Origin of the sequence: Paraburkholderia acidipaludis NBRC 101816 (assembly GCF_000684975.1) — a bacterium.
Lineage (GTDB): Bacteria > Pseudomonadota > Gammaproteobacteria > Burkholderiales > Burkholderiaceae > Paraburkholderia > Paraburkholderia acidipaludis.
In genome coordinates this window covers 115344-171802 of record NZ_BAXZ01000002.1, presented here as the reverse complement: position 1 = coordinate 171802, position 56459 = coordinate 115344, and the positions used below count along the sequence as shown (strand labels likewise).

General features: G+C 62.5%; 53 protein-coding genes, 2 tRNA genes and 1 pseudogene (2 of these 56 cut by a window edge). 30 read left to right on the top strand and 26 right to left on the bottom strand.

Annotated features, from left to right (window positions below):
* From gatB to gatC, 3 genes are all read right to left on the bottom strand, one after another.
* On the bottom strand, positions 1 to 1353 hold the 5' portion of the coding sequence (gene gatB / locus BAC01S_RS01835; protein ID WP_043200814.1) for an Asp-tRNA(Asn)/Glu-tRNA(Gln) amidotransferase subunit GatB. Its footprint begins 138 nt before the window's first position; only the first 1353 of its 1491 coding nucleotides appear in the window; the start codon lies at positions 1351 to 1353; its stop codon lies off the left edge, out of view.
* Positions 1354 to 1355: 2 nt separating this feature from the next.
* The gene (gene gatA / locus BAC01S_RS01830) at positions 1356 to 2846 is read right to left on the bottom strand and encodes an Asp-tRNA(Asn)/Glu-tRNA(Gln) amidotransferase subunit GatA (RefSeq protein WP_027793225.1); all 1491 of its coding nucleotides are present in this window, start codon (positions 2844 to 2846) and stop codon (positions 1356 to 1358) included.
* Between the two features lie 164 nt (positions 2847 to 3010).
* Complete coding sequence (gatC, locus tag BAC01S_RS01825; protein ID WP_027793224.1) at positions 3011 to 3310, bottom strand: Asp-tRNA(Asn)/Glu-tRNA(Gln) amidotransferase subunit GatC; 300 nt, start codon at positions 3308 to 3310, stop codon at positions 3011 to 3013.
* A gap of 445 nt (positions 3311 to 3755) precedes the next feature.
* Here gatC and BAC01S_RS01820 point away from each other — a divergent pair, with 445 nt between their 5' ends.
* The 5 genes from BAC01S_RS01820 (at position 3756) to rodA (ending at position 10091) form a co-directional block, all read left to right on the top strand.
* Positions 3756 to 4799 (top strand): rod shape-determining protein, encoded by a 1044-nt coding sequence (locus tag BAC01S_RS01820; RefSeq protein ID WP_004189550.1) that lies wholly within the window; start codon positions 3756 to 3758, stop codon positions 4797 to 4799.
* Between the two features lie 132 nt (positions 4800 to 4931).
* Positions 4932 to 6008, top strand: a complete 1077-nt coding sequence (mreC, locus tag BAC01S_RS01815) for a rod shape-determining protein MreC (RefSeq protein ID WP_027793223.1) — start codon at positions 4932 to 4934, stop codon at positions 6006 to 6008.
* The gene (gene mreD / locus BAC01S_RS01810) at positions 6008 to 6520 is read left to right on the top strand and encodes a rod shape-determining protein MreD (protein ID WP_027793222.1); all 513 of its coding nucleotides are present in this window, start codon (positions 6008 to 6010) and stop codon (positions 6518 to 6520) included. The genes mreC and mreD overlap by 1 nt, the downstream gene beginning before the upstream one ends.
* A gap of 15 nt (positions 6521 to 6535) precedes the next feature.
* Positions 6536 to 8914 (top strand): penicillin-binding protein 2, encoded by a 2379-nt coding sequence (gene mrdA / locus BAC01S_RS01805; protein WP_027793221.1) that lies wholly within the window; start codon positions 6536 to 6538, stop codon positions 8912 to 8914.
* Between the two features lie 10 nt (positions 8915 to 8924).
* Positions 8925 to 10091, top strand: a complete 1167-nt coding sequence (gene rodA / locus BAC01S_RS01800; RefSeq protein WP_027793220.1) for a rod shape-determining protein RodA — start codon at positions 8925 to 8927, stop codon at positions 10089 to 10091.
* Between the two features lie 16 nt (positions 10092 to 10107).
* On the opposite strand, the gene BAC01S_RS30030 is transcribed toward rodA, so the two are convergent.
* The 14 genes from BAC01S_RS30030 to def form a co-directional block, all read right to left on the bottom strand.
* Positions 10108 to 10938, bottom strand: a complete 831-nt coding sequence (locus BAC01S_RS30030) for a tetratricopeptide repeat protein (RefSeq protein ID WP_245616473.1) — start codon at positions 10936 to 10938, stop codon at positions 10108 to 10110.
* Entirely contained in the window at positions 10935 to 11717 is a 783-nt protein-coding gene (locus BAC01S_RS01790) for an HpcH/HpaI aldolase family protein (protein WP_027793219.1), read from the bottom strand. The genes BAC01S_RS30030 and BAC01S_RS01790 overlap by 4 nt, the downstream gene beginning before the upstream one ends.
* Before the next feature lie 195 nt (positions 11718 to 11912).
* A complete protein-coding gene (queD, locus tag BAC01S_RS01785; RefSeq protein ID WP_027793218.1) occupies positions 11913 to 12356 on the bottom strand; it encodes a 6-carboxytetrahydropterin synthase QueD in 444 nt (147 codons plus the stop codon).
* Positions 12357 to 12397: 41 nt separating this feature from the next.
* Positions 12398 to 13030: a 7-carboxy-7-deazaguanine synthase gene (gene queE / locus BAC01S_RS01780; protein WP_027793217.1), complete on the bottom strand. Its 633-nt coding sequence runs from the start codon at positions 13028 to 13030 to the stop codon at positions 12398 to 12400.
* 132 nt (positions 13031 to 13162) lie between these two features.
* Entirely contained in the window at positions 13163 to 13897 is a 735-nt protein-coding gene (gene queC, locus BAC01S_RS01775; RefSeq protein WP_027793216.1) for a 7-cyano-7-deazaguanine synthase QueC, read from the bottom strand.
* Positions 13898 to 14166: 269 nt separating this feature from the next.
* Positions 14167 to 14242 (bottom strand) — tRNA-Phe (locus BAC01S_RS01770).
* 48 nt (positions 14243 to 14290) lie between these two features.
* Entirely contained in the window at positions 14291 to 14974 is a 684-nt protein-coding gene (gene esaR, locus BAC01S_RS01765; RefSeq protein WP_027793215.1) for a response regulator transcription factor EsaR, read from the bottom strand.
* The gene (locus tag BAC01S_RS01760) at positions 14975 to 17383 is read right to left on the bottom strand and encodes a sensor histidine kinase (protein WP_027793214.1); all 2409 of its coding nucleotides are present in this window, start codon (positions 17381 to 17383) and stop codon (positions 14975 to 14977) included. It lies immediately after the preceding gene.
* Positions 17373 to 17963, bottom strand: coding sequence for a DUF4390 domain-containing protein (locus tag BAC01S_RS01755; RefSeq protein ID WP_027793363.1), 591 nt, complete (start codon positions 17961 to 17963; stop codon positions 17373 to 17375). The genes BAC01S_RS01760 and BAC01S_RS01755 overlap by 11 nt, the downstream gene beginning before the upstream one ends.
* Positions 17960 to 19477 (bottom strand): 16S rRNA (cytosine(967)-C(5))-methyltransferase RsmB, encoded by a 1518-nt coding sequence (gene rsmB / locus BAC01S_RS01750; RefSeq protein ID WP_043200808.1) that lies wholly within the window; start codon positions 19475 to 19477, stop codon positions 17960 to 17962. Before rsmB ends, BAC01S_RS01755 begins: the two co-directional genes overlap by 4 nt.
* Before the next feature lie 164 nt (positions 19478 to 19641).
* On the bottom strand, positions 19642 to 20499 hold the full coding sequence (gene htpX / locus BAC01S_RS01745) for a zinc metalloprotease HtpX (RefSeq protein WP_027793212.1): 858 nt from the start codon (positions 20497 to 20499) through the stop codon (positions 19642 to 19644).
* A 114-nt stretch (positions 20500 to 20613) separates the two neighbouring features.
* Positions 20614 to 21276 (bottom strand): LysE family translocator, encoded by a 663-nt coding sequence (locus BAC01S_RS01740; protein ID WP_027793211.1) that lies wholly within the window; start codon positions 21274 to 21276, stop codon positions 20614 to 20616.
* Positions 21277 to 21378: 102 nt separating this feature from the next.
* The gene (gene fmt / locus BAC01S_RS01735) at positions 21379 to 22377 is read right to left on the bottom strand and encodes a methionyl-tRNA formyltransferase (RefSeq protein WP_027793210.1); all 999 of its coding nucleotides are present in this window, start codon (positions 22375 to 22377) and stop codon (positions 21379 to 21381) included.
* A gap of 76 nt (positions 22378 to 22453) precedes the next feature.
* Positions 22454 to 22957: a peptide deformylase gene (gene def, locus BAC01S_RS01730; RefSeq protein ID WP_027793209.1), complete on the bottom strand. Its 504-nt coding sequence runs from the start codon at positions 22955 to 22957 to the stop codon at positions 22454 to 22456.
* Positions 22958 to 23212: 255 nt separating this feature from the next.
* On the opposite strand from def, the gene dprA reads away from it, so the two are divergent.
* From dprA to BAC01S_RS01715, 3 genes are all read left to right on the top strand, one after another.
* Complete coding sequence (gene dprA, locus BAC01S_RS01725) at positions 23213 to 24445, top strand: DNA-processing protein DprA (protein WP_027793208.1); 1233 nt, start codon at positions 23213 to 23215, stop codon at positions 24443 to 24445.
* 63 nt (positions 24446 to 24508) lie between these two features.
* Positions 24509 to 24886: a thioredoxin family protein gene (locus tag BAC01S_RS01720; RefSeq protein WP_027793207.1), complete on the top strand. Its 378-nt coding sequence runs from the start codon at positions 24509 to 24511 to the stop codon at positions 24884 to 24886.
* 228 nt (positions 24887 to 25114) lie between these two features.
* Positions 25115 to 27748 (top strand): DNA topoisomerase III, encoded by a 2634-nt coding sequence (locus BAC01S_RS01715; protein ID WP_027793206.1) that lies wholly within the window; start codon positions 25115 to 25117, stop codon positions 27746 to 27748.
* A gap of 147 nt (positions 27749 to 27895) precedes the next feature.
* On the opposite strand, the gene BAC01S_RS01710 is transcribed toward BAC01S_RS01715, so the two are convergent.
* Positions 27896 to 28993, bottom strand: a complete 1098-nt coding sequence (locus BAC01S_RS01710) for a LysR family transcriptional regulator (protein ID WP_027793205.1) — start codon at positions 28991 to 28993, stop codon at positions 27896 to 27898.
* A gap of 309 nt (positions 28994 to 29302) precedes the next feature.
* Positions 29303 to 31159, bottom strand: coding sequence for a phosphoenolpyruvate carboxykinase (GTP) (locus tag BAC01S_RS01705; RefSeq protein ID WP_027793204.1), 1857 nt, complete (start codon positions 31157 to 31159; stop codon positions 29303 to 29305).
* Between the two features lie 413 nt (positions 31160 to 31572).
* Here BAC01S_RS01705 and BAC01S_RS01700 point away from each other — a divergent pair, with 413 nt between their 5' ends.
* Positions 31573 to 32586 (top strand): D-2-hydroxyacid dehydrogenase family protein, encoded by a 1014-nt coding sequence (locus tag BAC01S_RS01700; protein ID WP_027793203.1) that lies wholly within the window; start codon positions 31573 to 31575, stop codon positions 32584 to 32586.
* Between the two features lie 17 nt (positions 32587 to 32603).
* Here the strand turns inward: BAC01S_RS01700 and BAC01S_RS01695 are convergent, their stop codons facing one another.
* Positions 32604 to 33479, bottom strand: coding sequence for a patatin-like phospholipase family protein (locus tag BAC01S_RS01695; RefSeq protein ID WP_027793202.1), 876 nt, complete (start codon positions 33477 to 33479; stop codon positions 32604 to 32606).
* Positions 33480 to 33499: 20 nt separating this feature from the next.
* Positions 33500 to 33916 (bottom strand): PaaI family thioesterase, encoded by a 417-nt coding sequence (locus BAC01S_RS01690; protein WP_027793201.1) that lies wholly within the window; start codon positions 33914 to 33916, stop codon positions 33500 to 33502.
* Positions 33917 to 34161: 245 nt separating this feature from the next.
* Between BAC01S_RS01690 and BAC01S_RS01685 the strand changes: the two genes are divergently transcribed.
* The 3 genes from BAC01S_RS01685 (at position 34162) to BAC01S_RS01675 (ending at position 36089) form a co-directional block, all read left to right on the top strand.
* Positions 34162 to 34237, top strand: a tRNA-Lys gene (locus BAC01S_RS01685).
* A gap of 148 nt (positions 34238 to 34385) precedes the next feature.
* Positions 34386 to 35456 carry a site-specific integrase gene (locus tag BAC01S_RS01680; RefSeq protein ID WP_027793200.1) on the top strand — a complete coding sequence of 357 codons (1071 nt, stop codon included), beginning with the start codon at positions 34386 to 34388 and terminating at the stop codon, positions 35454 to 35456.
* A gap of 24 nt (positions 35457 to 35480) precedes the next feature.
* Complete coding sequence (locus BAC01S_RS01675; RefSeq protein ID WP_027793199.1) at positions 35481 to 36089, top strand: hypothetical protein; 609 nt, start codon at positions 35481 to 35483, stop codon at positions 36087 to 36089.
* Here BAC01S_RS01675 and BAC01S_RS01670 read toward each other — a convergent pair.
* Complete coding sequence (locus tag BAC01S_RS01670; RefSeq protein WP_027793198.1) at positions 36086 to 36439, bottom strand: hypothetical protein; 354 nt, start codon at positions 36437 to 36439, stop codon at positions 36086 to 36088. The two genes, BAC01S_RS01675 and BAC01S_RS01670, sit on opposite strands and share 4 nt — an antisense overlap.
* Positions 36429 to 36737 (bottom strand): hypothetical protein, encoded by a 309-nt coding sequence (locus BAC01S_RS34325; protein ID WP_156954275.1) that lies wholly within the window; start codon positions 36735 to 36737, stop codon positions 36429 to 36431. The genes BAC01S_RS01670 and BAC01S_RS34325 overlap by 11 nt, the downstream gene beginning before the upstream one ends.
* Before the next feature lie 203 nt (positions 36738 to 36940).
* On the opposite strand from BAC01S_RS34325, the gene BAC01S_RS33575 reads away from it, so the two are divergent.
* From BAC01S_RS33575 to BAC01S_RS01605, 10 genes are all read left to right on the top strand, one after another.
* Complete coding sequence (locus BAC01S_RS33575) at positions 36941 to 39295, top strand: MobA/MobL family protein (protein WP_084168130.1); 2355 nt, start codon at positions 36941 to 36943, stop codon at positions 39293 to 39295.
* Between the two features lie 369 nt (positions 39296 to 39664).
* Complete coding sequence (locus tag BAC01S_RS01645; protein WP_027793194.1) at positions 39665 to 40294, top strand: hypothetical protein; 630 nt, start codon at positions 39665 to 39667, stop codon at positions 40292 to 40294.
* A gap of 63 nt (positions 40295 to 40357) precedes the next feature.
* On the top strand, positions 40358 to 40654 hold the full coding sequence (locus tag BAC01S_RS01640; protein ID WP_027793193.1) for a hypothetical protein: 297 nt from the start codon (positions 40358 to 40360) through the stop codon (positions 40652 to 40654).
* Between the two features lie 248 nt (positions 40655 to 40902).
* Entirely contained in the window at positions 40903 to 43218 is a 2316-nt protein-coding gene (locus BAC01S_RS01635; protein ID WP_169740086.1) for a DotA/TraY family protein, read from the top strand.
* Entirely contained in the window at positions 43215 to 43523 is a 309-nt protein-coding gene (locus BAC01S_RS01630) for a hypothetical protein (RefSeq protein WP_027793191.1), read from the top strand. The genes BAC01S_RS01635 and BAC01S_RS01630 overlap by 4 nt, the downstream gene beginning before the upstream one ends.
* Positions 43524 to 43799: 276 nt before the next feature.
* A complete protein-coding gene (locus BAC01S_RS34320) occupies positions 43800 to 44096 on the top strand; it encodes a hypothetical protein (RefSeq protein WP_156954274.1) in 297 nt (98 codons plus the stop codon).
* Between the two features lie 6 nt (positions 44097 to 44102).
* Positions 44103 to 44639, top strand: coding sequence for an HAD domain-containing protein (locus tag BAC01S_RS30025; RefSeq protein WP_156954273.1), 537 nt, complete (start codon positions 44103 to 44105; stop codon positions 44637 to 44639).
* Between the two features lie 13 nt (positions 44640 to 44652).
* On the top strand, positions 44653 to 44928 hold the full coding sequence (locus BAC01S_RS01615; protein WP_027793190.1) for a hypothetical protein: 276 nt from the start codon (positions 44653 to 44655) through the stop codon (positions 44926 to 44928).
* A gap of 143 nt (positions 44929 to 45071) precedes the next feature.
* Complete coding sequence (locus tag BAC01S_RS01610; RefSeq protein ID WP_027793189.1) at positions 45072 to 45662, top strand: 3'-5' exonuclease; 591 nt, start codon at positions 45072 to 45074, stop codon at positions 45660 to 45662.
* Between the two features lie 424 nt (positions 45663 to 46086).
* A complete protein-coding gene (locus tag BAC01S_RS01605) occupies positions 46087 to 46494 on the top strand; it encodes a hypothetical protein (RefSeq protein WP_027793188.1) in 408 nt (135 codons plus the stop codon).
* A 234-nt stretch (positions 46495 to 46728) separates the two neighbouring features.
* On the opposite strand, the gene BAC01S_RS01600 is transcribed toward BAC01S_RS01605, so the two are convergent.
* Positions 46729 to 47475: a replication initiation protein gene (locus BAC01S_RS01600; protein WP_043200802.1), complete on the bottom strand. Its 747-nt coding sequence runs from the start codon at positions 47473 to 47475 to the stop codon at positions 46729 to 46731.
* A 10-nt stretch (positions 47476 to 47485) separates the two neighbouring features.
* Entirely contained in the window at positions 47486 to 47743 is a 258-nt protein-coding gene (locus BAC01S_RS35905; RefSeq protein WP_169740085.1) for a helix-turn-helix transcriptional regulator, read from the bottom strand.
* 130 nt (positions 47744 to 47873) lie between these two features.
* Between BAC01S_RS35905 and BAC01S_RS01595 the strand changes: the two genes are divergently transcribed.
* From BAC01S_RS01595 to BAC01S_RS30015, 8 genes and pseudogenes are all read left to right on the top strand, one after another.
* A complete protein-coding gene (locus BAC01S_RS01595) occupies positions 47874 to 48521 on the top strand; it encodes a hypothetical protein (protein ID WP_156954272.1) in 648 nt (215 codons plus the stop codon).
* Between the two features lie 354 nt (positions 48522 to 48875).
* Complete coding sequence (locus BAC01S_RS34315) at positions 48876 to 49754, top strand: hypothetical protein (protein WP_156954271.1); 879 nt, start codon at positions 48876 to 48878, stop codon at positions 49752 to 49754.
* A 775-nt stretch (positions 49755 to 50529) separates the two neighbouring features.
* On the top strand, positions 50530 to 51099 hold the full coding sequence (locus BAC01S_RS01580; protein ID WP_027793184.1) for a Panacea domain-containing protein: 570 nt from the start codon (positions 50530 to 50532) through the stop codon (positions 51097 to 51099).
* Positions 51096 to 51554 (top strand): hypothetical protein, encoded by a 459-nt coding sequence (locus BAC01S_RS30020; protein ID WP_043200799.1) that lies wholly within the window; start codon positions 51096 to 51098, stop codon positions 51552 to 51554. Before BAC01S_RS01580 ends, BAC01S_RS30020 begins: the two co-directional genes overlap by 4 nt.
* A gap of 750 nt (positions 51555 to 52304) precedes the next feature.
* Positions 52305 to 53579 carry a DNA (cytosine-5-)-methyltransferase gene (dcm, locus tag BAC01S_RS01570; protein WP_027793183.1) on the top strand — a complete coding sequence of 425 codons (1275 nt, stop codon included), beginning with the start codon at positions 52305 to 52307 and terminating at the stop codon, positions 53577 to 53579.
* Positions 53579 to 54024, top strand: a pseudogene (locus BAC01S_RS33565) (very short patch repair endonuclease). The gene dcm and the pseudogene BAC01S_RS33565 overlap by 1 nt, the downstream one beginning before the upstream one ends.
* On the top strand, positions 54021 to 54365 hold the full coding sequence (locus BAC01S_RS35335) for a hypothetical protein (RefSeq protein WP_218001603.1): 345 nt from the start codon (positions 54021 to 54023) through the stop codon (positions 54363 to 54365). Before BAC01S_RS33565 ends, BAC01S_RS35335 begins: the two are co-directional and overlap by 4 nt.
* A 16-nt stretch (positions 54366 to 54381) precedes the next feature.
* Positions 54382 to 55257 (top strand): type II restriction endonuclease, encoded by an 876-nt coding sequence (locus BAC01S_RS30015; protein ID WP_218001600.1) that lies wholly within the window; start codon positions 54382 to 54384, stop codon positions 55255 to 55257.
* A gap of 335 nt (positions 55258 to 55592) precedes the next feature.
* Here BAC01S_RS30015 and BAC01S_RS33220 read toward each other — a convergent pair whose 3' ends face one another.
* Positions 55593 to 56459 carry the final stretch of an N-6 DNA methylase gene (locus BAC01S_RS33220; protein WP_245616471.1) on the bottom strand. 1296 nt of this gene lie beyond the right edge of the window, so the window shows 867 of its 2163 coding nt (coding positions 1297-2163); the start codon falls outside the window, past its right edge — the gene reads right to left on this strand; the stop codon is at positions 55593 to 55595.

The window sequence follows — 56459 nt, the reverse complement described above, 5'->3', positions numbered from 1 at the left end:
CGCGGCCAGCACCTCGTCGATGATCGCTTCGAGCGCGCCCGTGTCCGAGATCTGCTTGAGGCCCTTCGCGTCGATGATGCGGTCGGCGGCGTCCGCGCCCTCGACCTTCTCGTCCCACATCGCGAGGAACACTTCCTTCGCGATCTTGTTCGAGATCGTGCCGTCGGCGATGCGCTGCAGCAGGAGCGCGAACTGTTCGGCCGTAACCGGCGAGGCGTCGATCTCGAGGCCTTCGCGGTTCAGTTGCGACGAGACTTCGCCCATCAGCCAGTTCGCGGCCGCCTTCGCCTGCGTTTTGTCCGGATTGGCACCCGTTTTGGCGACGACGGCCTCGAAATACGCGGCCATCGCCTTGCTCGACGTGAGCACGCCCGCATCGTAAGGCGTCACGCCGTACTGCTCCACGAAGCGCGTCTGCATCGTCGCGGGCAGTTCGGGCATCTCGCCCTTCACGCGCTCGACCCACGCCGCGTCGATCACGAGCGGCATCAGGTCCGGGTCGGGGAAGTAGCGGTAATCGTGCGCGTCTTCCTTGCTGCGCATCGAGCGCGTCTCGCGCTTGTCCGGATCGTAGAGGCGCGTTTCCTGCACCACCGTGCCGCCGTCCTCGATCAGCTCGATCTGGCGGCGCACTTCGTACTGGATCGCCTCTTCGAGGAAGCGGAACGAGTTCAGGTTCTTGATCTCGGCGCGCGTGCCGAATTCCTTCTGGCCGACCGGACGCACGGAGACGTTCGCGTCGCAGCGGAACGAGCCTTCCTGCATGTTGCCGTCGCAGATGCCGAGCCAGACCACGAGCGTGTGCAGCGACTTTGCGTAAGCAACCGCCTCCGCCGCGCTGCGCATTTCAGGTTCCGTAACGATTTCGAGCAGCGGCGTGCCCGCGCGGTTCAGGTCGATGCCCGTCATGCCCGCGAAGTCTTCGTGCAGCGACTTGCCGGCGTCTTCTTCCAGGTGCGCGCGCGTGAGATTGATGGTCTTCTCGTAGGCTTCCTTGCCTGCCTTCTCGTTGGCCGGCACCTGGATCGTGATCTGGCCGCCCTGCACGACCGGAATCTCGTACTGGCTGATCTGGTAGCCCTTCGGCAGATCCGGGTAGAAGTAGTTCTTGCGCGCGAAGATGCTGCGCGGCGCCACCGTTGCGCCGATCGCGAGGCCGAAGCAGATCGCGCGCTCCACGGCGCCGCGGTTCATCACCGGCAGCACGCCCGGCAGCGCGAGATCGACGGGGCAGGCCTGGGTGTTAGGAGCCGCGCCGAACTGCGTCGATGCGCCCGAAAAGATCTTCGACGCCGTCGACAGCTGCGTGTGCGTCTCCAGACCGATTACGACTTCCCATTGCGTTGTTGCCATGTTCACACCCCTGCCGGCGCCTTGCGATGCCAGTCGGTCGCGCGCTGGAAGGCGTCGGCGACCTGCAGCATGCGGGCCTCGTTGAAATAGTTGCCGACGATCTGCAGACCGACCGGCCGTTGCGCGTTCGCGCCCGCGCCGAAGCCGCACGGCACGCTCATGCCAGGCAGGCCCGCGAGGCTCGTCGAGAGCGTGTAGATGTCCGCGAGGTACATCTGCAGCGGATCGTCGCCCTTCGCGCCGATGTCCCAGGCCACGCTCGGCGCAACCGGCCCCATGATGACGTCGCACTGCTTGAACGCCTCCTGGAAGTCCTGCGCGATGATGCGGCGGATCTTCTGCGCCTGCAGGTAATAGGCGTCGTAGTAGCCGTGCGAAAGCACGTACGTGCCCACCAGAATGCGGCGCTTCACCTCGGGGCCGAAGCCCTCGGCGCGCGACTTCTTGTACATGTCGAGCAGGTCGCGGTACTCGGCCGCGCGGTGGCCGTAGCGCACGCCGTCGAAGCGCGAGAGGTTCGACGAGGCTTCCGCCGGGGCGATCACGTAGTACACGGGGATCGACAACTCGGTCTTCGGCAGCGTCACCTCCACGAGCGTCGCGCCGAGCGACTCGTAGACCTTCAGCGCCGCGTCGATGGCCGCACGCACGTCGTCGGCGAGACCTGCGCCGAAGTACTCCTTCGGCAGGCCGATGCGCAGGCCGGCGAGCGGCTTGCCGGCCGGGGCGCCGGCGCTCCACACCTCGCCCAGATGGCGCGCGTAGTCCTCGTGATCGTGGGTGAGGCTCGTCGAGTCGCGCTCGTCGAAGCCCGCCATCGCGTTGAGCAGCAGGCCGCAGTCGGCGGCGCTCTGTGCGAACGGCCCCCCCTGGTCGAGCGACGAGGCGAACGCGATCATGCCGTAGCGCGACACGCGGCCGTAGGTCGGCTTGATGCCGGTGACGCCCGAAAACGACGCGGGCTGACGGATCGAGCCGCCCGTGTCCGTGCCGGTCGCGGCGGGCGCGAGGCGCGCCGCCACGGCCGCGGCCGAGCCGCCCGACGAACCGCCCGGCACCGCCTTGCGGTCCCACGGGTTCTGCACGGCGCCGAAATGCGAGTTCTCGTTGGACGAGCCCATCGCGAATTCGTCCATATTGGTCTTGCCGACGCACACCATGCCTGCGCGCTCAAGGCGCTCGACGACAGTCGCGTCGAACGGGCTCACGTAGTTCTCGAGCATCTTCGAGCCGGCCGTCGAACGCCAGCCGCGCGTGACGAACACGTCCTTGTGCGCGATCGGCAGGCCGAGCAGCGGGCCGTTTTCGCCGGCCGCAAGGCGCGCATCGGCGGCCTTTGCCTGCGCAAGCGTCAATTCCGGGTTGACATCGACGAAAGCGTTCAACTCTTGATGTGCGTCAATCCGACCGAGATAGAGCTGCGCCAGTTCGACGGCGGAGCACTCCTTGGCAGCCAGCGCGGCGCGCAGTTCGGTCAAGCTTTTTTCATGCATTGCGTGGTTCCTGGAAGAACGAAGGCGGCGAATTCGGGATTGCCGGACCGCCGTCCGGGGCGCCGGATCAGGCCGCGCCCCGCGGGAAACGGGAGCCGCCGCAGCGCCTTGTCCGGCAGACGACAGACGGCCGGATAAGGCGGCGACAGCAATAAAACGAACGCTTACTCGATCACGCGCGGCACGAGGTACAGGCCGTCCTGCACCGCCGGCGCCGGGCGCTGGAAGGCTTCGCGGTCGACCGTCTCGGTCACGGCGTCCGCGCGCAGGCGCAGCGCCACGTCCTCGATCTGCTCGATCGGGTGCGCGAGCGGAGCGATGCCGGCCGTGTCCACGGCCTGCATCTGCTCGACGAGACCGAAAAAATCGTTCAGGCGTGCGAGCGTATTGCCGGCTTCGGCGTCGGCCAGTTCGAGGCGCGCGAGGTGCGCGATGCGCTTCACATCGTTCAGGGTCAGGGCCATGCGGTCACCGGGAAAAATGGCGGTTGCTCTGGCCGTTGCGGCAGTGCGGAAAAAACGGTGCTGCAACAGCGGTTTATCGCGACGGATCCGGCTTTCGAGGAAAGCTTCGGCCGTGTCAAAAAGTGGCTTTCGGATCGTGCAAAACAGGCAAAATTATAAGGTATCATTACGCGTTCGACCCAAACCCGGACCGCCTTGCGCCTGCCTTTCGTCACCGATCAAGGCACTTTGCGGCCTGAAGTCACACTAAGGGGCACATAAGGCACGAGCGAAGCGCAAGCGGCGCACCCTCAGCCAGGCTGCCTCCGGTAACCATTCCCGCAGTGTCAGGTTTCCAGAAGGTTCCAAGCGGCGCGCTTCGCGCCGGCCTCACGCTGTTATTTTTTCCGCTGCCGCCCTCGCCCATTGTCGCGAAGGTCGGCCACAAGCGAGACAGGATTTTTGAATGTTCGGTTTTCTGCGTAGCTACTTCTCCAACGACCTGGCGATCGACCTCGGCACGGCCAACACGCTGATCTACATGCGCGGCAAGGGCATCGTGCTCGACGAGCCGTCGGTCGTCTCGATCCGCCAGGAAGGCGGCCCGAACGGCAAGAAGACCATTCAGGCAGTCGGCAAGGAAGCCAAGCAGATGCTCGGCAAGGTGCCGGGCAATATCGAGGCGATCCGCCCGATGAAAGACGGCGTGATCGCCGACTTCACGGTGACCGAGCAGATGATCAAGCAGTTCATCAAGACCGCTCACGAATCGCGCATGTTCTCGCCGTCGCCGCGCATCATCATCTGCGTGCCGTGCGGCTCCACCCAGGTCGAGCGCCGCGCGATCAAGGAAGCCGCGCACGGCGCCGGCGCCTCGCAGGTCTACCTGATCGAAGAACCGATGGCCGCCGCGATCGGCGCGGGCCTGCCGGTGTCGGAAGCCACGGGCTCGATGGTCGTCGACATCGGCGGCGGCACGACCGAAGTGGGCGTGATCTCGCTCGGCGGCATCGTCTACAAGGGCTCGGTGCGCGTGGGCGGCGACAAGTTCGACGAAGCCATCGTCAACTACATCCGCCGCAACTACGGCATGCTGATCGGCGAGCAAACCGCCGAAGCCATTAAAAAGGAAATCGGCTCGGCGTTCCCGGGCTCCGAAGTCAAGGAAATGGAAGTGAAGGGCCGCAACCTTTCCGAAGGCATCCCGCGCAGCTTCACGATCTCCAGCAACGAAATTCTCGAAGCGCTCACCGACCCGCTGAACCAGATCGTCTCGTCGGTGAAGATCGCGCTGGAGCAGACGCCGCCGGAACTCGGCGCCGACATCGCCGAGCGCGGCATGATGCTCACGGGCGGCGGCGCGCTGCTGCGCGACCTCGACCGCCTGCTCGCGGAAGAAACCGGCCTGCCGGTGCTCGTCGCCGAAGACCCGCTTACCTGCGTGGTGCGCGGGTCGGGCATGGCGCTCGAGCGCATGGACAAGCTCGGCAGCATCTTCTCCTACGAGTAAGCGCCGCGCGTACCATGCAATCGGCGCGGCGCACCCTGTCGAGACGGCTGAAAGGCCGCCTCGCGCCACGCTGACAGGCGCCCCTTGAGGCGCCGCCGTTTCACTCTTTCGCACACGCCCCCGGCGCCGACCATGGAATACAGTCCGCCGCCCCTCTTCAAGCAAGGCCCTTCGGCACTCGCACGACTGATCTTTTTCGTCGTGCTGTCGCTCGCCCTGCTGTTCTCCGACGCCCGCTTCAAGACGCTGGAAATCGTGCGAGGCGTGCTGGGAGCAGGCCTCTATCCGCTGCAGCGCGCGGCCCTCGTGCCGCGCGATCTCTTTATGGGCGCCGCCGACCTCGCCGTCACGAGCGCCACGCTGCGCGCCGACAACGCCAAGCTGCACGCGCGCAATCTGCAGCTCTCGCAGCAGGCCAACGAAGCCGCGTCGCTCGCCGCCGAAAACACGCACCTGCGCGCGCTGCTGCAGCTCTCGCAGCGCATCGGCGCGCAGACCACGCCCGCCGAGATCCAGTACGACACGCGCGACCCGTTCACGCAGAAGGTGGTGATCGGCGGCGGCTCGCAACAGGGCATCCAGAACGGCGCGCCGGTGGTGAGCGAGGACGGCGTGGTGGGCCAGGTCACGCGCGTGTTCCCGATGCAGTCGGAGGTCACGCTGCTCACCGACAAGGATCAGGCGGTGCCGGTGGAGATCGTCCGCACGGGCCTGCGCAGCGTGATCTACGGCACGCCGCAGGGCGCGCTGCTCGATTTGCGCTTCGTGCCGATCAGCGCCGACGTGCAGGCCGGCGACGAACTCGTGACGAGCGGCCTCGACGGCGTGTATCCGCAAGGGCTGCCGGTGGCGAAGGTGCTGCGCGTGGACAAGCAGGCCGATACGGCGTTCGCGCGCGTGGTGTGCGTGCCGGTCGCCGCCGTGCGCGGTGCGCGCGAGGTGCTGGTGCTGCATGTCACGCAGCAGGTGCCGCCGAATCCGGTGGAAGCGGCGGAGGCTGCCGAGGCCGCATCCGAAGCCGCGGCCAAGGACCTGAAAAAGAAGAAGCCGGCCAAGGGCGCGGACAAGAAGGCCGACGACAAACCGAAGGCCGCGGCGGCTAAACCGGTTGCGAATGCACCGGCCGCACCGGCGGGCGCATCGACAAACGCCACGACCCGCGCACATGCGAGCGCGCCCGCGAAGCCTCAAGCGCAGGGGGCTCACTGATGCCGCGTCCGCAATACATCCTCCAGCCGGTCAACCCGTACTTCATCGCGTTCAGCCTCGCCGCCGCGTTCCTGCTGAACCTGCTGCCGTGGGGCAAGCTGCCGGGCGTGCCCGATTTCGTCGCGCTCGTGCTGCTGTTCTGGAACATCCACCAGCCTCGCAAGGTGGGCATGGGCCTCGCGTTCTGCCTCGGCCTGTTGATGGACGTGCATAACGCGAACCTGCTCGGCGAGCATGCGCTCGCCTACACCCTGCTCTCGTACGGGGCGATCACGATCCACCGGCGCGTGCTGTGGATGTCGATCGGCGTGCAGATGTTCGCCGTGATGCCCATGCTGGTCGGCGCGCAGTTCGTGCCGTTCGTGATCCGGCTCTTGATGGGCGCCGCGTTCCCGGGCTGGGACTATCTCGTGAGCGGTTTCGTCGCCGCCGTGCTCTGGCCCGTGACGAGCCTCCTGCTGCTGCTGCCGCAGCGCCGCCCCGTCGATCCCGACGACACGCGGCCCATCTGAGCGGGCCGTCACCGCATGACCGAATTCAAGGACACCCAGCAGCAGATCACGAAATTCCGCCTGCGCGTTGCGGCGGCGGGGCTGTTCGTGTTCGTCTGCTTCGGGCTGATCGCCTTCCGCTTCCTGTACCTGCAGGTGTGGAACCACAGCAAGTACTCGCTGCAGGCCGACGAGAACCGCATTTCGGTCGCACCGATCGTGCCCAACCGCGGCATCATCACCGACCGCAACGGCGTCGTGCTGGCGAAGAACTACTCGGCCTATACGCTCGAAATCACGCCCTCGAAGCTGACCGACACGCTCGACAACACGATCGACCAGCTTTCCACGGTGATTCCGATCGACCAGCGCGATCGCCGCCGCTTCAAGAAGCTGCTCGAAGATTCGAAGAACTTCGAGAGCCTGCCGATCCGAACGCGCCTCACCGACGACGAAGTCGCGCGCTTCACGGCGCAGCGCTACCGCTTCCCCGGCGTAGAGGTGCGCGCGCGCCTGTTCCGCTCCTATCCGCTCGGGCCGACGGCCGCGCATGTGATCGGCTATATCGGCCGCATCTCGCAGCGCGACCAGGAAAAGATCGACGCGATGAGCGACCAGAACGACAGCGATCAGGAGCACTACGATCCGCGTCTGGACGCCAACAACTACAAGGGCACCGACTACATCGGCAAGATCGGCGTCGAGCAGAGCTACGAAACCGAGCTGCACGGCCTCACCGGCTTCGAGGAAGTGGAAGTGACGGCGGGCGGCCGCCCCGTGCGCACGCTCTCGCGCACGCAGGCCACGCCCGGCAACAACCTCGTGCTCTCGATCGACATCGGCCTGCAGGAAGTGGCCGAGCAGGCGTTCGCGGGCAAGCGCGGCGCGCTCGTCGCGATCGAGCCTTCGACCGGCGACGTGCTCGCGTTCGTCTCCGCGCCGAGCTTCGACCCGAATTCGTTCGTGGACGGCATCGACCAGCAGACCTGGGACCAGCTCAACAACTCGCCCGACCACCCGCTCCTGAACCGGCCGCTGCACGGCACCTATCCGCCGGGCTCGACCTACAAGCCGTTCATGGCGCTCGCCGCGCTCACGCTGCACAAGCGCACGCCGCAATGGGGCTTCTCCGACCCCGGCTACTACATGTTCGGCGGCCACCGCTTCAACAACGACGTGCGTTCCGGCCAGGGTTGGGTCGACATGAACCGGGCGATCATGGTGTCGAACGACACCTACTTCTTCATGCTCGCGCACGACCTGGGCGTGGACAACATCGCGAACTTCATGAAGCCGCTCGGCTTCGGCCAGATCACCGGCATCGACATCGCGGGCGAGGCGCGCGGCATCCTGCCCTCCACCGAATGGAAGCGCAAGGCGTACCGCAAACCCGAACAGCAGAAGTGGTACGAGGGCGAAACGATCAGCCTCGGCATCGGCCAGGGCTACAACTCGTTCACGATCCTGCAGCTCGCGCATGCCACGGCCACGCTGGCCGACAACGGTATCCTCATGAAGCCTCACCTCGTGAAGGAAATCGAGAATCCGATCACGCACGACGAACGCCTGACGGTGCCGCACGAAAGCGGGCGCCTGAACGTCTCGCAGGCCGATATCGACGTCGTGAAGCGCGGCATGGAAGGCGTGACGATGAACCCGTCGGGCACCGCGTACCAGATCTTCGCCAACGCGCCCTATACCTCGGCGGGCAAGACCGGCACGGCCCAGGTGTTCTCGCTGCAGGGCGGCAAGTACCAGGCGCACGCGCTCGCCGAAAATCTGCGCGACCATGCGCTCTTCATCGCCTTCGCGCCGGCCGACAAGCCGCAGATCGCCGTCGCGCTGATCGTCGAAAACGGCGGCTGGGGTGCGCAGGCCGCCGGTCCGATCGCGCGCCGCGTGCTCGATTACTACCTCGTCGACCGGCTGAAGCCCGGCGCGTTGCAGACCGAAGTGGCCGCCGCGAAGGCAGCGGCGCAGAACGCCTCGTCGCCCGTGATCGGCGCCTCCGAACCGGCTTCCGACGCGCAGCCGGTCGAGGTCGCCACCGGCTTCACGGCGTTGCCCATTCCGGGCGCGGCTTCGGCAGCCGCCGCGGCATCCGCCGCTGCTGCGGCGTCCGCGGCATCCGGTTCTGCGGCGCCGGCGGGCGCGGCTTCAGGGGCAACGTCAGGAGCAACTTCAGGCGCGACTTCGAGCGCTGCCACGGCCGCCGCCGGCGCCTCTTCCCCTGCCGCGCGCGCAGCGGGCCCGGGAGCCGCCAGCGGCGCCGAAGCGGCCTCCGCTACGCGCCGCAACGCACCGCATCGCCCGCGCCGTCCGGCGAGCGCCCCCGATGCCACGCTCGCCGCGCCGCCGCGCGACGACACCCAGCCGGCACCGCCGAAGCCCGCCACCGGCGGCATCGACGAGTAAGGAGTACGCCATGCCCTTTCTTCAGTTCGACAAGATCGACAAGCGCGCGGTACTCGACACGATCCGCAAGATGTTCATCGGCTTCGACGGGCCGCTCGCCCTCACCGTGTTCCTGCTGATGTGCGTGGGCATCGTGACGCTCTATAGCGCGACCCTCGACATGCCGGGCCGTGTCGAGGACCAGCTGCGCAACATCATGCTGACCTTCGTGCTCATGTGGGCGCTCGCGAACGTGCCGCCCACCACGCTGATGCGCTTCGCCGTGCCGATCTACACGTTCGGGATTGCGCTGCTGATAGCGGTCGCGCTCTTCGGGCTCACGCGCAAGGGTGCGAAACGCTGGATCAACGTGGGCGTCGTCATCCAGCCCTCGGAGATTCTCAAGATCGCCACGCCGCTCATGCTCGCCTGGTACTACCAGCGGCGCGAAGGCGTGATGCGCTGGTACGACTTCGTCGTCGGCTTTGTCATCCTGCTCGTGCCCGTGGGCCTGATCGCCAAGCAGCCCGACCTCGGCACGGCGGTGCTCGTGTTCGCGGCGGGCCTCTTCGTGATCTATTTCGCGGGGCTCTCGTTCAAGCTGATCGTGCCCGTGCTGGTGGCATGCGTGATTGCGGTGGCGTCGATCGCCGCGTTCCAGGACAAGATCTGCCAGCCTCAGGTGAACTGGCCGCTGATGCACGACTACCAGAAGCACCGCATCTGCACGCTGCTCGACCCCACCTCCGATCCGCTCGGCAAAGGCTTCCACACCATTCAGGCCGTGATCGCGATCGGCTCGGGCGGACCGCTCGGCAAGGGCTGGCTCAAGGGCACGCAGTCGCACCTCGAATTCATCCCCGAAAAGCACACCGACTTCATCTTCGCGGTGTTCTCGGAGGAATTCGGCATGGCGGGCGGCCTCGTGCTGCTCACGCTCTACATGTGTCTGATCGCGCGCGGGCTCTATATCGCCGCGAACGGCGCGACGCTGTTCGGGCGATTACTGGCCGGCTCGCTGACCATGGCCTTTTTCACCTACGCGTTCGTCAACATCGGGATGGTGAGCGGCATCCTGCCCGTGGTAGGCGTGCCGCTGCCGTTCATGAGCTATGGCGGCACCGCGCTCACGACGCTCGGCGTCGCGATCGGGCTCATCATGAGCGTCGGCCGCCAGAAGCGCTTGATGCAGAGCTGAGCTTCGCGCCGCGCCCTTACTGCGGCGCCGACTTCAACAACTGCGCGCTCAGCTGCCGGTACTTGAGCAGCGCCACCTGGTCGCCCTGCGCCGCCGCAGCCGCGTAGTACGCGCGAGCGATATTGATGTTCTTCGGCACACCGTCGCCGCCGCGTTCGTAAAACGAGCCGGTCACGTACTGCGCCGTCATGTCGCCGCCCTCGGCGGCCTTCTTGTACCAGTAGAACGCCTGCCGGTTATCGCGCGCCGTGCCGCGTCCGTCCAGGAACTGGTTCGCCAGCGCCAGCTCGGCCTGAATATGGCCCTGCTTCGCCGCCTTCAGGAACCACTGGTGCGCCTCGGTGGGGTTCTTCTCCACGAAGTCGCCATCGTCGTACATCTTTCCGTAGACGTACTGCGCGTGCGACATGTTCGCGTCGGCGGCCTTGCGCAGCCACTTGCGACCCTCGCCGATGTCGGTCGCGCCGCCCTCGCCATTGAGCAGCATCATCGCGTAGTCGAATTCCGCGAGCCGGTTGCCGCGCGCCGCCGCCGCGCTGAACTCGCCGCGCGCGACAGTCAGGTTGCCCGCGTTGTAATCGGCGACGCCGGAAGCGGTCTGCGGATCGGCGTCCGCGCGCGACGCCTTCTGGTCCGCGGTTCCGGCCGAACTTGCCGCCTTGTTCGTGGGCTCGTTCGTGGTCTGATTAGCGGCCTGATTAGCGGCCTGATTAGCGGCCTCATTCGTGGCCGCACTCGCCGCCGAACCTGAACCGGCAGCCGCGGCCGCGAAGCACACCGCCGCGGCCGTCGCGGCAAGGCCGCCCGCCGCCGCTTGCATGAACGCCATCATTGCCCTGCGCTTCACGATCTCGCCTCCTGCAGCGCCTGACGCGTTGCCCGCACGAGCCAGATCACGTCGGCGGCGAGCGCGATGAAGCTGAAACCCATCTCGCGATACTGCTTTGCCTGCGCCGAGTCCATGGCGAAGATGCCCGCCGACACGCCCGCGCTGCGCGCCGCCGCAATGATGCGCGCCATCGCGGCCTGCACGTCCGGATGCTTCGAGTCGCCGAGATGGCCGAGGCTCGCGGCCAGGTCGGCGGGGCCCACGAACAGGCAATCCACGCCCGGCACCGCGGCAATCTGCTCGACCTCCGCAAGCGCCGACGCCGACTCGATCTGCACGATCGTCGCGATCTGCCCGTTCGCGCCGTGCAGATAGTCGCGCCGCATGCCATAAGCGGCCGCGCGCACCACGCCCGCCACGCCGCGCCGCCCTTCGGGGGTCTGCTCGCCCGGATATTGCGTGTAGCTCACGGCGCGGGCCGCTTCCTCGGCCGAACCGATATTGGGAAACATCACCGTGCGCGCGCCCGCGTCGAGCACACGCTTGACGAGCCACCCTTCGCTCGTGGGTAGGCGCACCACAGGCTCCGTCGGCAGGTGAGCCGCCGCGATCGCGCGCAGTTGGGCAACGGTGTCGGCGCTGTCGTTCGGCGCGTGCTCCATGTCGATCAGCAGCCAGTCGAAACCGGCGTGCGCGAGCGCCTCCGCGGCGGTCTCGCTGCCCATCGAGAGCCACAGGCCGTAAAGCGGCCCCGCTTCCTTGAGGCGTTCCTTGAGGGGATTGGTGAAGGTGCTCATCGCCGTGCTCCCGGCGAGCCCGTCCGGCCCATGCGGCGCGCGCACCCCTGGGCGCCCGGCGGCGGTGTGACCGGCATGTCTCGCTCCGTTATGTAGTCTGGCTGCGCGCGTGGATGCGCGGCCTTGCCGCAAGGATCATACCGCGACAATAAATCGGGGCGCCGGGCGGAAAACCCGGGCGGGGGCGCGTGAGCCTCAGTCGCGGACGACTTCGGCCCAGCAGTTCGGCGTTTCGTAGAGGCGCACCTTGTGCAGCTGCAGATTGACCCCGTAATGGGCGTCGTAGACGTTCGCGAGAATTTCGAACGCGATGGCCGCGAGATTCTCGACAGTCGGGATACGGTCGATCACGACCGTCTTGTGGCCCGGCATCGATTCGAGAAAGCCGCGCACCTGCGTGTCGCCTTCATAGACGATGAACGCGTGATCCCACAGATCGACGAGATGCTGGTTCGCGAGCGCCTTCACGTCCGCGAAGTCCATCACCATGCCGCGGTCGGGCGCACCTTCGGTCTCGACGGTGTCGCCTTGCAGCGTGACTTCCAGCACATAGCGATGGCCGTGCAGGTTGCGGCACTGGCTGCGGTGGTCGGGAATGCGGTGGCCCGCGTCGAATTCGAGTTTTCGGGTAATCGTCAGCACGGCGCTCTAGCGGTAAACGCGGTAAAAAGCGGGAAAATTCAGGGAATGTTCAGGTACTTGTGGGTTTGCATCGAGAGGCGCCACTGCGGATGACGCTTGCACCAGTCGATGGCGAGCTTCGTGTTCAGGTCGCGCGACGGACCATCCATCGGCTGGACGAGAAAATACTCGAAATCGAGCTTCGCGTAGTCGGCGAGGCGCTGGTTGTCCTGCGGCACCACAACCTTCAGCTCGTTGCCCTTCGTGACGACGAGCGGCGCATCGGCCTTCGGGCTCACGCAGATCCAGTCGATCGTTTCCAGAACCGGCAGCGATCCGTTCGTTTCGATGGCGATCGTGAAGCCGGCCGCGTGCAGCGCGTCGACGAACGGCGGATCGATCTGCAGCATCGGTTCGCCGCCCGTGCACACCACGAAGCGGCTGCCTTCGCCCTCGGGCCACAGCGACGCGATCTTCGCGACGAGCTCCTCGGGCGTGCGGTACTTGCCGCCGTTCTCGCCATCGGTGCCGACGAAATCGGTATCGCAGAAGCGGCACACGGCCGAAGCGCGATCCTCTTCCCGGCCCGTCCACAGGTTGCAGCCGGCAAACCGGCAAAACACGGCCGGACGCCCGGCGTTCGCGCCTTCGCCCTGCAACGTGTAGAAAACTTCCTTTACCGAGTAAGTCATGCTGCTGCCTGATCTGATCCTGGTCGTCTGGTCCTGGTTGGCCCGGGTCGTGCCCCCGCGCAAAAATTAGGCGCCCGGCGGGTCTGCCGCGCGCGGGCCGCACGCTTGTGCGGCCACCGCTCGTTCATTCGCTCAAGCCGGCGCTTCGGTGACCTTCTCGCCCGCGAGGAACGCTTCGTAGCCGCGCTTGCGCAACTTGCAAGCCGGGCACTCGCCGCAGCCGAAGCCCCACTCGTGCAGCTCGGCGCGCTCGCCCACGTAGCAGGTGTGCGTCTCGACGCGCACCAGTTCGACCAGTTCGTCGCCGCCCAATTGCTGCGCGAGGCGCCAGGTGTCGGCCTTGTCGAGCCACATGAGCGGCGTTTCCAGCACGAAGCGGCTGTCCATGCCGAGGTTCAGCGCGACCTGCAGCGCCTTCATGGTGTCGTCGCGGCAGTCGGGGTAGCCCGAGAAGTCGGTTTCGCACATGCCGCCGACGAGAACCTTCAGCCCGCGCCGATAGGCGATCGCCGCGGCGATCTGCATGAACATCAGGTTGCGGCCCGGCACGAACGTATTCGGCAGCCCGCTCGCGGCGGTCTCGATCTCGATCTCGCGCGTCATGGCGGTGTCGCTGATCGCGCCGAGCACCGAGAGATCGATCATGTGGTCGTCGCCGAGGCGCTCGCCCCACTCGGGAAAGCCGTTCGCGATGGCGGCGCGAAAGCCCTCACGGCACTCCAGTTCGACGCGATGGCGCTGGCCGTAATCGAAGCCGAGCGTCTCGACGGTATCGTAACGATCGAGCGCCCACGCGAGGCAAGTGGCCGAGTCCTGGCCGCCGGAAAACAGCACGAGCGCGCCGTTTTTAGCGTCTGTTCGAGTCACCGTGAAACTCCGTATATGAGGTTCCCGTGCGGTTTCGCGAAGGCCGCCCAACGGCACATCGGGCTCGCGCGGGACCGGCGCGTTGCCGGCAACGGCAGTATAGGCCGCAGGCCTCGCGCGGGTGATCGGCGCACGCTTATACCGCTGATCGTCGCGCCGACGGTGCCCTCTCGCGCCCCCTGGCGCCCGGTGCCGGCATAGCAGGCGCCAACGCCCACAGAACAACGAAAAAGCCCCAGGAATCGTGCGATCTCCTGGGGCTCAAATTCTGGTGGCCTGGGGCGGAATCGAACCACCGACACGCGGATTTTCAATCCGCTGCTCTACCAACTGAGCTACCGGGCCAACGAAGAAGAGAGATTATAGTGGGTCATAGCGAACCACGCAAGCCCTTTATTCGCCCTTGCTCTTGCCGAGGTCCACGCCGAGCTGCTTGAGCTTGCGATACAGGTGCGTGCGCTCGAGCCCGGTTTTCTCCGCCACTCGCGTCATGCTCCCGTTCTCGCGCGCGAGGTGGTACTCGAAATAGGCGCGCTCGAACGCATCGCGCGCATCGCGCAGCGGGATGTCGAACGAAATCGAGGCCGTCTGCGCCGGCGGCGCGACGCTCGCCGCGCCGTCGGCCGCGATCACCGGCAACGCCGCCGCGGAAGCGACAGCCGCGGGACCGGCCGCTGCCGGGCCGGCCGCTTCGCGCGCAACCGGTGTCGCCGTGCCGCGCGCGAGCCCCTGCTCGACGGCCTTCAGCAGCTTCTGCAGTGCGATCGGTTTTTCGAGGAAATTCAGCGCGCCGATCTTCGTCGCCTCGACGGCGGTGTCGATCGTCGCGTGCCCCGACATCATGATGACCGGCATGGTCAGTTGCCCCTGCGCCGCCCATTCCTTGAGCAGCGTGACGCCATCGGTATCCGGCATCCAGATATCGAGCAGCACCAGGTCCGGCACCTGACGCAGGCGAAAATCGCGCGCCTCCTGCGCGTCCTCCGCGAGCTCCACGACGTGCCCTTCGTCGCTCAGGATCTCCGAGAGCAGTTCCCGGATACCCATTTCATCGTCTACCACCAGGATGGTTGCCATTTACGCTGCCCTTGTCTGCACTGTTGCTTGTGTTCCCCGCTCCCCCGCATGCGCGCCGCGCTCGCCCGGGGGAGGCGTCGCGGCGTCGTCGGCCAACTGGAGAAAGAGAATCGAGATCTGCGCGCCTTCGATCGCATCGCCCGCCTTCATGCGGTTGCGGATATCGATGCGCGCACCGTGCTCGTCGACGATCTTCTTGACCATCGCAAGCCCGAGTCCTGTTCCTTTGGCTTTGGTCGTTACGTAGGGTTCGAACGCACGCGTCAGGATACGCGCCGGAAAGCCCGGGCCGTTGTCCGAGATCGTGAGACGCACCGCCAGATGCGTGCGGCCGGTCGCGTCCGGGTCACCGTATTCTACGGCGCGCGTTTCGAGCACGACATGCGGGCTCGGCGTATCGGCCACCGCATCCTGCGCGTTCTGCAGCAGGTTGTGGATCACCTGGCGCAGTTGCGTCGCGTCGCCGCGTATCACCGGCAACGCCGAAAGCTCCACCTTGATCGCGCTCTTGCCCTCTTCCGCGCCGTAGAGCGTCAGCACTTCGCTCACGAGCTCGTTCAGCTGCAGATTGGCGAGCACCGCCGGCGGCGTGCGCGCATAGTCGCGGAAATCGTCCACCATCTGCTTCATCGCCGCGACCTGGTTCACGATCGTCGTCGCGCCGCGCTTGAGCACTTCGGCGTCGGCGGGTGCGAGCTTGTCGGTGAGCTTCATCTGCAGGCGCTCCGCCGAAAGCTGGATCGGCGTGAGCGGGTTCTTGATCTCGTGCGCGAGACGCCGCGCCACTTCGCCCCATGCTACCGAACGCTGCGCCGAAATCACGTCGGAGATGTCGTCGAACACCACGACGTAGCCCGAGGTCTGCATGTCGCCGGCGTCACGGCCCGTGTCGGACACCAGACGCGCGCCGCGCACGAGCAGCGTGAGCGGATCGGCTTCGCCGGGAATGGGCACCGAGAACTGCTGCTGCCAGTGGCCGCGCCGCTTGTCCGTGTCGCTGCTCGCGGCCTCCTGGTCGGCAAAGGCCTTGCGCACCATCGCGCCGAATTCCGCGAGCACGGCGATGTGATCGAGCGCCACGCCAAGCTGCGATTCGAACTGCTGACGGAAGATGCGCTCCGCGCCGGGGTTCGCCGTGGTGAGACGAAACTGGCGGTCGAACACGAACACGCCCGCCGTGAGGTTCGTGAGAATGCTCTCGAGGTAGGCCTTCGAATGCTCGAGCGCGACGCGGTTCTTCTCGACCGCGAGGCGCGCGTCGGCAAGCTGACGTGTCATCGCATTGAAAGACTGCGTGAGGAAGCCGAGTTCGTCGCGCGACTTGATCTCGCGCTTGGGCGTGTAGTCGCCCTCGGTCACTTCCTTCGTGCCCTGCGCGAGCAGGAAGAGCGGCCGCGCGAGCTGGTTGCCGAGCGCAAGCGCCAGCATCATCGCCACGAAGGTCGCGAGAAAGAGCGCAAGCGTGAGCGTGCCGATGTACATCTTGCGCAGGCCCGTGCGTCCAAGCGACTTCTCCTGGTACTCGCGATACGCGCGCTGCACCGCGTCCGCGTTGCGCGCGAGCCCGGCGGGCACCGGCTGCTCCAGTTGCAGGAAGCGCTCGGTCGGCTGCAGGTCGGTGGTGTTCGCATCGGGAATGCGCGTGACGACGCGCAGCCGCAGCGCGCCCTTCGGCCCGAGCTCGTGGGGATCGCCGTCCACCTCGCCCTCTATCGCCGCATAGCCGTGTCCGCGCGCCTGATCGATCATGAGCTGGGTCGGCATGTCGGCGGGCATCAGCGACGAAAAATTGCTCGACGCCTGCGCCACCACATGCATCTCCGGCGTTGCGCCCGACATGCTGCGCACGGGCGCGACGATCATCGCGTCCTGCACGCCGAACTGGTCGCGCGTGCGCAGGAGCGTGAGCGTGGTGCCGGCCGAGTCGGCGCTCGAAATCTGCTCGGCCATCAGGCGCGCCTTGGTCTGCAGGTCCGAGAGCGACGCGTCGAGCATGCCGCGGCCGAGATTCAGCCCGGACGTGAGCGCGGTCTCGATGTTCACGTCGAACCACGACTCGATCGAGCGCGAAACGAACTGGTACGAAACGATATAGATGATGCCGCCCGGCACCACACCCACGAGCGCGAAGAAGAACGCCAGCTTGGCCAATAGCCGCGTGCCGAACTTTCCCCGCCTCAGGCGCACGACGATCACGATCACGAGCGCCGTCACCACCGAAAGGAAGATCAGCGCGACGACGATGTTGGCCGCGTAGAGCCAGCCGTAGTAGCGGTCGAAGAACTCGGTGTTCGCGCTCGCCGCGGCGAGCAGCACGAGCAGCAGCGTCGCCGTGAAGGCGACGGTGGACACGAGCAGCCTGACGACGATGCTGCTGACGCTGGTGGCGCGGCGCACTTTATTTAGCACGTTCGGTCACCGTGAAGTTGAAGCGCTTCCAGTCGGAGGCGAGATTCCAGTCGCGGTTGTTGACCGCGTCGATCTGGAACGGCTTGGGCATGAGTGCGACATCCAGTTGCATGCGCACCGAAGCGGTATAGGTTTCGCCGGGACGCACGTCGGTGCGGTCGATCACGTGCCACGAAGTGACGTGCTTGATGACGGCGAGCGCTTCACCCAGCGTCGAGAAGCCGAGCTGCAGGCCGCCGCTCGAGACGCGATATTCGCGCGTGAGCGGCTGAAACGACAGGCGGATGCTTTGCGACACGCTGACAGGTTGCTCGTCGAACCAGTACCAGCGCGCTCGCGTGAGCTCGAAGTCGGTGGTGAAGTAGAGCGGAATACCCTTGTTGACCGCGTCTTCCAGGCTGCTGTTGAGGTCGAAGTCGAAGCGGGCGTCGAGGCTCCAGCCGTTGCCGTCGGCCTCCAGCGACGCGCGCTGCACCGAGATCGAATCGGCGCGCGCCGGCGTCGCGGCGATGAAGCCGGCGACCAGCGCGATCCAGATCAGGGCCGCGAGCCGCAGCGGGAAGAAGCGTTTGATGATCACCGTTTCTGAAAGCGCGCGTAGAAGAATCCGTCGTGATCGGCGGTGCGAACGGCAACGGTGCGAGCTTCCGCCTCGTTGCCGGCCGCAAGTGGCCGCGCCTCGCTGGCTGCGCCGCTCTTGGCCCCCCCGGGCTGCGCGCCATCGGCCGCGGGCAGCAGTTGCCCCGGCGCGTCCAATCGTACCGCATCCGCATGGGTGCTTTCAAACCGGCGCGCCTGCGCCTCGCCCTCCTCGGGAAAGATCGAGCAGGTCACGTAGAGCAATTCGCCGCCCGGCTTCAGGAGCGCCCATAGCGCATCGACAATGCGGCGCTGGGTTTGCGCCAGCGCCGCGATATCGCCGTGGCGGCGCAGCCAGCGGATGTCGGGATGACGGCGCACGATGCCCGAGGCCGAGCACGGCACGTCCGCGAGAATGCGGTCGAACGGCTGGCCGCCGCACTGGGGATACCACGCGGCGGGGTCGCCCGCGTCGCCGACCACCACCTGCGCGCGCCGCGCGGGATGCGCCGGGTCGGGTTGCGCGAAACCAAGACGCTCGAAGTTTTCGCCGATGCGCGCAGCACGCGCGGCATCGCTTTCGAGCGCAACCAGATCGATATCCGCAAGCTCGAGCAGGTGGCCGCTCTTGCCGCCAGGCGCGGCGCAGGCGTCGAGCACGCGCATGCCGTCGCGGACGTTGAGCAACGGCGCGGCGATCTGCGCGCCGGCGTCCTGCACGGAAACGTCGCCGGCGAGGAAACCCGGAATGCGATCGACAGGCAACGGCGCCGCAAGGCGCACGGCGTGCTCGCCGATCTGCGCTGCCTCGATGTGCTCAGCCTCCAGACGCTTCACGTAGTCGGCGGCGCTCGTGCGGCGCGCATTCGCGCGCAGCGTGAGCGGGCCCTGCGTGTTGCCGGCGGCGAGTATCGCCTGCCATGCGTCGGGCCACGCGGCGCGCGCGGCGTCGATCCACCAGCGCGGATAGTTCCAGCGCGCCACCTCGTCGCTCTGGGCGGAGGCGAGCAACGCCTCGCGCTCGCGCAAAAAACCGCGCAGCACCGCGTTGACGAGCCCCTTCGCGAAAGCGATGTCGCGGCGTGCGCTCACCGCACGCACCGCCTGGTCGACAACGGTAAATGGGGTATAAGCGGCATTCACCTCGTCGTCGACGAGCAGCGCAAGCGCACACGCCAGCAGGTTCGTGACCGGCGGCGGGGGCGCCTTGCTCACCCGCTGACGGATCAGCCAGTCGACCAGACCGAGACGGCGCATCGTCCGGTAGGCGATGTCCTGGACGGCCCCGCGTGCAAGCGATGCGAAATCGGCGGGCAGCGCGGCAAAGGCGCTCGCCAGTGCGGCAGGCAGCGCTGCGCCGGCGCGCACGGCGCCAACCGCCTGCGCAGCCTGGTCGAGCGCGAAACCGAGCGAATCGGGGGGCAGACGCACGGCCATGGCGGGCTTGTGTGCCGGCTGGGCAGCACGATGGCCGCGTGACGGGCCTGAAGAGCGCCGGGAGGAACTGGATGTCATGGAAAAACCGGAAGCCGGCCGCAAGCATCGCGGCGCAAACGATGCATTGTAGCGTGGCGTAGGCGCAACGCCTGCAATGCTCCGGAACGCCATGCAGTCCTCGCGCAAACAAGAAGGGCAGGCACACGGCCCGCCCTTTCGCTGCGATGGAGAGCGACGCGAACTTAGTCGAAGCGCCCCGTGCGGGCCATTTCCATGAGACGCGCGATGCGCTCTTCCGTGGCCGGGTGGGTCGAGAACAGGTTCTGGATGCCGCCGCCGGAGAGCGGGTTCATGATCATCATCTGCGCGGTGGCGGGATGCTCTTCGGCCGCCGGGAACGGAATACCCTGCGCGTAGCGATGGATCTTGTCGAGCGCCGACGCAAGCGCCTGCGGATCGCCCGAGATCTGCGCGCCGCCGCGGTCCGCCTCGAATTCGCGCGCCCGCGAAATCGCCATCTGGATCAGCGCGCCCGCAATCGGGGCAAGCAACGCGACGGCGATGCTCGCGATCGGGTTGGCCGGCCGGCCGTTCTCGTCGCGGCCGCCGAAGAACATCGCGAAGTTCGCGAGCGCCGAAATCGCGCCGGCCATCGTGGCAGAGATGGTCGAAATGAGGATGTCGCGGTGCTTCACGTGCGCGAGTTCGTGCGCCATGACGCCGCGCATCTCGCGCTCGGAGAGAACCCGCAGGATGCCGGTGGTGGCCGCAACGGCCGCGTGCTCGGGATCGCGGCCCGTGGCGAACGCGTTGGGTGCGTCTTCGTTGATGAGGTAGACGCGCGGCATCGGGAGATTCGCGCGCGTGGCCAGTTCGCGCACCATACGGTAGAACTGCGGCGCCGTGGTCTCGTCCACTTCCTGCGCGTTGTACATGCGCAGGACCATCTTGTCGGAGAACCAGTACGAGAAGAAGTTCATGGCAAGCGCGATCACGAGCGCGAGCATCATCCCGCGCTGCCCGCCGATCATGCCGCCGATCACGATAAAGAGGGCCGTAATCGCGGCCATCAACATCGCGGTTTTGACCCAGTTGAACATGTGATGGGCTCCTTCACCCAGATGGGCTTCAAATCGTTGGACGCCCACCGGGAAAAAGCGGCGAGCGTAGTGAAAGCGATTTGTTAGATATGGGCGAGTGCGAAAAATTCAACTTCAACGTGTTGCGGTGGCGAGCTTCACGCCAAGACCGACGAACGCCGTGCCGACCGTACGGTCGAGCCACTTCTTGACACCGGGCTTGCCCGAGAAACGCCGCGTGACGCTGCCGGCGATCCAGGCAACGAAGCTGTTCCAGACCGTGCTCATCAGCACGAACACGACGCCCAGCGCGAGGAACGCGAGCGCCTTGTGAGAACTCTCCGTGCTCACGAACTGCGGAAAGAACGACACGAAGAACAGCACGACCTTGGGGTTGAGCACGTTGGTCCAGAAGCCCTGCAGGAAGAGCTGGCGCAGCGGACGCGGAGCCGCGGCGGCGCGAGACGGCGCGGCCTTGGCCGCTTCGGTAGCCTCGGCCGACCGGCGTTCCGCTTTCGCGAAGACCAGCCGCGTACCCAGATAGACGAGGTAGATCGCGCCGACGAACTTGACGACGGTAAACGCCGTGGCGGACGCCGCCAGCAGCGCAGTGAGACCGAATGCGCAGGCGAGCGCATGCACGCAGCATCCAGCCGAGATGCCGAGCGCGGAAATAAGACCGGCGCTGCGCCCTTGCGCGACGCTGCGGCCGACGATGTAAGCGGTATCCGGGCCCGGCGTCACGTTCAACAAAAAGACCGCGACGCAGAAAAAGCCGAAATGGGTGATGCCGAGCATGACGTTCTCAGGAAATACGAATCAGGCGAGTCGATTCTAACGCGCCTCGCATCGCGGGCGGGATCTGCCGAACGGACGACTGGCGAGCGCGGGTGCGGTCGTTCAGACTGCCGGTGTGTCCGGGAGTTCGAAGCGCTGGCCCGCGGCGAGCGGCAGGCCCGCCAGAAACTCGCGCGCCGGCAAACGCTTGCCGCCGGGCTTCTGCAGTTGCGTAACGCGCAGCGCACCCTCGCCGCATGCGACCACGACACCGGCGGGCGTAGCGTCCAGAATCTGGCCCGGCACGGCGCCCGCAGGAAGATGCACGCCGTCGGCCGGCTCGGCGGCCCACAGCTTGAGCTGCGAGCCGTCCAGCGTCGCGGCGCCGCCCGGAAACGGATCGAATGCGCGGATCTGACGTGCGAGCACAAGCGCCGGGCGGCGCCAGTCAAGCTGCGCCTCCTGCTTGCCGATTTTTTCGGCGTAGGTCGCGCCCTCGGCCGGCTGCGGCGTCGCGGGCAGCGCGCCGGTGCGCTCGAGCCCGGCCAGCGCCTCCACGATCATCTGCGCACCCAGCTGCGCGAGACGGTCGTGCAACGTGGCCGTCGTATCGGCAAGCGCGATCGGCGTACGCGCTTCGACGATCATCGGGCCGGTGTCGAGACCCGCATCCATCTGCATCAGCGTAATGCCGGTCTCGGCGTCGCCCGCTTCGATCGCGCGGTGGATCGGCGCCGCGCCCCGCCAGCGCGGCAAGAGCGATCCATGAATGTTGATGCAGCCGTGCGGCGGGATATCGAGGACTTCCTGCGGCAAGATCAGGCCATAGGCCGCCACGACCATGACGTCGTGCGGCGTCGCGCGCAGCAAGTCCAGCGCGGCGGCCGCCTCTTCGGGATACTTGCCCGCGCGGCGCAGCGACGTCGGCTGAGCGACGGCCAGGCCGTGCTCCTGCGCGTAGCGCTTGACCGGGCTCGCCTGCAGCTTCATTCCGCGTCCGGCCGGGCGGTCGGGCTGGGTCAGCACGAGCGGCACCGGGAAGCCCGCCTCATGGATCGCCGCGAGCGCCGCGGCGGCGAATTCCGGTGTGCCGGCAAAGATGACGCGAAGGGAGTGGCTCATGAGCGCTCGGAAAACCAGTCGATGAAGGAAACAACGCAGTGGCGCAAAAGCGGGCGTGAAGGTGAGCCCAAGCGCGTCACATCGCGCGTTCGAGCTTCTTCATCTTGCTCTTGATGCGCGTCTGCTTGAGCGACGAGAGGTATTCGACGAAAACCCGGCCCATCAGGTGATCCATCTCGTGCTGGATGCACACGGCGAGCAGGCCTTCGCAGTCGACTTCGTAAGTCTCGCCCTTCTCGTTCTGCGCGCGCACGCGCACTTTTTCCGCGCGCTCGACGTTGTCGTAGATGCCCGGCACCGAGAGGCAACCCTCTTCGTTGAGCTTGCGCTCGTCGCTCGACCAGACGATCTCCGGGTTGATGAACACGCGCAATTCCTCGTGCGTATCGGAGACGTCGATCACCACGACGCGCTCGTGCACATCCACCTGGGTCGCCGCAAGGCCGACGCCGGGTGCGGCATACATCGTTTCGGCCATGTCGGCCACGAGCTTGCGGATGCGGTCGTCGAAGACCTCGACCGGCTTTGCAATCTTGTGCAGACGCTTGTCCGGGTAATGAAGGATGTTCAGTAGAGCCATGATTTGACGGAGTTTCTCGGGGCGCCGGGAGCCGTGGGCATTGCGCAGATTAGCCGTTCGGCCGGCTTGTCGGACTGCCGCAGGATAGCGACGATAGTCGGACGATACGGCCGGATTCAACGCGCCGCCCGCCCCGCCGGCCCTGTGCCGACTGCCAATGTCTACGCAACGCCTGGGGAGGCGCCGCTCTGTATTTCGGATGGTGAAAATTTTATCACGACGGGTTGCAATGCGCCCGACGCTGGAGTTCCTGTCATGCTCGCCACCTTGCCGGCCACCGCGGACGAACGGGCCGCCTGGCTGCGCCTCGCTACAGCGCGCGGCCTGAAACCGGCAGCGCTGCGCGTGCTGCTCGGCGCCTTCGGATTGCCGCAAAACGTGCTTGCGCAGCCATTCGCCGCCCTCGCCGCCGCGGCCGGCGCCGAGGCGGCACGCGCAGCGCTTGCGCCCGCAGCGCCAGATTTTGCCGCCCAACTCGACGCGCTGGAGGCATGGTGTGCCGCGTCCGGCAACACGCTGCTCACGCTCGCTGACCCGGCCTACCCGCCGCGGCTCTTCAGCACGCCCGATCCGCCGCCGCTCCTCTACGTTCAAGGCCGCGTCTCGCTGCTGCATGAGCGCGGCATTGCCGTGGTCGGCAGCCGCAGCGCCACGCCGCCAGCACTCGAAGACGCCGCGCGCTTCGGGCGCGCATTCGCCGCCGCGGGCCTCGCGGTCGTGTCCGGGCTGGCACTCGGCGTAGACGGCGCGGCGCATCGGGGTGCACTCGACGAATCCGGCGCAACCGTGGCGGTCGTCGGCACCGGAATCGACCTCGTGTATCCAACCGCGCACCGCGCGCTCGCCGCGCGAATTGCCGAGCACGGCGCGATCGTCTCCGAATGGCCGCTCGGCACGCCCGCGCGCTCCGCGAACTTTCCGCAGCGCAACCGCGTGATCGCAGCGCTAGTCGAGGGCGTTCTGGTCGTGGAGGCCGCCATGCGCTCGGGCTCGCTCATCACCGCCCGGCTCGCCAACGAAATGGGGCGCGACGTCTTTGCGCTGCCGGGATCGATACACGCGCCGCTCACCCGCGGCTGCCATCGGTTGATCAAGCAAGGCGCTCAGCTCGTCGAGACACCGGAGGAGGTGCTTGAGTCGCTCGGTGCATCGCATCCGGTGTTTCGACCCGCCGCGCGTCCAAAACCCGCCGCCCGCAACGGCCCAGATGCGCCACATCGGTTGGCTTTACCGGTGAGTGCCCCGGCGCCGGTCGCGGTTGCCGAGGCTCCGTCGGCGCCACGCGAAACCGAACGGCCCGCGAACCTCGGCCCCGAAGCCACGCGGCTGCTCGATGCCCTCGGCCACGCGCCGGCCACGCTTGAAATCCTGGCGCAGCGCACCGACATGGCCGAAGCGGCGCTGCAGGCCGTTCTGCTGCGCCTGGAGCTGGCCGGCTACCTCAACGCCCTGCCCGGCGGGTGGTTCGTGAGAGCGACACCTCGCTAGTGCCGGCGTGTTACATTCGCGCCAAATGCAACGCCTCTATATAAGAGTAAGCAAGGAACGACCATGCCCGCGCTAGACCTCGACACCGACGGCGACCGGATTGCCGGCCGCTTAGCCGATCACGACACGCTGTTCGTGGCGTGCCTGTGCGCGCAGTGGTGCGGCACGTGCCGTGACTATCGGGCTACATTCGACCGCATCGCCGACGCGCATCCGGACATGTGCTTCGCCTGGATCGACATCGAGACCCATGCCGACCGTTTCGACGATCTCGACGTGGAGAACTTCCCGACCATCCTGATCGAAGACGGGGCCGCCACCCGCTTTTTTGGCACGGTATTGCCGCATGGCGCCGTGGTCGAGCGGATGCTGGCCGACCTGAGCGCGCTGCCGGGCGTAAAGGATGCGCCCAAGCTCCGCCCGACGCTTGCCGAGGCGTAGGCGCAGCGGCGCTTGTTCCAGTAACGCAACATAAACAGCAGCCCCGAGCCGATCATCCAACCCCAGCGGGACCCGTGCTTGCAGGCCGGCTTGCGGCGCCCTTATGATTGGGCGCCGCGCGCCGCGAGGGCCAGATGAGCAGCAGAAACGAAAATCGCCGCCGGCGCGCCTTGTGCTATAAAGCGGTCGAGAACAGCCGCCAACCCGGATTACCCACTTACACCAGTCATGTCCAAAGCTCTGATCATCGCCGAGAAGCCGTCCGTCGCGAACGACATCGCGCGCGCGCTGGGCGGGTTTACCAAGCATGACGAGTACTACGAAAGCGACGACTACGTCCTTTCGTCGGCGGTCGGCCATCTGCTGGAAATCGCCGCGCCCGAAGAATACGAGGTCAAGCGAGGCAAATGGAGCTTCGCGCATCTGCCCGTTATCCCGCCCCATTTCGACCTGAACCCGATCGCCAAGAGCGAGTCGCGGCTCAAGGTGCTCACGAAGCTGATGAAGCGCAAGGATGTCGAACGCCTCATCAACGCATGCGACGCGGGGCGCGAGGGCGAACTGATCTTCCGCCTGATCGCGCAGCACGCGAAGGCCAAACAGCCGGTCCAGCGCCTGTGGCTGCAGTCGATGACGCCCGCCGCAATCCGCGACGGCTTCGCGAATCTGCGCAGCGACGACGACATGCTGCCGCTCGCCGACGCCGCACGCTGCCGCTCCGAAGCCGACTGGCTCGTGGGCATCAACGGCACGCGCGCGATGACCGCGTTCAACAGCAAGGGCGGCGGCTTCTTCCTGACCACCGTAGGGCGCGTTCAGACGCCAACGCTGTCGATCGTCGTCGAACGTGAGGAGAAAATCCGCCGTTTCGTCCCGCGCGACTACTGGGAAGTGCGCGCCGAGTTCGTCTGCGCGGGCGGCTTCTACGAAGGCCGCTGGTACGACCCGAAATTCAAGAAAGACGAATTCGATCCGGAAAAGCGCGACTCGCGCCTCTGGAGCCTCCCGGCCGCTGAAACCATCGTGGCGGCCTGCCACGGCCGCGAAGGCACCGTTACCGAGGAATCCAAGCCGTCCACGCAGCTTTCGCCCGCGCTCTTCGACCTGACGAGCCTGCAGCGCGAAGCCAACGGCCGCTTCGGCTTCTCGGCCAAGAACACGCTCGGCCTCGCCCAGGCGCTGTACGAAAAGCACAAGGTGCTCACCTACCCGCGTACCGACGCGCGCGCGCTGCCCGAAGACTATATGGACACGGTCAAGCACACGCTCGAGATGCTCAAGGAGAGCAACAATTACCTGCCGCACGCAAAGCAGGTGCTCGACAAGGGCTGGGTGAAGCCGAACAAGCGCATCTTCGACAACTCGAAGATCAGCGATCACTTCGCCATCATCCCGACGCTGCAGGCACCGAAGTCGCTCTCCGAGCCGGAGCAGAAGCTCTACGACCTCGTCGTGAAGCGCTTCCTCGCCGTATTCTTCCCGGCGGCCGAATACCGCGTCACGACGCGCATTACCGAAGTCGCGGGTCATCACTTCAAGACCGAGGGCAAGGTGCTGGTCGAACCGGGCTGGCTGCAGGTGTACGGCCGCGACGCGGGTGGCGACGATGCCAACCTCGTACCCGTGCAGAAGAACGAGAAGGTTAAAACCGACAAGATCGCGGCGCACCAGCTCGTCACCAAGCCGCCCGCGCGCTACAACGAAGCCACGCTGCTCTCGGCCATGGAAGGCGCCGGCAAGCTCGTCGACGACGAAGAGCTGCGCGAGGCGATGGCCGCGAAGGGTCTTGGCACGCCGGCCACGCGCGCCGCGATCATCGAAGGGCTGCTCGGCGAAAAGTATCTCGTGCGCGAAGGCCGCGACCTGATCCCGACCGCCAAGGCGTTCCAGCTGATGACGCTGCTGCGCGGCCTCGGCGTGGAAGAACTCACCGCGCCGGAACTGACCGGCGAATGGGAGTACAAGCTTTCGCAGATGGAACGCGGCAAGCTTCCGCGCGATGCGTTCATGCAGGAAATCGCCCGCATGACGCAGACCATCGTGAAGCGCGCGAAGGAGTACGACTCCGACACCATTCCGGGCGACTATGCGACGCTGGAAACGCCGTGTCCGAACTGCGGTGGTCAGGTGAAGGAGAATTACCGCCGCTTCGCATGCACGAAGTGCGAGTTTTCGATTTCCAAGATCCCGGGTGGCCGCCAGTTCGAGATTCCCGAGGTCGAAGAGCTGTTGCAGAACAAGACGATTGGACCGCTGTCGGGCTTCCGCAGCAAGATGGGTCGTCCGTTCTCGGCCATCCTCAAACTCTCGTTCGACGACGAAACGAAGAACTACAAGCTCGAATTCGATTTCGGCCAGGATCAGGGCGGCGAAGACGGCGAAGCGCCGGACTTTTCGGCGCAGGAAGCCGTGGGCGCCTGCCCGAAGTGCGGCGGCCGCGTATTCGAGCACGGCATGAGCTACGTCTGCGAGCATTCGGTAGCCAATCCGAAAACCTGCGACTTCCGTTCGGGCAAGGTGATCCTCCAGCAGGAGATCGCGCGCGAGCAGATGGCGAAGCTGCTCGAGGAAGGCCGCACGGACCTGCTGACGAACTTCAAGTCGTCGCGCACGGGACGCAACTTCAAGGCGTTCCTCGTCAAGCAGAGCGACGGCAAGATCGGCTTCGAATTCGAGAAGAAGGAGCCGGGGGCGAAGACGGCGGCAAAGGGCGCGGCGCGCAAGACCGCTGCGTCGGCCTCCGCAGAGGCGCCGGAAGCCGCCAACGACGAAGCCGAGGAAAACGCCAAGCCGCCCGCCCGCAAGACGGCGGCGCGCAAAACCGCCGCCCGCAAGACCCCGGCCAGAAAGACCGGCTCGTAAAGTTGAGAGTGCGCGCTACGCCTTGCCGTCCAGGCGGGCGCTCGCCGCATTGATGCAAAAGGCGGCAAAAGACGGCAAAAAGCGACAAAAGGCGCGACCCATGACGGGCCGCGCCTTTTTTATCGCCTTTAAAGCGAAGTATTCCCTTTATAGCGGAGACATCGCCGAAGTTCGGGTACGCGGCGCGGAAGCGCGAGCTGCCTTCGGTGTGCGCTCGCCGTCCAGCAGCGCCTCTTCGGCCTCGGCTTCATCGAACGCTTCCTGCGCAACAGCATGCTGCGACGCATGGCGTTCGGTAGCGGGCACCGGGCGGGCAAGGCCGTCCTTCACCCACTGTTCGCCGAGTTGGCCGTTCGGTGTCTGGCTGAAATGCTCGACGAGGTGGTCGATAAACGTGCGCACCTTCGCCGGCAGATGGCGGCGGCTCGGATACGCAATGTTGATCTCCACCTGAGGCAGCCGGTATTCGCCGAGCAGGCGCACGAGCCGCCCGCGCGCCATGTCCCGGCCAATCAGGTAGCTCGGCAGGATCGCAATGCCCATTCCGAGCAGCGCGAACTGGCGCAGCATTTCCGTGTTGTTCGCGACGATCACGTTGGTCGGGCGCACGCGGATTTCGCCGTCCGGGCCCGTGAAGACACGCTCGTCGCCCCAAAACTCCGAGGGCAGCGACAGGCACGGATGCTCCATCATCTGCTCGGGACGCGTGGGTGTGCCGTGCTTTTCGAGGTAGGCGGGCGTCGCGCACACCGTCATGCAGCCCGTCGTGAGGCGCCGCGTGACGATGCTCGCGCTGCGCATCTGGCGCGCCGTGACCACGCCGAGATCGAAACCCTCCTCGACGAGATCGACCTGACGGTCGACGAGCGTCACGTCCGGCACGACCTGCGGAAAACGCTGCGTATAGGTCTGCAGAACCGGGGCGAGATTATGGAGCCCGAACACGACGGGCGCGACGATGCGCAACGTGCCGACGGGCTCGTGATTGCGCGCAACCACCATCTGCTCGACGTCTTCGAGTTCGTCGAGAATCTGGCGGGCGCGTTCCAGATACACCTGACCGGATTCGGTCAGCGAGAGGCTGCGGGTCGTGCGGTTGAGCAGACGGGTGCCGAGCCGGCCTTCCAGGTCGGCAACGTGACGCGTCGCAACCGCGTTGGAGATATCCATCGCGGCGGCGGCCCGGGCAAAACTGCCGAGGTCGGCCACCTTGACGAATACTCGCATCGACTGCAAATGATCCATGAGACAACTCCTGCCTTGTATTACGGTTCGCTGAAACACAGCTCAGCGGACCGCGAATTCTCCTACGACCAGGGATTTCCTGCAGAAGTTGCCTACGATTCCCACGTTTTATTGAGATTTTCTTTAATTGTGTTACTCAACGAATTAACCACGCGTTCATTGTTTCCTGACAAGAAACAATTTTGCGCGTTGCAGCAAAAAAGCGCGACAACAAGCGAATAGCCAGCCTGTCGCGCCATGCGCAGATGCAGCAATGAAAAAGGCCGCCCGAGGGCGACCTTTGTTAGTAAGCACTCACATTTAGACAATTCAAGCCCCCAGGCGCTCTTCCAGCTTCTCGCGCGTCTGACGTAGCGCCTGCGGCAATCCGTGCGCGAGCTTTTCGAACAGCTCGGCGTGCAGCACCAGTTCGGCCCTCCACGCCTCGCCATCGACCGAGATCACCTGGTCGAACTGCGCCGGCGTGAAATCGAGGCCATGCCAATTCAGATCGTCGTAACGCGGCGAAACCCCGAACGCGTTCGTGTCGCCCTGCGCTTCGCCCTCGATGCGCCGCACCATCCACTCCAGCACGCGCATGTTCTCGCCGAAACCCGGCCATACGAACTTGCCATCCGGCCCCTTGCGGAACCAGTTCACGCAGAAAATGCGCGGCAGCGTCGCGCCGAGTTGCGTGAGCTTCGCGCCCACGTTCAGCCAGTGCTCGAAATACCCGGCCATGTTGTAGCCGCAGAACGGCAGCATGGCGAACGGATCGCGACGCACCACGCCCTGCTGGCCGGCGGCGGCGGCCGTGGTTTCCGAACCCATGGTCGCCGCCATGTACACGCCTTCGGTCCAGTCGCGCGCCTCGGTCACGAGCGGCACCGTGGTCGAGCGGCGGCCGCCGAACAGGAACGCGTCGATCGCCACGCCCTTCGGATCTTCCCATTGCGCGTCGATCGACGGGCATTGCGAGGCCGGCGCCGTGAAGCGCGCGTTCGGATGCGCGGCCTTGCGGCCGGTCTCCTTCGCGATCTCGGGCGTCCAGTCCTTGCCCTGCCAGTCGATCAGGTGCGCGGGCGGGGTGTCGGTCATGCCTTCCCACCAGACATCGCCGTCGTCTGTCAGCGCGACGTTCGTGAAGATCACGTTCTCCTTGAGCGTCGCCATGGCGTTGTAGTTGGTCTTCTCGCTCGTACCCGGGGCCACGCCGAAGTAGCCCGCCTCCGGGTTGATCGCGTAGAGGCGGCCGTCGGCGCCGGGCTTGATCCAGGCAATGTCGTCGCCGATCGTCGTGATTTCCCAGCCGTTCATGCTGGGCGGCGGAATCAGCATGGCGAAATTGGTCTTCCCGCACGCCGACGGGAACGCTGCCGCGACGTGATACTTGCGGCCCTCGGGCGAACGCACGCCCAGTATCAGCATGTGCTCGGCAAGCCAGCCTTCGGCGCGGCCCATCGTCGAAGCGATGCGCAGCGCGAAGCACTTCTTGCCGAGCAGCGCGTTGCCGCCGTAGCCGGAGCCATAGCTCCAGATTTCGCGCGTTTCGGGGAAATGCACGATGTACTTCGTGTCGTTGCAGGGCCACGGCACGTCCTTTTGGCCCGCGGCGAGCGGCGCGCCCACCGAGTGCACGCACGGCACGAACGCACCGTCCTCACCGAGCACGTCGTAGACCGCCCGACCCATGCGCGTCATGATCCGCATATTGACGGCCACGTAGGGACTATCGGACAGTTCCACGCCGATATGCGCGATGGGCGAGCCTAGCGGTCCCATCGAGAACGGCACGACGTACATCGTGCGGCCACGCATCGCGCCCGCGAAGAGGCCGTCGAGCGTCGCGCGCATTTCGGCGGGTGCGATCCAGTTGTTGGTCGGCCCGACGTCCTCCTTGCGCTCGGCGCAGATGAAGGTGCGGTCCTCCACGCGCGCGACGTCCGAAGGATCGGAGCATGCGAGATACGAATTCGGCCGCTTCGCGGGATTGAGCTTGCGCAGGGTGCCGGCTTCGACCATCTGCTGACACAGGCGGTCATACTCCTCCTGCGAACCGTCGCACCAGACGATATGCTCCGGCTGCGTATGCGCGGCAACCTTCTGTACCCACTCGATCAGTTTTCGGTGGCGCACCCAGGCAGGCACATGCGCTGCGGCCTGGGCCTGGAAGTCGGGATGATTCATCGAGCGTTCTCCATTCAGGGCTGTAAAAAGGATTCGGCCCTTTTCGACGCTGCAAGCGAGAGGCGCAACCGCTGCGAAGCGAATGCTTGACGGCAATCAGCATCCTGTTCAGTTCGCGCAGTTGGGCAGGTCGTCAAGGCCCTTTCAGCAGGGGTTCGAAACCGTCTGTAAAGCGGCTTGCATCGCAACCCGACAAGCTGTTAAAAGTTGCAAATTCGCGGCGAGACCCGCGCCAGATACATCACATGCAAGAGCAACCGTGGTACCCGCAACGATTGGGGATAACGCGAAGCGCTCCGCACGCAAAAAGCTTTAGCTATTCATACCAGCCCTGCGCGTGCTGCATAGTGGGAAAACCACCAGATGAACACGAGCCGCGCCAATAACGGTGCGGCAGATCACCAATCCGTGCCATGAAAATTGCCATCCTTGACGACTACCAGGACGCCGTCCGCAAGCTCGACTGTTTTCAACTGCTCGCCGACCACGAGGTCAAGGTTTTCAACAACACCGTGCGTGGACTCGGGCAGCTTGCCAGCCGCCTCTCCGAAGTCGAAGCCCTCGCGCTGATCCGCGAGCGCACGCGCATCAGCTCGCAACTACTCGACAAGCTCCCGCATCTGCGCATGATCAGCCAGACGGGCCGCGCCGGACCGCACGTCGATATCGAGGCCTGCAGCGAGCGCGGCATCGCGGTGCTCGAAGGTTCGGGCTCGCCCTTCGCGCCCGCCGAACTCACCTGGGCGCTCGTCATGGCCGCGCAGCGGCGCATCCCGCAGTACGTCGCGAACCTGAAGCAGGGTGCGTGGCAGCAGTCCGGCCTGAAAACCTCGGCCATGCCGCCGAACTTCGGGCTCGGCCAGGTGCTGCGTGGACAGACGCTCGGCATCTGGGGCTACGGCAAGATCGGCCGGCTCGTGGCGGGCTACGGCAAGGCGTTCGGGATGCGCGTGATCATCTGGGGCCGCGAGCATTCGCTCGAAGCGGCGCGCGCGGACGGCTACGAGGCCGCGGCGAGCCGCGAAGCGCTGTTCGAGGAAAGCGATGTGCTCTCGCTGCACCTGCGCCTGCACGACGACACGCGCGGCATCGTGAAGCAGGAAGACCTTCTGCGCATGAAGCCCACGGCGTTGCTCGTCAATACGAGCCGTGCGGAGCTGCTGGAAGAGAATGCGCTGCTCGGCGCCCTCTCGCACAACCGGCCGGGCATGGTGGCGATCGACGTGTTCGAAAGCGAGCCGATCCTGCAGGGTTACAGCCTGCTGCGCATGGAAAACGTGATCTGCACGCCGCACATCGGCTATGTGGAACGCGAAAGCTACGAGCTGTACTTCAGCGCGGCGTTCCGCAACATCCTCGCGTTCGATGCCGGCGACACGTCGAGCGTCGCCAATCCGGACGCACTGCAGGGCGGACGGCGCAAGTAAGCCCTGGGGCGGGCCGCCTACACGTGCGCGGCGGCTTCGAGCACCTCGGGCAGCCGCTCGAGAAAACGCTCGCCGTCCACGCGGCCCAGGTTGTAGGCGTGCGGCATCAATTGCGGACTCGTATAGTCCCAACTCGAGATCGGCACTCTCGCCGAAGGCTGCAAGTAGATGCGCTGCTGCTCGCCCTGCGGCCCATGCGGCACGACGAACATCTGCGGACGCGGATAAAGCCGCGTCACCATCACGAGCACGCGGCCGGGCGCGGCGTCGAGCGCGCCCACCGGCACGTTGTCGACCATGCCGCCGTCGAGCACGGGACGCCCGTTGCGCCGCAGAACCGGCGTGAACGGCGGCGTGCAGGAGGACTGCAGGATCAGGTCGGCGAGCTCTTCGACGTTCGCGCACGCCTGCGCGGTCACGAACTCCGGGCGAAAACCGAGCGTGCGGCCAAGCGTGGGATGCAGGGTCTTGCGGATGTGCTTTTCGATGTTGTACGCGATCAGACCCGCCGCGACGGCGCTGCGCGCGCCGAGCCAGCGCGGCACATGCGAAACGCCGATGCGGATCTCGGGCGCGTCCTTGAGCTTGCCAAAACGCTCGCCATAGATGTCGAGCAGCGCCTGGCGATAGATGCGGTAATGCGGGAACACCGACTCGCCGCGCAGCAGGTTGCCCCAATACGCGTTGCGCTTGTTGTGGCGCAGCGCGTCTTCGTAATAGCGCATGACCCAATCGGCATCGCGCGTGTACAGCATGCACGCCGTGGCGGCGCCTGCCGAAATACCGGTGATCACGCGCGGACGGATCTGCAGCTCGGGCTGCACGATGTCCCAGAAACCGGCCTGCCACCAGCAGCGGTTGCCGCCGCCGGCGAAAACTACCTGATCGAACATGCGTTGGGGTTCCTTCCAGCCTAGGGGCGCGCCTCGTCGAGCAGCGCGTAGGTGGATGTTGCATGAACGGCCATGCGGCCGTCTTCGTCGTAGAGTTCCACCTCGCCAAAGACCAGATTGCGGCCCATGCGCAGCACCCGGGCGGTGACGAGCACATCGCCCTTGCGGACGGCGCGCATGAAGTTCGTGTTCAGCGCCACGGTCGTCATGGGCCTGAATTCGCCCAGCGCCGCCGAAATGGCGACGATCATCGCGGTATCCGCGGCGGCCATGAACACCTGGCCGGAAATCGCACCGCCCGCGTGGCGCAGTTCGCCGGAAAACGGCAGGCGCAAGGTGACGCTCTCGTCGCTGACTTCGACCGGCTTCAGCCCGAGCGCGCGCACCCACGGCGCAAGCACGCGCTCCAGCAGCGCGTCGATTGCTTTGTCGTCCATCGATTGCCTTTCTGAATGCGGTCCGGGCGGCGGTTCCAGCGAAGCGGCCGGCGCGCGGCTCAAGTCAAGTACAGATGTGGCGACATCATACCGGGATGGCGCCGCGCCGCGGGTAATGGACGTAAGGGGCGCAGGGCTGCGAGCATGACCTGGAGCGGCGGCCGAGCTCACGGGTATTTTTCTCAGGAATTTTGCGAAAAGGGCTTGGCAAGACTCAAAATATCCTGCATAATTTCACTTCTCTTGGGGCGTTAGCTCAGTTGGTAGAGCAGCGGACTCTTAATCCGTAGGTCGAGTGTTCGAGTCACTCACGCCCCACCAAAGAATTTTGCAAGACAAATCAAGGCCTTAGCGTAGATGCGCTAGGGCCTTTTTGTTTTTCCAGCCCCCAATTAACTGGACTTTGGTGCAGATTGGGTGCAGTCGCGACAATGGCCTTCGATGAATTTCCACTTTTGGGAGTCGTTGAATGGCAAGCATCTACAAACGCGGGGCCTTCTGGCGGGCACAGATCCGCCGTGGCGCAATAACTCTAAGCGAGACGTTCGACACTCAAGCTGAGGCTAAGGCTTGGGCTTGGGATGTGGAGCGCCAACTCGAACGCGGATCGTTCATCGACCCTCGTATCGAGAAATCCACGACGTTGGGTGAGCTCCTGCAGGATTACGAGCGGCTCGTCGTACCGCACAAGCGCTATCCTGGTCAGGAGCGCCAACGCATCAATCGCTGGCTCGAAACCCCTCTGGCCACACGCACCCTCGCCAGCCTGCGCGGCAAAGACTTCTCTCTGTATCGAGATGCTCGTCGAAAGGCCGGCCGCGCGGAAAATACCATCCGCCTCGAGCTGCAGCTTGTCTCGAGGATCTTCGAGCTAGCACGCAAGGAATGGGGCTACGAGGGCCTGAAGAACCCACTGAAGGACATTACCAAGCCTTCCGGCAGCCAGGCGCGCGAGCGTATCCTGGAACCTGGTGAATTCGAAAAGCTGCACGCGCGACTGAGCGCCAGTGAGAATCCGTGGGCCGCTCCGGCATTCGAGCTCGCGATTCTCACGACGCTCCGCGCCGGTACGCTCTTCGCGCTTGAGTGGCCCTGGATTAACCTCGCCAAACGCCTGATCGAGATCCCGCCCCACGCACGCGGCACCGCGAACAAAGGCGTGCCCGCCCGCCTCCCCCTATCCCTGCGAGCCGTGAGCGTCTTTCGCTATCTGGCCGCATTGCACCAACCGACTCGCATCCACGACCCGAAGCGCATGCAGATCGGCCCGGTGAACGTCGACCCGACTCAGCTGCACGGCCCCGTATTCGGGTGCTCGCGTAACGCCGTGATCATGGTCTGGAAACGCGTCGTCAAAGACAAGCAAAGTGGCTTTCCCGATCTGCGATGGCATGACCTTCGACATACAGGCGTTACGTCCCTCTTCCTCAAAGGATTACATCCGATGCAGGTCGCCAGCATCTCTGGCCATCGTTCGATGCAAATGCTAAAGCGCTACACCCATCTTGACCCCTCTTCACTCTTGCCGCTTCTCGATTAAGACCAGGGTAACAGGAGTTCGACGATGAGTGCCCAGATGACTCGAAAACCGCGCAGCCTTGACCCTGTGAAACCAGCTCGCTGCCGCAAGGCACAGGCGATCATGGAAGAGGCACGCGAAGCTGGGATTGGCTTGTCCACAATTCAGCGGGCGACAGGCAAGAATCCGAGTGATCTTTTTTACTATGCGCGCGGCGGAAAAGCACCAAGCGCCGCTGGATTTCAGCACTTCGAGAACGTCATGGCCGAACTGATCGGGCGTGCACCCAGAAAGCTGTATATCCTCGTGCCGCCACTTGGCCTCTCGTTCGAGTTAGCCAAGCGCAACGACATGCCGTATTCGCGTCGAGTGCGCGCGTTCCTGAAATACGTCTTTTCAATCGACCCGGAATTGATCGAGATTGACGAGAACACCGCCGCGGCCTACCTTCAGCTGATCAATAGCTGCTCATTTGCATCGTTGCAGGCGCGCAAGTCCCATCGGAATGAATGGCTTACTGAGCAGCGAGCACGCTTGGGAGCGTGGTACAGCTATTACATGGAGGCCGGCGACGTCTGGAAATATGACGGCCCAGACGATCCGAGATTGCGAGCGTATCAGCGGTTCATCGAATTGACGCTGAATTACCCCTAATGCCTGACGGAAAAGCGCATTTCGCCGGCAGCAATAGCCAACGCGCAATATGCGATATTGACCGCCCGATACACCACCTTAATCTCATTAAGCGGCGCGCCATAACAGAGCATTCCGTCGATAGTGAGCCTCGCCATCGTCGATATGCATCCCACTAGCTCCTTGCACGTGCCATCAGAAGGCTCCAGGTCGACGATACACTTTGCGATTTCGGCGTTGTAGTCGAAGTCGTCGAGCTCTACCGGACTCGTTATAAAGTGACGAGCAAGATCAACAAATCCCGCCGCAAAAAGCGTCCTCAACAGGTCATGCGCCTCGTCGGGTGTTGACGTAAGCGAATTAACTATCATTTTTTGACTCGCTTGCACCAGTTGCGGCCAAAACCGGAAGGTTAAGAAATCTCCGATCCGTCTCGCGTATCAAGCCGGCATTCAACCACTCGTCAACTTGTAATTGAGACAGCACCCCATCATTGACGAGCTTGTATATCGCTGCCCCTGTGAGCACAAGCCTTCTTCTGCGATCTTCGCGTGATTGCGCAGCAAGCCGCGCATTCTTACGTGCACTTACAGCGGCTTGTCTCGCCTTCAATTGCTGAAGCTTTTCGCTGGTCTTTCGAATCTGTTCTTCGATAGTTAGGTTTGCCATTTCTGCAGCCTCAAAAATTCACTTGGTCAATCGTATTTTGTTGTAGCGATCGTTCCAAGCGACTTAGCCCACATCGACACAAAAAGCGAAAAGCAAGAATCCCGACGCGGCATACCCTTGCCTCAATGGTTAGCCCACCGGGGTTTTTTCGGCCCCTGTGGCCTGAACAGCACGCCTAGAGTGTCGTCCTTCGGACGACACGCGTGGAAGGAGGGAAATTCCCCTCCTTCACCTCCCGAACAACAACGGCAGATGCAACGGCAACGTCAAAGGCAAAACCCACCGTGGCGATTGGGCAAATTGATGTGAAGGCAGTTCAGCGCAGCAAGGGTTATTCGTCCGTTGCCTCTGTCGCGTATCAAACGGGCGAGCGCCTCGTCGACCCGCGAACTGGCGTTGTCCATAACTTCAAGCGACGACACGGGGTAATCCATCGGCATTCGCGTCTCGTGCTGCCGCATGGCATGCCGGCTCCTAAGCGTGGCGAATTTTGGGGCCGTGTCGAGCTAAGTACCAATCGAGCAAAAGCTGTCCCTGCGCGGAAGTTCTATGTTGCGCTTCCACATGAGCTCTCCACTTCGCAGCAGCGCGCGCTTCTTTATGAATTACAAGACACGATTTCGAGCGCTTACACGGTTGCTGTCGATGCAGCACACCACGAACCGGAAACACGTGGAGAGGCGAGAGGCCTCAATTGGCACGGGCATGTGCAGTTCACCACAGCCGCCATCAACGCGGACGGCAGCTTTGGCCGCAAGGTTGATGAGCTCGACCCGATCTGGTGCGAGCGCAACGGTAAGCCCAATTTTACTGATTGGCTCTGGCCCACGTGGGTCGAGATGGCGAATCGCCACCTGGAGGCCGCTGGCCGCACGGAGTGCCTCAAATTGCACGAAGGCGCCGCCCCCATTCCCACCCCCCAACCCAGCGAGGAAAAACGTGAATTTACCCAACACCGATTTGACGATGAACGAGGTATTGCCGACCAGCAAGACCTTATCGAAATTCGACACGCAGCCGGCAACCGTTTGCACCAACTGTCGAGCTGCGGTCTGGCAGGAACTACAACCGATGCCCGACCAGCAAAATGGTTCGATCCGCGTGTATTGCCGGGTGATGCACGTACTCGTGGACGAGCTGCTGGCGTCCTGCGACGGGCAAAACTAAATCCTGCACAGGTGCCGGCGCGCCGTGCCGGCCGCACCAAACCACAGGAAAAGCACAGTCACCGCTCACGTATCGAGCTCGAACTTGAGCAGCAGATTCACCGCATGGAATTTCGCCTTGAAACACTTCAAGGCGAACGCATTGCTATGCAACCCCTCACCGCTGATGAGGAAGCGTTTTTCGCCCACCAGGAGAACTTGATTATGTCGGACGTTGAACAGCCGTTGCCGCTCAAAACGCACGAAGAAGTCGATCAGCTTTATAACGATCGCGAGGCTCGTTGGCCTCTCTTTTCGGAATATCAAAAGGCAGACGCCGAATTCAAAAAGTACGTGGATTTCAAGCTTTGGCTCCTGCGCTTCTACGACGTACCTCGGGAAGTTGAAGAAGCAGCCTATCTGGCACGTGTTCGCGCCGCGCAAAGCAGTGCGACCCCAGGTCCGGATCGTGTTGATGGACCAGAAAACGGTCGACGTACGTGGGTCGATCGTGGCGCGCCGTTACATGCAATCGCCCCATCGGCCGCGGGCAATTCCGTCTGGATGAAGAAAGCGGCCTCTCCACGCCCACCCGAAGCGACTCAGAATCTCACACGTCAATTCGACATTTACGATGGCGACCGGATCGTCGCGCAAGTTACCTTGAGAGACGACTTTTTCACGGTCGAAAATTGCTCTGATCCGGATCTCGCCGCCGAGCTTGCGCTCAACCACGCACGCGATATTGGCTGGGATGCTGTCTATATCCATGGAACGCCCGATTTTCGCGCGGCGTTGCTCCGTCAGGCCGACAGCGGACAGCCGCCGATCCCGGTTTATGACCGGGCTTCCGGAACCGCCTTGAATGACGCCGCACGAGCTCAAGAAAAACTGCGTGCGCAAGAACAGCTACGAGTAACTGCGACGTCGATCGCGGCAGCCAAGCTTCCCGAAGCGCCTGCACCGATTTATCCGCTGACGAGTTCAAATGTCGACAAGAACACCGTTGAACTAACGTCGTGGTGGCGCTCTGCGCTGGAAAAGATCAAAGACGCTTTCCAGAAGCGCTGGGGTCAGAAAACGGATGCCGAACTCGATACTGCGTATGTCGACGCACAGCTTGCCAAGCAAGCATTCGCCAAAGGACATGATTTCGATCCGGTCACCGTTGCGATCGCCGAAACAAACCGCGAACGGTATCCAACCGATCAGGCCATGGTGGATTACCTGATTCGCACGGCGGGCGCCACTGCAATTGCGTTCCAGTTTTCAAGCAATGGCCAACCGGTTCCCGACTGGGATGAACTCGTCCGCCTCGCCCGCGACCAGTACGAGCTCCAGCACGCTCAAAGGGAGCCAGACGGCGAAACCGACACGCTGCAGGACGAGCACAGCTCGCATCGATCTGCCTAGCATGCCCCCGCAAATACCTGGTCAGCCGCCCGCTTTGCGGGCGGTGAAGCGCTCGCCGCGCAGCGTTTTTGCTCTCTCAATCGCGCTCGGCACCGCCATCTTCCCTGAGTTCGTCGCCCTTGGCCGCGACCGTAGCCGCCCAGCCCGCGCAGGCAAGGATTCGCTTCGCCGCGTCCTCACCCGGTCCCCTTCGGGGCTGCGGCTTCCGGGCGCGTCCTTGCCTGCGCGGGCTGGGCGGCTCCTTAAGTCGCAGGGCGACGAACTAAGGGAAGACGGCGGCAGCGGTACCGGACGCGGCCGATCGTGCAAAAACAAACCCTACGTCGGGCTCTGAATCTTGGGATCCGGTCAGAAAAGGAGATGCAACCAATGAAAGCAACGCAATATTTCGACGCGCGCCTGATCGAGGTGAGCGCGGTCGGTGAAATCGTGGTCGAGTATCAAGGTGGAACGGTGCGCCTGCCAGGATACCCGCGTAGCGACGGCATGATCGACACGTGGATTACCGAGGAAATCGGCAAGATCGGAGTCGCGACATTCGCGCCCGAGACAGAGCATTCGCCCGCGTTCTATCGCTTCGAACCCTATGCCAATCAGACCATGCGGCGCGCGTATGAGCTGGACATGTTTGCGCGGCCTGAGCCGCCGGGGATTGGCTTTGATGGCTACAACGTCGAGTCTATCGGTTGGCGTAACGACGTGTTGCCCGAGGGCTTTCTTGCGCCACGCGGGATCGTTCCCGGCGCGAATGGATTCATCTCTGACGAGACGATCAATATCACCATCGGCATTCCTCCCGAGTTTTGCGATCTTTGTGCGGAAGTTAAACGGAGTCCCGAGGACGTGCTGCGCGGTTTCATTGCCGACGCAGCAGGTCTGAACAACTATATAAATTGCCCGCGTGCGGACGGCTTCGGCAGTAACGGGAGTGACGAGCGCATGATGGCTCGCGACTACTTCGAACGTGCTCACGGCATGTGGCGCGACAGGTACAGCTGAGCGAAAACGATTCGTGGTCCAGCGGGCAACGCCACGCGCAAATTTATCGTTACAGGGATAAAAATGAACACCGAAAACAATGCCATCGAAACCAACCTCGTGCCGTTCCCGAACCTGCCTTTTCGCCTGCGCGGGCCTCGCCGGATCAACTACCCAGATATCCCGGTCCAGACGTCGATCACCGAAGCATATCGGGCTCTCCAGTTGTTGCGTGAACTGTTCCTGGACGAGGATGCTTATAGCGGGGTCGTCGGCCTGATCGACGAGCGGCTGGAGCACGGCATGACGGAAGAAGATGAAGCCATGCTGCAAAGGATTTTCTGGCTGCTCGATCTCTTCGAATCCGATATTGAAAACTGAGAGGCACCGCTATGAACGAGAGAAAAATACACACCCACAGCCGTGGCGTCCTCGAAGCTCGCGAAGTATCGCCTGCGTCCCACCAGTTGCGGAAAGGCAAACAGCTCGCCGCACGTGGCCTACTCGGATTCAGTATCGCCGCAGCGCGAGCGATGCTGATTGGCTGCGGTGTACTGCTCGCGGCCGTTTTCGGCGGATGGCGCTGAACGCAATGTATCTCAATGCATTGCGCGTTACCGCGCATTGCCATGCATTCCTATAAGGCATCGCACATTATGCGTATCACGAGAAAGACGCTAACCGGCGCCGCAGTCGCTGTGGCGACGATGTACGTCATACCGGCCGCCGCCCAGCAGACGCTGGACACTTCGTCGTTGCTCGCTGCAACGCAGGCGTCCGATCAGAGCATCGGCATGCTGCAACAGATCTTCGGGAGCTTTTCGACCAATCCGTTCAGTAGCGCCGGATCATCGTCGACGAGCACGCTGCTAGGCAACCTGTTCCTGTACTTCAATTCGTTCATCTTCCTGATTTCGTCACTCTGGACCACCTACACCATCCTGAGCGGCGTCGTCTCCACGGCGCATGAAGGCGAATTTTTGGGCAAACGCTACTCAACCGTCTGGTATCCGATACGGCTGGTCTGGGGCGCGGCCACGCTGGTGCCGATTTTCGGCGGCTTTTCGCTTGGGCAAGGCATCTACATGTTCATGACGGTCCTGTCGATCGGCGGAGCCAATCTCCTGGCAGGGGTTGGCGTACAAAACACAGCGACGTTCACGTCCATGGTTGCAGCGCCCTCCGGCATGCCCACGCCAAGCGCACTTGAGTCATCCGTCGCCGACGACATGTTCATGATGTGGCTGTGCGCCGATACGCTAGCCGCCCAGCCCAACAATCAGCCCGACTCCATCGTGCAGAGCACACCGCTTGGAAGTGATGGCGGTACTGCAATGGCGCAGGACATTGCCGCAGGCGGCACGGGCGTGATCCAGAACGTCGGGATCCAGTTGGGCACCCCCATGCAGCCGACAGAATGCGGCAGCGCTGGCGTATCGCTTGCCAACAGTGCGGCGACTGTTGGGTCGAACTCATCTCTGACGGGGTTCACCGTGAACTCTGTCAACTATCAGGCGATCGTCCAGGCAGTTCAAAGCAACGTGCAATCTGCACATCAAGCGGCGATGATGCAGCTCTCGTCGACCATGCAGCAGATCGCCGGCAATTGGTACAACAAATATCTGGCAGCGAAAAACGCCGGCGGCGGAGATGAGATTGTGCCTTATCCATTTTCCGACATCGAGGCCGCTCGCACGCAGTACGACACGTCGGTTTCGCAGGCCCTCCAGGCCGCTGCGAGCAGTAGCAACCTGTCATCGCTGAGCGGCATCGCGCTCGCGTCAATGGAGCAAACCGGCTGGGCCGGCCTGGGTATGTGGTACGAGACGTTCGCCGAAGTGAACGGCGCGATTGCCGACGCGGCACATGTGAACTTCACGTTCACAAAGCCAACGGCTGATGATTCAGCCTGGCTGGAAGTGCAGGCGGCGGCGACCAAGGCACACCAGCTCATCTATACCGGAGGCGCAGATGCGTCTGGCGGGCAGAACAGTTCGATGGCCGATAAAGCACTTGGCTATATTCAGAAAATCGTGTGCGACGGCTCGACTGGCAACATATCGATCGGCCAGTGCTTGCTGCACGGCATGCAGTGGCTCACGTTCCAGAACACCGGCGGCACGCAGATGGTGGATCCGATCATCGCGGCGAAAAACCTCGGTGATACGCTGATGGTGACAGGGCAGGCGTTGCTTGGCGTATCAAGCCTCGCCTCAGCGGAGGCCGATGGCTTGAGCAACACCATCTACGCGAAAGCCGCCGATTTGGCGACCGGCCAGGCTACCGCCCTTCGCGACATGATCGGAGAGGCCGTAGAGCTCGTTAAAACCTTCGCCACGACCCTCCTTGTGATCGGCATGGGCCTTTCGCTGTACATCCCCCTGATCCCGTTCATTACGTGGTTCTCCGGCCTGATGACCTGGCTGTCGGTCATTCTCGAGGCCATCATTGCGGCGCCGCTGTGGTCGCTGGTTCATGGCGAAGGCGAGGGGGAAGGCATGGGGCAGCGCACGCAGCACGGCTATCTGTTCCTGTTGAACGTCACGCTGCGCGCGCCGCTAATGGTGATTTCATTCTTCCTCGCATCGGCCGCGTGCGTGGTCATGGGTACGCTGCTGTACAAATTCTTTGGCACAGCCGTTTCGAACGCGGCAGGAAATTCCATCGTCGGTTTACTCTCGATTGTGGGGTACCTCGTTGTACTCACCGGCATGATGATCCTCGTCGTGCAGACCAGCTTCAACCTGATCCACATCATTCCCGACCAGGTGCTCGGCTGGGTCGGCGGCAACCTGGCCGGCGCACACCTTGGCCGAGATATTGAGAGCCGCGCCAATGCATTTTTCATCAACGCCGGGAAAAACATGCAGGGCGGTATAGGCGAAAACATGAGGAAGCGCGAACGCGAGCAGGAGCGCAAAAATCGAACTGGAGGAAACTCATGAGCGATCAATCAACATCGCCTTCTGGCAAAAACATCGTCGCCAAGCGGGTATTTGTGGCGCTCGCGGTTGGACTCGTGCTCTGGATCGTGCTACGCCTGCCGGCAAACACGCTGCCTGGTGCTTTTGCGCTTCTGGTGGTGGACGTCGTGCTGGTAGGTGCTCTGTTATGGCTGGTGGCATGGGTAATACTCAAAGTAGTAAACAAAATGCCTGCGTTCTTTCCTACCTTGAAGCATGCCTTGAAACGCGACTTGCCTTGGTTGATGTGCCTTACAGTCTTGATGTGGCTGCTGCACCAGTTCTAACAGCCCCAACTTATGCGTCGGCACCGTAGCCGACCAACCGGTTGTGATCCGTCCGGCCGAATCAGGGCACGCTAGCACTCTGATCTGGCCGTCTTTCATCGTGCCGCCAAGGGGGCGATGCGGCGACGTTAGCCGTCACGCATAAGTCGGGGCGAAGCCAATTGTCGTTCATGTGGGCCACACTACCCGCATCAACTCGCCCATGAAGGCAATTCGACGATGCCTGTCGGCATCATGGAAACGGATTCGGCACGACACCCAACAGGTAGGTTCCCCATGAGCACAAAATCGACTCTTGCGCATCACGAAGCCGAAGGCGACAAACCGTCCTGGCACTTCTATGAAGAGATGCTTGAATCAGGTGTCGTGTATCTGGAACTGAATGGCGTGAACATCGAACTGCACACGCGCAAGCAAGGCGGCGTTGATGTAGTCCTGCGCCTGCCCGTCGAAACCGCACGGCAGCTTGGCTTGCATACCGCCGTACAGCCGGAGCGATGGAACTTGTTGGGATCGGTACAGCGTTACGACGACCCAACCGACCCGGTGTGGCCGACTGATGAAGAAAGGTAACGGGCTATGGTTAAAAAGGCCAGCAAGGCTATTTCGGGCGAGATTCACCCCGGGTTGATAACGTGGCTAGACATGCCCGCAGTCGGCCACGAGTTCGGTGCGTCAACGCTCGTGTTCCTCGATTTCGACGGTGTACTGCATCCGCTTCACGATCGACATACGCAACCATTTCGCGATCTGCCTCGCTTCGAGGCGGTCATGCGTCGTGTGCCGGCGGCGTCGGTCGTCATCACCAGTTCGCAGCGTGAGGACCGCACGCTGGGCGAGCTGCGCGCGCTGTTCGCGGCCGATATTGCACCGCGCATCGTAGGGGTAACGCCGGTGCTGCCGATCGCGAACGCTGAGGATCTTCCCGGCAGTCGGTATCGTGAGATTCTGGCCTTTCTCGAGGCGCACCCGCGCGCCGAGGAAGGTGCGTGGGTGGCCGTCGATGACGACGCCATACTCTACCCGACGGGACTGGCGAACCTGCTGCTGTGCGGCGACGACGGATTCGGCCCACGCGAAGCATCGAGGCTCGCCAGAATGCTGGCAGGCCTTTGAAGGGAGATCTGTGATGGCACTTGACCAGAAAATCCGCTCGCTCTATTCCGGCCATCTTTTCAGACCCGCCATGCACGAGCACGAAAACGAGGAGATTTTCTACGTCCGCGACATGCCGTTCGAGCTGGAAGCAATTGCACTGCGCTGGCTTGAATCGTCAGTAGATTACCGTCGTGAAGGGCCTCGCGGCACAGCGATGACTGCGGTGGGCTGGGATGCCATGATGCGGTGGATGCTGCATCAACTGCGAAACGCAGTGGACCTGTTGCCGGTCGCATCAGTGCGGTAATCCTTTGCCCCAATTTATGCGTGCCGCTCCGACTTATGCGTGCGGCCGGCGACAACCGACGCCGCACTTCCCGCAGGTTCTAACCGGCGGTCAACCATCGCCCGGCTTTTCACCACAATTGAGATAAACAACCCGAACCCCGCATGCTCCCGTTGATCGACCGTGCAACCCCGGTCCTCGTCGTCGACCTCGAGGCAACGTGCGACGCCTACGCGCCGCACTGGCAGATGGAGATCATCGAAATCGGCGCTGCCTGGTGCACCGTCGACGGCGACGTGCTCGATACCTTCCGGTCTTTCGTGCGGCCAGTCCTGAACCCGTTGCTCACGCCTTTCTGCCTTGAGCTGACAGGGATCTCACAGGCTGACGTGGACCGTGCCGCGTCGTTCGCCGCGGTCGCCGGCAAGCTGCAGGCCTTCTCTGCAAAACGATCGACGACCGTGGCAGACCCGGTGTGCTGGTTGAGCTGGGGAGAGTGGGATTCCCGACAACTGCTGCACGAAGCCGAGCGCCACGGCGCAGCGGTGCCGATCGGCCTGCCACACGTCAACGCCAAACGTGCTTTCGCGCGCCGGCAACGGATTGGAAAGGAAGTCGGTTTACGCAAGGCCTGCGAGCTGGTCGGCCTTGGTTGGATCGGGACGCATCATCGTGCGCTCGATGATGTGCTTAACGTCGTCAGGTTGATGCCGTGGGTTGTTGGTCAACTCACCCCGAGATCAATAACGGGTTGATCCCCCGTGCCAAGTACCTAGGAATATCGGCCGAGTCGAGGACCGTAGCTGCCGCTGCCTGTTGTTGATCTGATTTCCCCGCAACTCGAACATTGGCGACGCCGCTCGCCAACCAATTGCCTCCTCCCTGCAAGCCGAGCCGTTGATAACCATCACGGCGTCGCGCGCGCCGCGCGCCCGGATCGAGGCGCACGGGGACCCGCGCCGCAGGCGTGGGGAGAGCGCCGGCCGCCCGTAGGGCGGACGATCCGGCTGGGCGGCCGAATCAGCAGCAACGAACAAAAGCCCCCTCTTTAGGTACCTCTTTCACGCTCGCTGCCAGTATTCGTTGCCGTTATTCTTTGAGTCGGCGAACACTGGCTCCAGATCGACAGGAGTAGCTGCGCCGTTTTCAAACCATACGCTGAAGAAGAAGGAGTGATGCATGTCCGTTTTTATGAACATCCTTACCATATTGGGATTCGTAATAGGCATCCTATGTTTCTTGGGTATCAACGAGAAATTCAATGGATGGAATAAGCAAAGGAATATCAGGCGACTCGAAAAGCAGCGGAGCTACTACGTCGGTTTAGCCGCATCGGAAGCCGAGCGGGATCACCTTGTTCAATCCAACCTGCTGGTCCTCATGGGGCTTCTTTTCGCCTATCTCATGTTCGTGGGGATTGGCGAGTTCGAGCCCAATGGCAAGGTGCTCCAGAATCTCATTCAGACAATCGTCGGGATCGTCGGTTATATGATTGCCTGCGTAGTACTTGGCCGCCTGAATCGGATTCGTCTACTCGACAAGTATCTTGCCCGCGTGGATAAAGCTCTCGCGAACCTTCGCGCTTAACGTGATCAGCACCGGCTTTCGTCCGCGTGGATGCGAGCCAATTTACGGTTTGTAGAGCGTTTGTAGACGTTTGTATGCGGCTGGGAGCCTTGTCTATCAAGGCTTTCCGGGCAGGACTTCTGAGGAAAGCCGGGCGTTCGCTGAGAAAAGCCGGGAGAGTCTGAGAATGACCGGGCGCTATCCACTGCCCAATTCTGAGAAAATCCGGGCGTTATCCACAGCAGTCCGCCCGGTCTAAACATCCAGTCTCCCTTGCGGGTGGCGCTCGAATTCGAAGCGCAGCGCAACCACCTTCCGCCCGGCCTTGATCGGCTGCCACTCGATCGACCAACCATCTTTGTCCCCGAGCTCTCGCACCGCGGCTTCAATGACCCATCGGCGCAATTGCCCGAAATCTTTTGCAATGGATGGTGACGGCTCCATCGCTCTAACGAACTCCTCCACACTGATCTGACGCCACCCCGTGTCTTTGAACTGCATAAGCAACTCCAGCATGCGCCACGAATAAACCGATCTCAAGGCTGCGGCCTGCTTCAACCGATACGTCGTGTGATTGCCTCTCAGCATAGTCAGATACGGCGTGGCCTCGTGACTAAATCGCAGCTCGACCCATGCCTCACCATCGTGGTATGTGATGCCACTCACCCAGTGATCCAGATGCACCTTGAGGCCGCGCTGAGTTTTCTCTTCGCGCCGGATCACCCGTGTCAGGAGAGACTTCGATACATCCTTGAGTTGCTCGTAGGCGGTGTTCAGGTCGAGGCTGAAAGTCTCCGCATATTCGGCCGCAGTGAGCTTGATTCGATAGCGCCCCTGTTCGAGCCTCACGCTATCGAGTATTGCCGCACATGCCTTGACAACGCGCTGCTCTGCCAGCGTCTTGAGACCTTGCGACGCGGTAACAAGATCGTTTCGAAGCGTCACGTGGCGTTCAGACAAATGCCTTTCCCGGCCGTCATATCGCTGGATGCGCGTCAGCATGTATCGACGGTCAACTCTTGCGTCGGTCGCGCTCGCGCGGCCGCCCCTGACGCGTAGGCGCTACAGCCCGTTCCGTCTGCTCAGAAGTTGGCGCGACGATCGGCACCGTCTGCTTTTTAATCCAGTCGCGTACGTCTTGAACGCGGAAACGCAATGTCTTTTCGCCATAGCGCAGCACCGCTGGGCCAAACCCTCGCTCGATCATTTTGTACACGGCTTGACGGCCACACGATGCCACCTGTGCGAACTGGTCGACCGTTAGCAGCACGTCCGGATCTAGCTCGCTGAATCCCTTTCGAATGTCGTCCGCGACACCTCCTGTTTAATCATTCGACAGGAGAATTAAAACTGGACTATGATCATCAAATCAAAGTCCAGTTATTTTTAGAGGGAATCAATTGGCCCGACCATACAAGGACACCCGCCAGGCCGAAGTCGAAGCAACGCAGAAGCTCGCAGGCACTATCAGCCTCAGCTCCGGGCTAAAAGGGTGGGAGATTGAAACGGAACTTGGGATCGGAGCAGTTGACCATCGAGGTCGCAAGACAGGGCGAACATGGGCGCGCTATGAGGCTGGCGACCGAGCGATGAGTCCAGATGATCGCCAATGGATTACCGAGGTCGCGCTCAAGCGCGGTTGGATAGCGCCCGAGCCCGGGCTACAGATCTCGCTGGAAGGGCGTTCCACCTTGGGCCTACTGTCGCGCCCGCACCCGATTGCTGGCTTTGCGGGGCTCGACCTCGGCGACAGCCAAGAGCTGGCCAAAGCGCTTAGGGAAATGAAGGCCGAACAAAAGCACTACCAGCGGGCACGTAAGAACCTGCTCGCGGCCCTAGCCGACTATACCGACCTGATTCGAGCCACCAAGCACGGCACTCTGTTCCAAGTGGTTGAAGATCCTGTTAACGAGAACCATGTCGCCGACTTTGTCGACAACTCAAAGCTGATCGAGCAATTCGCCCAGTTAAGCAGGCAAATCGAGGCTACGCAGTGGAGCATCTTCGATGACGGCCTCACACGCGAATACCTCGAACCGGCAACGTGAGGATGCACCCTACTCCGTCATCGGCTAGCGCCCGGAAACCCCTGTCCAAGATTGGTTGTTCAATATTTGTTCAAATTCCCGGTGTGACAGCTGGGTAGATGGTACAGTTGTTGTGCGGAACGCCTTGCGTGATGTACGGGCCAGATGTGTAATTTTGCGTGTGACGAAAATTTTTTTTTGCTATGATCCCGTCTCGTTCTGAGAGGTCGGCAACCTAGTTGCCACGTACCTAACTTGTAAGATTCGAAAGATAGGAGGTCATTATGGGCGGTGATGCAACGTAAGGGTTTGTCCCTATTTTTCTAAAAAAGGCGCGTTGGCGCCTTTTTTTATTGGTCTGTCATCGAGTGCGACATGTGGGTAATAATAAGTAACATCGGATCGGTCATCACGATCCTCGGGGTTGGCATTTTCAGCGCATTCTCGGATGCAACCAAAGCTTGGATTTCGGTCGGCATCTTCGCGTGTCTCGCGATTTTTGGCGGGATCCAAATTTACCGCGTTTCGTACGCAGTGCTGAATCGGCGCTACCCGAAAGGCTACCTTCCCATCTCCTCATCTGCTCGGTACACGACGTCAGACGGACTGAAAGCCACTTATGAAGTGGTGCGTCATATCCAGGTGAAGAAGCCTGTAATGACAAGCTTCGAACATAAGTTCTTCTGGAGCGGAAGCAAATCTCCGCGGATCGAATCAGACATCCAGACTTGTGGTGACGTCCGTGAAATCGCGGATGACCGCCGAAAGTTCGTTCGACTCAAATTCCCGCAAGCCCGGATCTACAACGATGTCGAAATTATCCACATAAAGATGGCATTGGATGATTCCGACAAAGCTGCATCTCCGTACCTTTCGCTTCAGGTTGAAGAGCCAATACGTCTGGTTAATTTTCGTGTTGAGTTGCTGCACCGAGTCGCACCGCACCATCTCGGCCAACTCGCGACGATTTCACAGACTCCTATTGAAAACCTCGAGCATGCAGTTAAGCAAGAGATTGCGACGGTAGCATTTGACGGTGTCACGCGGTCATTTGCATACCAAGTGGTGAATCCCGAGCCCGGCTACATTTATACGCTCGAATGGCAACGTGACCCGCCACCGCCTGCTCAACAGCAGAAAAGAGGTAAGCGCAAGGCTCCGCCCCCAGCCACTGAGCATGCTGCGGCAACACAAGCACCTCAGAACGCAGCAGAAGTCCCTGCGCAGCCGGCAGTCGATGGAGCCGGACGGTAGCCCCGCAAGCTCCCGCTAGCAGGGCTACATTTCAAGAATGGCTTGTGCGGAGGACTTGACCACTGGCAGAGGTCACAACACCTTGAGTTTCAGCGGTTCGATACCACGCGGGTTGCCCCGAAAGAGCTCGGGGTGTTCGCTGGGACTGCCATATCGCGTTCTGACCCCTACACTTTTATGCGGTGCAAAGTGGTGCAAAACCTTCGGAATTCGTGCCGAAGCATTCGACACACGCGACACCTGACCAACGGTAAACGCTTGTTAAATCAAGTGCATATCTGTAAACTCCTGTCGAATCAAAGGCCCATTTGTCGGGTGGGAATCGGCTCTTAATCCGTAGGTCGAGTGTTCGAGTCACTCACGCCCCACCAAAGAAATCAAGCACTTAGCCCGGTCCTCATGATTGGGCTTTTTGCTTTCTGGATTCCGTGTAGGCATGGTGTAGGCGTTTTGGGTTCGCATCAGTCAATGCCGATCCATATGACCCGATTTCAGCGGGCGCTCTGCGAGCTTATACCACGCGTCGCCTCTGCCGTTCGGCTCGACCAATCCAACGAGAGCCCGGGCACGATGACTTCCGTTGCAGGCGCGGACAGCAAAGAACTTCCGCATGGCTGGCGAGAGTTTAACGCAACATCGCGAGTCACTTTTCGCTCGGCCAGCATCTTGCTCCGCGCATTTAATGTACGCTCTGCCTCACAAACGTCCACTTTCGGGGCAGCGTCGAATATCTTCAGCCGGCGCGACATGCTACAGTGCGCGCGCGAGGGAACTTATGCTAACGAACCATGATCGGCAGAAGCTCGTCGAAGCAGTGCTGTACTTTGCCACAAAGGTCAGGAAACTCGGCAAGGTCAAGCTCTTCAAGCTTCTCTACTTCCTAGACTTCGAGCATTTCCGGGACACCGGCAGGCCTGTCACCGGGATGGATTACGTAGCGTGGAAGATGGGCCCGGTTCCCGAGGCTTTGCATAGCGAGCTTTCAGCTCTTGACACCGCTGCAGGCGAGTGGTTCGGCAAAGTGGAGTTCGGTAGTCTCCAAACCAAGAACGGCCCAATGCTTCAGATCAAGCCTCTTGGCGAATTCGATCCGCGTTTCTTCACCAAGCGCGAGCTGCGTATCCTTGAGCGACTTGCGACTGAGTTTAAGAACTCCGACGCGACCGAGATGATTGAAGCGACGCACCTCGAAAACCTTCCTTGGAATCAGGTCTACGTCATGGAAGGGAAGAAGCGCGGCCGCATTCCGTATGAGTACGCACTCCGGAAGCAAGAAGCGGTAGAGATGAAATCGGTTGTGAACGAGCGTTCCGCCCTTATCGCAGCGCTGAAAGGCCCGGAATGATCGAGCCCGGGCAAATTCTCTTCCATAAGGACTTCAAGTTCACCGACGGGGCCACAAAAGACAAATACCTCGTCGTGCTCGGGAAGAGTGACCACAACGTCGTCATCGTCAAAACGACATCCAAAGGGTCGCGATACCGTAACGACTTTGGCTGCCAATCTGGCAATCGATTTCCTGCGTTCTACCTACCGCAGGGCTCATGCTGCTTCCCCGTGTGCACCTGGATCTGCCTCGACGAGTTCTATGAATTGACCGTCAGCGGCAGTGACAGCCTCTCGTCACGAATTATCTCCGGCCAGATTCATCGTTTCGGATTACTGGCGGATGGCGTCGTCCGGGATATTCAGTTTTGCGCGATGAACTGCGACGACATTACCTCCGTTCAAGAGGGCGCAATTCGGAGCAGCTTAGCGCCAGACGCCTCCGCGAACGACAACGCGGTAAGCCAGAGCTGAGAATCGCTTGAGACTCGCCACTCGCGCAGTTCGGCCATCGCCCCCTCTCCTGATCTCCCGTTGCCGCCGGCGTCGCTCATCACCAGTTGGCTCTTCCTCTATTGGAATCGGCGAGCGCCCGCACCCGCGCCGAATCTTTGCAGCCAACCTCAGCTGCCAGATAGCGGTGCTTCAGCGCTGCGGCCAAACCGCTAGTCATGCACGACTAGAAGACTTTCGACCCCGCAGCCTGCACACGATCGAACAGCTCCAGCGTTCCCGTGTTGGGCGCGTTCAACACAGGCGCCCCGCGCTGCATTCGCCTGCCGATACAGATCGAGGTGGCTGCAGGAATGAAACAAATCCGCATTACGCCCGTCAGCCAACGCCCAGAGGAATCTTCTATCCATCGCCGCCCTAGCCCGTTGCGGATGCGGTTGGCACTCAGTGGGATGGTCGGCCAATGCGGGGGCGTTTATGGCTGTGCGACGCTGGCCATGCCTCTTACGCAATCTCGCCAGGGCCCGACCTTTTGGGCTGACCACAAGCGAATTCGGCCAATTTCTGCCATTCAACCCAAAACGCTGGATAGTCGACGCTTCGGAAATTCATGGAGTAGCGGCAAGCGCGCCTAGCCGCCAGCAGCTCAATACCCAGTGCGAAAGACCACAGATCGCGGCGAAATTCTCACAATTAAAGTATTTTCTTAAGAGGTCTGGAATTTGGGACTCGTTGAGGGCATACTGTCCGCAAAAATTCCCAGAGGAACGTATGACCCAAGCCCAGTCGCTCCAATTGCTTAAACATGTACGAGACCGGGGTTTCACTCAAAAACAGATCGCTGAGCACGTCGGTATGGACCCGAAAACCGTTCGGCGGTGGGAAAAGGGTGAGACGCGCTGCCCGACGATGCTGGAGGCGTCGCTTCGCAACATGCTGTTGCAGGCAGCGCCGCTTGGTGGTGGCACCGAAACTCAGGACGGTTTCAGCTTTATCGACCTGTTCGCTGGCATCGGCGGCATCCGTATGGGATTCGAGAGCCACGGAGGTCACTGCGTATTTACGAGCGAATGGAACGACTTTTCAAAAAAGACATATCTTGAAAATTTCGGCGACCGGCATCCGTTCGTAGGCGACATCGTGCCGTTTCCGCTCGAAGACGTTCCCGACCATGATGTTCTGCTCGGTGGCTTTCCCTGCCAGCCTTTTAGCATCGCGGGCGTGAGCAAGAAAAACTCGCTGGGCCGACCCCATGGCTTCGAATGCACAACACAGGGCACGCTCTTTTTCAACGTGGCACAGATCATCGCCGCGAAACGCCCGAAGGCGTTCCTGCTGGAAAACGTGAAGAACCTCGTGTCGCACGACAAGGGCAACACCTTCAAGGTTATTCAGGAAACGCTGCGTGATGAGCTGGGCTATGACGTGCATTGCAAGGTCATTGATGGTGGTCATTTCACGCCACAGCACCGGGAGCGGATTATCATCGTCGGCTTTCGCGAAAAGACCGGCTTTTCGTGGGACAACCTGCAACTCCCTACCGAGGGACCACGTCTCGCGTCCATCCTGCACAAGACGGACGGAAGCGAGCCGGTTCTGTCTCACGACGGAGATCGCTTCTTTAATCACGAGAAGCGCATCGTGCAGCCCAAATACACCCTGACACCGAAGCTGTGGGAGTACCTGCAAGCGTATGCGGAAAAACATCGCGCTGCCGGTAACGGTTTTGGATTTGGCATGGCGTACCCGGATAGCGTCACACGCACGCTGTCGGCCCGATATCACAAGGACGGGTCAGAAATCCTGGTCTATCAAGGCAAGTCGAAGCGCCCGCGGCGCCTGACACCACGCGAGTGTGCCCGCCTGATGGGATTCCCCGATGAGTTCCGAATTCCGGTCAGTGACACGCAAGCGTACCGGCAGTTCGGAAACAGCGTCGTCATGCCGGTGATCAGGGAAGTAGCGCGGCTAATGGTTCCGTCCATTCAGGCGCTAATTGCGCATGAACGCGACGGCACGCCGCTCACCCTTCCGTTGTTCACCTGATGGTCGATGTGGTGGACAGCGCCACCCGTAGCCGGATGATGGCCGGTATACGGGGGCGCAACACCAAGCCGGAAATTCTTGTTCACCGGCAGCTCCACAAGCTCGGGTTCCGCTTCCGTCTCCATGTGCGCGATCTTCCCGGCAAACCTGATATTGTTCTCCCGCGTTACCGCGCCGTTATCTTCATTCACGGTTGTTTCTGGCATGGCCACGACTGCCCCCTGTTCAAGTGGCCGGCAACCAGGCCAGACTTCTGGCGCGAGAAAATCGCCCACAACCAAGGCAACGATGCAAGGGCCTGCAAGTCTTTGCTCGATGACGGGTGGCGAGTGGGCGTTGTCTGGGAATGCGCGCTGAGAGGGGCAGACAAGAATATCGAAGGCGTCGCGGAGAGACTCGCACGTGGCTCCGCAGTGACGACCCATATACGGAGCAGCGGGGATGAGAGCCGGATACCTGTCAGAGTATTTCGAAGGCGTTGCAGCGAAGCGCCTTTCAGCCGTCGAAGCCGATGAGACGCGTTCAAACCAGCACGAATACAACGCCACCAGGCGGATGCTGGATTTCATCGGACGTCCGAGCGAAAAAACGCGTATGCCCGCGCGCTTCCTGTACCTGACGGACGAAGATCCCGATCCGATCGTGGAGGATGCATTTCTCACGCTGTACGACAGCCGGAAAGATCAGCCGCACCGCGCCGCTGAATATCGTTTTTACTTCCCTACAACCACTGTGTCACTCAACGCGGCCGAGGGGGGACCTTTTCGTCATCGCAAAACGGCGTGATGAAGGTTTGCTGGTTGTGATCGCCGAAAACGGGTCGAGCGTGTCTCGTCAGATTGAATGGCTCTTTGGCTTCGTGGACCTCGCGCACCCGGGCTTCTCGGTCAAGAGCGAACTGGAAACCGAGCAGGACCGCATCGAGTTCGCGTCACGGTTCATTCTCGAAAACATAGGCATCGTCGTTGAGACGACCGCCGAAACTTACCTCGACACCATGCTCGAAAAGTTTGGCGGGGTGTTCCCGAAAACCCGCGATTTTTCCGCGTATGCCCGCTTGACCCTCAACGACCTTGATCCGCGGGAGGACCAGGATGCGGTACTGATGGCGTGGATGGAACGGGAGGAAATCCTTTTCCGTACGCTTGAGCGCTACCTCATTGCGGACAGGCTTTCGAAGGGTTTTTCGGGCGAAGCACAGGCCCCGGTCGACGTGGACGGCTTCCTTTCATTTTCCTTGTCTGTGCAGAACCGGCGCAAAAGTCGCGTCGGCCTCGCACTGGAAAATCACCTCGAACATATGTTTATCGGGTGCGGCATCCAGTACACCCGTACCGCCGTCACAGAGAACAAGGCCAAGCCGGATTTTCTCTTTCCAGGAAGTGCGGCCTATCACAATCCCGATTTCGACCCACTTCGGCTAACCATGCTTGGTGTTAAATCGACGTGCAAAGACCGGTGGCGACAGGTGCTCGCCGAAGCGGACAAGATCGCCAATAAACACTTGTTGACGCTTGAGACGGCCATATCCACGAACCAGACTGATGAGATGGCCGCTAAGCGCCTGCAGCTCGTACTGCCGCGCGGGTTGCACAACACATACACGCCGCAACAGCAGGCATGGCTAATGGACGTGACCAGCTTTACTGCCCTTGTTCGCGAACGCCAAGGGAATTGAGGTCAGAATCCGCATTGTTTTATATTTGCCCTCGCCAATACGCGTCCTTTCTAATTCTGATCTGCACGAGCCCTGTCCTGCCAACCCTGGTAGCCGACTATCAAGCGTCATTCGCATGAGCCGCAAATCCGACAATCGGGCGTCGCCTTTGCGCGAGAGCGTCTCGAACGTGGCGGTAAGTCACGCATGCAGTCGATCGAGCAATAATCGGCGTGTTCCCGGCGGCACACGTGACGTTCATCCGGTGGGTTTTGCCGCGGAACAGCTCTTCGACCTTGTAAAGCGCGCCGAACCGGCTGTGCAGGCATCGGGTCAGGCTGCCGAAAAGCACGCGGCTAAGAAGTTAGCTCGAGAAGCTTGCTCGTTCCACTTCGAAATGCATCCAATGCGGCGCTCATCTCCGTTGCAGCCCGCTCCGATGTGGTGCGTGCCTTAGCCTCTCCCAGTCGGAGAGCATCGGAGTATCGCTTTTGCTCTTCAACACCGGAGAGTAGATTGACAACTACCTCGTCGAGCGCAGCGGGGGTTAGCTCGATCATCCCCGTTGAACCCGTGTAGAACCGCTCAATCTGCTGGGCACCGAAGCCCACGCGCAAGTAATCGCACAGGTACTCTGGCCAAATTACGTTCGGATCGACTCGAATAATTGCAACGTGGCCTTCGGCGATCGCTGCGGTGGGCGCAGCCTCGCCGGAAACTTCGTCCATCATGGGGCGGTACACGCAGCACTTGCCCAGAGTTCCATCGCCAGTCGAGGAAACCAAGACATCGCCGGGTCGAATCAGGTTGAGATTGCGCTTTTGCGCCCGCGCCTTTTCTGCATACTCGTCGAAAAGGCTTTTCTCGATGTAGTCACCGTCAACGATCAGTTCACCATATCGCGATATGTTGCTGCCCGCCTTGATTACCAATGCAAAGCCATCGGCTGCGTCAACGTAGGCGTCAGCACTGGGACTTGTCCCTCTGGCGGTCGGAATCGTGTTCAGTTCCTTGATCGTCTTTCCATTGGCGGCAACGATTTCCTTCATGGTGTTGGTCACGCCGGGCCGCCAATACTTCACATCGAATCGAGAAGCTTTATCTGCGCGAATCTTGGCCACTTGGACATCAAAAACGGACCAGTATTTTCCGCTTCGAGCGCGACCATTTCGTAGGATATTCTTGCCGACTGAATCAATGAGAAGGTCCAAGTCGAAATTGCG

What these genes read in the sequence shown, in the direction of transcription:
- BAC01S_RS01690 (WP_027793201.1), bottom strand. Translation starts at nt 33,916, where the DNA reads ATGGACGACAAAGCAATCGACGCGCTGCTGGAGCGCGTGCTTGCGCCG.
- mreD (WP_027793222.1), top strand. Translation starts at nt 6,008, where the DNA reads ATGCCGCGTCCGCAATACATCCTCCAGCCGGTCAACCCGTACTTCATC.
- BAC01S_RS01630 (WP_027793191.1), top strand. Translation starts at nt 43,215, where the DNA reads ATGAGCGATCAATCAACATCGCCTTCTGGCAAAAACATCGTCGCCAAG.
- BAC01S_RS01680 (WP_027793200.1), top strand. Translation starts at nt 34,386, where the DNA reads ATGGCAAGCATCTACAAACGCGGGGCCTTCTGGCGGGCACAGATCCGC.
- BAC01S_RS01670 (WP_027793198.1), bottom strand. Translation starts at nt 36,439, where the DNA reads ATGATAGTTAATTCGCTTACGTCAACACCCGACGAGGCGCATGACCTG.
- BAC01S_RS01740 (WP_027793211.1), bottom strand. Translation starts at nt 21,276, where the DNA reads ATGCTCGGCATCACCCATTTCGGCTTTTTCTGCGTCGCGGTCTTTTTG.
- BAC01S_RS01695 (WP_027793202.1), bottom strand. Translation starts at nt 33,479, where the DNA reads ATGTTCGATCAGGTAGTTTTCGCCGGCGGCGGCAACCGCTGCTGGTGG.
- BAC01S_RS01705 (WP_027793204.1), bottom strand. Translation starts at nt 31,159, where the DNA reads ATGAATCATCCCGACTTCCAGGCCCAGGCCGCAGCGCATGTGCCTGCC.
- BAC01S_RS34315 (WP_156954271.1), top strand. Translation starts at nt 48,876, where the DNA reads ATGTGGGTAATAATAAGTAACATCGGATCGGTCATCACGATCCTCGGG.
- rodA (WP_027793220.1), top strand. Translation starts at nt 8,925, where the DNA reads ATGCCCTTTCTTCAGTTCGACAAGATCGACAAGCGCGCGGTACTCGAC.
- BAC01S_RS01715 (WP_027793206.1), top strand. Translation starts at nt 25,115, where the DNA reads ATGTCCAAAGCTCTGATCATCGCCGAGAAGCCGTCCGTCGCGAACGAC.
- mreC (WP_027793223.1), top strand. Translation starts at nt 4,932, where the DNA reads ATGGAATACAGTCCGCCGCCCCTCTTCAAGCAAGGCCCTTCGGCACTC.
- BAC01S_RS34325 (WP_156954275.1), bottom strand. Translation starts at nt 36,737, where the DNA reads ATGGCAAACCTAACTATCGAAGAACAGATTCGAAAGACCAGCGAAAAG.
- BAC01S_RS30020 (WP_043200799.1), top strand. Translation starts at nt 51,096, where the DNA reads ATGATCGAGCCCGGGCAAATTCTCTTCCATAAGGACTTCAAGTTCACC.
- mrdA (WP_027793221.1), top strand. Translation starts at nt 6,536, where the DNA reads ATGACCGAATTCAAGGACACCCAGCAGCAGATCACGAAATTCCGCCTG.
- dprA (WP_027793208.1), top strand. Translation starts at nt 23,213, where the DNA reads ATGCTCGCCACCTTGCCGGCCACCGCGGACGAACGGGCCGCCTGGCTG.
- BAC01S_RS01820 (WP_004189550.1), top strand. Translation starts at nt 3,756, where the DNA reads ATGTTCGGTTTTCTGCGTAGCTACTTCTCCAACGACCTGGCGATCGAC.
- BAC01S_RS01675 (WP_027793199.1), top strand. Translation starts at nt 35,481, where the DNA reads ATGAGTGCCCAGATGACTCGAAAACCGCGCAGCCTTGACCCTGTGAAA.
- htpX (WP_027793212.1), bottom strand. Translation starts at nt 20,499, where the DNA reads ATGTTCAACTGGGTCAAAACCGCGATGTTGATGGCCGCGATTACGGCC.
- gatC (WP_027793224.1), bottom strand. Translation starts at nt 3,310, where the DNA reads ATGGCCCTGACCCTGAACGATGTGAAGCGCATCGCGCACCTCGCGCGC.
- BAC01S_RS01645 (WP_027793194.1), top strand. Translation starts at nt 39,665, where the DNA reads ATGAAAGCAACGCAATATTTCGACGCGCGCCTGATCGAGGTGAGCGCG.
- dcm (WP_027793183.1), top strand. Translation starts at nt 52,305, where the DNA reads ATGACCCAAGCCCAGTCGCTCCAATTGCTTAAACATGTACGAGACCGG.
- esaR (WP_027793215.1), bottom strand. Translation starts at nt 14,974, where the DNA reads ATGGCAACCATCCTGGTGGTAGACGATGAAATGGGTATCCGGGAACTG.
- BAC01S_RS01610 (WP_027793189.1), top strand. Translation starts at nt 45,072, where the DNA reads ATGCTCCCGTTGATCGACCGTGCAACCCCGGTCCTCGTCGTCGACCTC.
- BAC01S_RS01790 (WP_027793219.1), bottom strand. Translation starts at nt 11,717, where the DNA reads ATGAGCACCTTCACCAATCCCCTCAAGGAACGCCTCAAGGAAGCGGGG.
- queE (WP_027793217.1), bottom strand. Translation starts at nt 13,030, where the DNA reads ATGACTTACTCGGTAAAGGAAGTTTTCTACACGTTGCAGGGCGAAGGC.
- BAC01S_RS35335 (WP_218001603.1), top strand. Translation starts at nt 54,021, where the DNA reads ATGAGAGCCGGATACCTGTCAGAGTATTTCGAAGGCGTTGCAGCGAAG.
- BAC01S_RS01710 (WP_027793205.1), bottom strand. Translation starts at nt 28,993, where the DNA reads ATGGATCATTTGCAGTCGATGCGAGTATTCGTCAAGGTGGCCGACCTC.
- BAC01S_RS01700 (WP_027793203.1), top strand. Translation starts at nt 31,573, where the DNA reads ATGAAAATTGCCATCCTTGACGACTACCAGGACGCCGTCCGCAAGCTC.
- BAC01S_RS01640 (WP_027793193.1), top strand. Translation starts at nt 40,358, where the DNA reads ATGAACACCGAAAACAATGCCATCGAAACCAACCTCGTGCCGTTCCCG.
- BAC01S_RS34320 (WP_156954274.1), top strand. Translation starts at nt 43,800, where the DNA reads ATGAGCACAAAATCGACTCTTGCGCATCACGAAGCCGAAGGCGACAAA.
- BAC01S_RS01720 (WP_027793207.1), top strand. Translation starts at nt 24,509, where the DNA reads ATGCCCGCGCTAGACCTCGACACCGACGGCGACCGGATTGCCGGCCGC.
- BAC01S_RS01580 (WP_027793184.1), top strand. Translation starts at nt 50,530, where the DNA reads ATGCTAACGAACCATGATCGGCAGAAGCTCGTCGAAGCAGTGCTGTAC.
- def (WP_027793209.1), bottom strand. Translation starts at nt 22,957, where the DNA reads ATGGCTCTACTGAACATCCTTCATTACCCGGACAAGCGTCTGCACAAG.
- fmt (WP_027793210.1), bottom strand. Translation starts at nt 22,377, where the DNA reads ATGAGCCACTCCCTTCGCGTCATCTTTGCCGGCACACCGGAATTCGCC.
- BAC01S_RS30025 (WP_156954273.1), top strand. Translation starts at nt 44,103, where the DNA reads ATGGTTAAAAAGGCCAGCAAGGCTATTTCGGGCGAGATTCACCCCGGG.
- rsmB (WP_043200808.1), bottom strand. Translation starts at nt 19,477, where the DNA reads ATGACATCCAGTTCCTCCCGGCGCTCTTCAGGCCCGTCACGCGGCCAT.
- BAC01S_RS01635 (WP_169740086.1), top strand. Translation starts at nt 40,903, where the DNA reads ATGCATTCCTATAAGGCATCGCACATTATGCGTATCACGAGAAAGACG.
- BAC01S_RS01605 (WP_027793188.1), top strand. Translation starts at nt 46,087, where the DNA reads ATGTCCGTTTTTATGAACATCCTTACCATATTGGGATTCGTAATAGGC.
- BAC01S_RS01600 (WP_043200802.1), bottom strand. Translation starts at nt 47,475, where the DNA reads ATGCTGACGCGCATCCAGCGATATGACGGCCGGGAAAGGCATTTGTCT.
- gatA (WP_027793225.1), bottom strand. Translation starts at nt 2,846, where the DNA reads ATGCATGAAAAAAGCTTGACCGAACTGCGCGCCGCGCTGGCTGCCAAG.
- BAC01S_RS01615 (WP_027793190.1), top strand. Translation starts at nt 44,653, where the DNA reads ATGGCACTTGACCAGAAAATCCGCTCGCTCTATTCCGGCCATCTTTTC.